At 70.7% G+C, this 57,671-nt stretch carries 46 protein-coding genes and 1 tRNA gene (2 of these 47 only partly in view); 31 read left to right on the top strand and 16 right to left on the bottom strand.

What is annotated here, in order from left to right:
- On the top strand, window positions 1-168 hold the 3' end of the coding sequence (locus ACFV9G_RS03960; protein WP_378725071.1) for a rhomboid family intramembrane serine protease. 639 nt of this gene lie to the left of the window's left edge; only the last 168 of its 807 coding nucleotides appear in the window; its start codon lies off the left edge, out of view; it ends in the stop codon at window positions 166-168.
- Between the two features lie 144 nt (window positions 169-312).
- On the opposite strand, the gene ACFV9G_RS03955 is transcribed toward ACFV9G_RS03960, so the two are convergent.
- Window positions 313-774, bottom strand: a complete 462-nt coding sequence (locus tag ACFV9G_RS03955; RefSeq protein ID WP_378725069.1) for a cell division protein CrgA — start codon at window positions 772-774, stop codon at window positions 313-315.
- A gap of 43 nt (window positions 775-817) precedes the next feature.
- On the opposite strand from ACFV9G_RS03955, the gene ACFV9G_RS03950 reads away from it, so the two are divergent.
- Entirely contained in the window at window positions 818-1,606 is a 789-nt protein-coding gene (locus ACFV9G_RS03950; protein WP_378725067.1) for a DUF881 domain-containing protein, read from the top strand.
- 26 nt (window positions 1,607-1,632) lie between these two features.
- On the opposite strand, the gene pknB is transcribed toward ACFV9G_RS03950, so the two are convergent.
- The 7 genes from pknB to ACFV9G_RS03915 are packed head-to-tail and all read right to left on the bottom strand — an operon-like array spanning window position 1,633 to window position 10,408.
- Window positions 1,633-3,441: a Stk1 family PASTA domain-containing Ser/Thr kinase gene (gene pknB / locus ACFV9G_RS03945; protein ID WP_378725066.1), complete on the bottom strand. Its 1,809-nt coding sequence runs from the start codon at window positions 3,439-3,441 to the stop codon at window positions 1,633-1,635.
- Entirely contained in the window at window positions 3,434-4,981 is a 1,548-nt protein-coding gene (locus ACFV9G_RS03940; RefSeq protein ID WP_378725064.1) for a protein kinase, read from the bottom strand. The genes pknB and ACFV9G_RS03940 overlap by 8 nt, the downstream gene beginning before the upstream one ends.
- Window positions 4,978-6,447: a peptidoglycan D,D-transpeptidase FtsI family protein gene (locus ACFV9G_RS03935; RefSeq protein WP_378725062.1), complete on the bottom strand. Its 1,470-nt coding sequence runs from the start codon at window positions 6,445-6,447 to the stop codon at window positions 4,978-4,980. The genes ACFV9G_RS03940 and ACFV9G_RS03935 overlap by 4 nt, the downstream gene beginning before the upstream one ends.
- Window positions 6,444-7,874, bottom strand: coding sequence for an FtsW/RodA/SpoVE family cell cycle protein (locus ACFV9G_RS03930; protein ID WP_378725060.1), 1,431 nt, complete (start codon window positions 7,872-7,874; stop codon window positions 6,444-6,446). The genes ACFV9G_RS03935 and ACFV9G_RS03930 overlap by 4 nt, the downstream gene beginning before the upstream one ends.
- A gap of 13 nt (window positions 7,875-7,887) precedes the next feature.
- The gene (locus tag ACFV9G_RS03925) at window positions 7,888-9,222 is read right to left on the bottom strand and encodes a PP2C family protein-serine/threonine phosphatase (RefSeq protein ID WP_378725058.1); all 1,335 of its coding nucleotides are present in this window, start codon (window positions 9,220-9,222) and stop codon (window positions 7,888-7,890) included.
- The gene (locus ACFV9G_RS03920) at window positions 9,219-9,704 is read right to left on the bottom strand and encodes an FHA domain-containing protein (RefSeq protein WP_091043923.1); all 486 of its coding nucleotides are present in this window, start codon (window positions 9,702-9,704) and stop codon (window positions 9,219-9,221) included. The genes ACFV9G_RS03925 and ACFV9G_RS03920 overlap by 4 nt, the downstream gene beginning before the upstream one ends.
- Window positions 9,701-10,408, bottom strand: coding sequence for an FhaA domain-containing protein (locus tag ACFV9G_RS03915; RefSeq protein WP_378725056.1), 708 nt, complete (start codon window positions 10,406-10,408; stop codon window positions 9,701-9,703). Before ACFV9G_RS03915 ends, ACFV9G_RS03920 begins: the two co-directional genes overlap by 4 nt.
- A gap of 243 nt (window positions 10,409-10,651) precedes the next feature.
- Between ACFV9G_RS03915 and ACFV9G_RS03910 the strand changes: the two genes are divergently transcribed.
- The 7 genes from ACFV9G_RS03910 to ACFV9G_RS03880 all read left to right on the top strand — a co-directional run bounded on the left by ACFV9G_RS03910 (window position 10,652) and on the right by ACFV9G_RS03880 (window position 26,172).
- Window positions 10,652-10,738: transfer RNA gene (locus ACFV9G_RS03910), tRNA-Leu, on the top strand.
- 248 nt (window positions 10,739-10,986) lie between these two features.
- Window positions 10,987-15,564, top strand: coding sequence for a S8 family serine peptidase (locus ACFV9G_RS03905; protein ID WP_378725054.1), 4,578 nt, complete (start codon window positions 10,987-10,989; stop codon window positions 15,562-15,564).
- A gap of 135 nt (window positions 15,565-15,699) precedes the next feature.
- Entirely contained in the window at window positions 15,700-18,675 is a 2,976-nt protein-coding gene (locus tag ACFV9G_RS03900; RefSeq protein ID WP_378725052.1) for a helix-turn-helix transcriptional regulator, read from the top strand.
- Between the two features lie 87 nt (window positions 18,676-18,762).
- Entirely contained in the window at window positions 18,763-21,906 is a 3,144-nt protein-coding gene (locus tag ACFV9G_RS03895; RefSeq protein ID WP_378725050.1) for a M36 family metallopeptidase, read from the top strand.
- Between the two features lie 10 nt (window positions 21,907-21,916).
- A complete protein-coding gene (locus ACFV9G_RS03890; RefSeq protein WP_378725048.1) occupies window positions 21,917-23,047 on the top strand; it encodes a TolB family protein in 1,131 nt (376 codons plus the stop codon).
- Between the two features lie 300 nt (window positions 23,048-23,347).
- The gene (locus ACFV9G_RS03885) at window positions 23,348-25,720 is read left to right on the top strand and encodes an arylsulfatase (RefSeq protein ID WP_378725047.1); all 2,373 of its coding nucleotides are present in this window, start codon (window positions 23,348-23,350) and stop codon (window positions 25,718-25,720) included.
- Between the two features lie 80 nt (window positions 25,721-25,800).
- Entirely contained in the window at window positions 25,801-26,172 is a 372-nt protein-coding gene (locus ACFV9G_RS03880; RefSeq protein ID WP_378725045.1) for a DoxX family protein, read from the top strand.
- A gap of 3 nt (window positions 26,173-26,175) precedes the next feature.
- Here the strand turns inward: ACFV9G_RS03880 and ACFV9G_RS03875 are convergent, their stop codons facing one another.
- Window positions 26,176-27,696, bottom strand: coding sequence for a glycerol-3-phosphate dehydrogenase/oxidase (locus ACFV9G_RS03875; protein ID WP_378725043.1), 1,521 nt, complete (start codon window positions 27,694-27,696; stop codon window positions 26,176-26,178).
- Window positions 27,693-28,292, bottom strand: coding sequence for a TetR/AcrR family transcriptional regulator (locus ACFV9G_RS03870; RefSeq protein WP_378725041.1), 600 nt, complete (start codon window positions 28,290-28,292; stop codon window positions 27,693-27,695). The genes ACFV9G_RS03875 and ACFV9G_RS03870 overlap by 4 nt, the downstream gene beginning before the upstream one ends.
- 17 nt (window positions 28,293-28,309) lie before the next feature.
- On the opposite strand from ACFV9G_RS03870, the gene ACFV9G_RS03865 reads away from it, so the two are divergent.
- From ACFV9G_RS03865 to ACFV9G_RS03840, 6 genes are all read left to right on the top strand, one after another.
- Window positions 28,310-29,872, top strand: coding sequence for an FAD-binding oxidoreductase (locus ACFV9G_RS03865; protein ID WP_378725039.1), 1,563 nt, complete (start codon window positions 28,310-28,312; stop codon window positions 29,870-29,872).
- Window positions 29,869-30,822, top strand: a complete 954-nt coding sequence (locus ACFV9G_RS03860; protein WP_378725037.1) for a diacylglycerol/lipid kinase family protein — start codon at window positions 29,869-29,871, stop codon at window positions 30,820-30,822. The genes ACFV9G_RS03865 and ACFV9G_RS03860 overlap by 4 nt, the downstream gene beginning before the upstream one ends.
- A 9-nt stretch (window positions 30,823-30,831) precedes the next feature.
- The gene (locus ACFV9G_RS03855; RefSeq protein ID WP_378725035.1) at window positions 30,832-33,381 is read left to right on the top strand and encodes a LuxR C-terminal-related transcriptional regulator; all 2,550 of its coding nucleotides are present in this window, start codon (window positions 30,832-30,834) and stop codon (window positions 33,379-33,381) included.
- A gap of 66 nt (window positions 33,382-33,447) precedes the next feature.
- On the top strand, window positions 33,448-33,909 hold the full coding sequence (locus ACFV9G_RS03850) for a cupin domain-containing protein (RefSeq protein ID WP_378725033.1): 462 nt from the start codon (window positions 33,448-33,450) through the stop codon (window positions 33,907-33,909).
- Between the two features lie 24 nt (window positions 33,910-33,933).
- The gene (locus ACFV9G_RS03845; RefSeq protein ID WP_378725031.1) at window positions 33,934-35,127 is read left to right on the top strand and encodes a cytochrome P450; all 1,194 of its coding nucleotides are present in this window, start codon (window positions 33,934-33,936) and stop codon (window positions 35,125-35,127) included.
- The gene (locus ACFV9G_RS03840) at window positions 35,124-35,663 is read left to right on the top strand and encodes a TetR/AcrR family transcriptional regulator (protein WP_378725029.1); all 540 of its coding nucleotides are present in this window, start codon (window positions 35,124-35,126) and stop codon (window positions 35,661-35,663) included. Before ACFV9G_RS03845 ends, ACFV9G_RS03840 begins: the two co-directional genes overlap by 4 nt.
- Before the next feature lie 5 nt (window positions 35,664-35,668).
- Here ACFV9G_RS03840 and ACFV9G_RS03835 read toward each other — a convergent pair whose 3' ends face one another.
- Entirely contained in the window at window positions 35,669-36,607 is a 939-nt protein-coding gene (locus ACFV9G_RS03835; protein WP_378725027.1) for an AraC family transcriptional regulator, read from the bottom strand.
- A 141-nt stretch (window positions 36,608-36,748) separates the two neighbouring features.
- Between ACFV9G_RS03835 and ACFV9G_RS03830 the strand changes: the two genes are divergently transcribed.
- From ACFV9G_RS03830 to ACFV9G_RS03815, 4 genes are read left to right on the top strand one after another with little or no spacing between them, the layout of a single operon-like run.
- Entirely contained in the window at window positions 36,749-37,981 is a 1,233-nt protein-coding gene (locus tag ACFV9G_RS03830) for a cytochrome P450 (RefSeq protein WP_378725025.1), read from the top strand.
- Between the two features lie 3 nt (window positions 37,982-37,984).
- Entirely contained in the window at window positions 37,985-39,031 is a 1,047-nt protein-coding gene (locus ACFV9G_RS03825; protein WP_378725023.1) for a 2Fe-2S iron-sulfur cluster-binding protein, read from the top strand.
- A gap of 42 nt (window positions 39,032-39,073) precedes the next feature.
- Window positions 39,074-40,174, top strand: a complete 1,101-nt coding sequence (locus ACFV9G_RS03820; RefSeq protein ID WP_378725021.1) for an S-(hydroxymethyl)mycothiol dehydrogenase — start codon at window positions 39,074-39,076, stop codon at window positions 40,172-40,174.
- Window positions 40,174-40,782 (top strand): MBL fold metallo-hydrolase, encoded by a 609-nt coding sequence (locus ACFV9G_RS03815; protein WP_378725019.1) that lies wholly within the window; start codon window positions 40,174-40,176, stop codon window positions 40,780-40,782. The genes ACFV9G_RS03820 and ACFV9G_RS03815 overlap by 1 nt, the downstream gene beginning before the upstream one ends.
- Here ACFV9G_RS03815 and ACFV9G_RS03810 read toward each other — a convergent pair whose 3' ends face one another.
- On the bottom strand, window positions 40,783-41,373 hold the full coding sequence (locus tag ACFV9G_RS03810; protein WP_378725018.1) for a PadR family transcriptional regulator: 591 nt from the start codon (window positions 41,371-41,373) through the stop codon (window positions 40,783-40,785). It lies immediately after the preceding gene.
- Window positions 41,374-41,389: 16 nt separating this feature from the next.
- Between ACFV9G_RS03810 and ACFV9G_RS03805 the strand changes: the two genes are divergently transcribed.
- From ACFV9G_RS03805 to ACFV9G_RS03750, 12 genes are all read left to right on the top strand, one after another.
- Window positions 41,390-42,205, top strand: a complete 816-nt coding sequence (locus ACFV9G_RS03805) for an alpha/beta hydrolase (protein WP_378725016.1) — start codon at window positions 41,390-41,392, stop codon at window positions 42,203-42,205.
- Between the two features lie 102 nt (window positions 42,206-42,307).
- Window positions 42,308-42,412, top strand: a complete 105-nt coding sequence (gene mftA, locus ACFV9G_RS03800; RefSeq protein ID WP_378725014.1) for a mycofactocin precursor MftA — start codon at window positions 42,308-42,310, stop codon at window positions 42,410-42,412.
- Complete coding sequence (mftB, locus tag ACFV9G_RS03795) at window positions 42,412-42,696, top strand: mycofactocin biosynthesis chaperone MftB (protein ID WP_378725012.1); 285 nt, start codon at window positions 42,412-42,414, stop codon at window positions 42,694-42,696. The genes mftA and mftB overlap by 1 nt, the downstream gene beginning before the upstream one ends.
- Window positions 42,693-43,925: a mycofactocin radical SAM maturase gene (gene mftC, locus ACFV9G_RS03790; RefSeq protein ID WP_378725010.1), complete on the top strand. Its 1,233-nt coding sequence runs from the start codon at window positions 42,693-42,695 to the stop codon at window positions 43,923-43,925. Before mftB ends, mftC begins: the two co-directional genes overlap by 4 nt.
- Window positions 43,922-45,124 (top strand): pre-mycofactocin synthase MftD, encoded by a 1,203-nt coding sequence (gene mftD, locus ACFV9G_RS03785; protein WP_378725008.1) that lies wholly within the window; start codon window positions 43,922-43,924, stop codon window positions 45,122-45,124. Before mftC ends, mftD begins: the two co-directional genes overlap by 4 nt.
- Complete coding sequence (gene mftE, locus ACFV9G_RS03780; RefSeq protein WP_378725006.1) at window positions 45,108-45,803, top strand: mycofactocin biosynthesis peptidyl-dipeptidase MftE; 696 nt, start codon at window positions 45,108-45,110, stop codon at window positions 45,801-45,803. Before mftD ends, mftE begins: the two co-directional genes overlap by 17 nt.
- Window positions 45,800-47,206: a mycofactocin biosynthesis glycosyltransferase MftF gene (gene mftF, locus ACFV9G_RS03775; protein WP_378725004.1), complete on the top strand. Its 1,407-nt coding sequence runs from the start codon at window positions 45,800-45,802 to the stop codon at window positions 47,204-47,206. Before mftE ends, mftF begins: the two co-directional genes overlap by 4 nt.
- 101 nt (window positions 47,207-47,307) lie before the next feature.
- Window positions 47,308-48,600 carry an NDMA-dependent methanol dehydrogenase gene (mdo, locus tag ACFV9G_RS03770; RefSeq protein WP_378725002.1) on the top strand — a complete coding sequence of 431 codons (1,293 nt, stop codon included), beginning with the start codon at window positions 47,308-47,310 and terminating at the stop codon, window positions 48,598-48,600.
- 87 nt (window positions 48,601-48,687) lie between these two features.
- Window positions 48,688-49,878 (top strand): AAA family ATPase, encoded by a 1,191-nt coding sequence (locus ACFV9G_RS03765; protein ID WP_378725000.1) that lies wholly within the window; start codon window positions 48,688-48,690, stop codon window positions 49,876-49,878.
- 19 nt (window positions 49,879-49,897) lie between these two features.
- Window positions 49,898-51,418, top strand: coding sequence for a VWA domain-containing protein (locus ACFV9G_RS03760; protein WP_378724998.1), 1,521 nt, complete (start codon window positions 49,898-49,900; stop codon window positions 51,416-51,418).
- Window positions 51,415-52,335, top strand: a complete 921-nt coding sequence (gene mftM / locus ACFV9G_RS03755) for a mycofactocin oligosaccharide methyltransferase MftM (protein WP_378724996.1) — start codon at window positions 51,415-51,417, stop codon at window positions 52,333-52,335. The genes ACFV9G_RS03760 and mftM overlap by 4 nt, the downstream gene beginning before the upstream one ends.
- 242 nt (window positions 52,336-52,577) lie before the next feature.
- Complete coding sequence (locus ACFV9G_RS03750; RefSeq protein ID WP_378724994.1) at window positions 52,578-53,183, top strand: acetate uptake transporter; 606 nt, start codon at window positions 52,578-52,580, stop codon at window positions 53,181-53,183.
- 178 nt (window positions 53,184-53,361) lie between these two features.
- On the opposite strand, the gene ACFV9G_RS03745 is transcribed toward ACFV9G_RS03750, so the two are convergent.
- From ACFV9G_RS03745 to ACFV9G_RS03730, 4 genes are all read right to left on the bottom strand, one after another.
- Window positions 53,362-54,603, bottom strand: coding sequence for a DUF222 domain-containing protein (locus tag ACFV9G_RS03745; RefSeq protein WP_378724992.1), 1,242 nt, complete (start codon window positions 54,601-54,603; stop codon window positions 53,362-53,364).
- Window positions 54,604-55,086: 483 nt separating this feature from the next.
- On the bottom strand, window positions 55,087-55,770 hold the full coding sequence (locus tag ACFV9G_RS03740; RefSeq protein ID WP_378724990.1) for a response regulator: 684 nt from the start codon (window positions 55,768-55,770) through the stop codon (window positions 55,087-55,089).
- Window positions 55,767-57,158, bottom strand: a complete 1,392-nt coding sequence (locus ACFV9G_RS03735) for a sensor histidine kinase (RefSeq protein ID WP_378724988.1) — start codon at window positions 57,156-57,158, stop codon at window positions 55,767-55,769. The genes ACFV9G_RS03740 and ACFV9G_RS03735 overlap by 4 nt, the downstream gene beginning before the upstream one ends.
- Window positions 57,155-57,671, bottom strand: the end of a protein-coding gene (locus tag ACFV9G_RS03730) for an iron-containing alcohol dehydrogenase (protein WP_378724986.1). 728 nt of this gene lie beyond the right edge of the window; only the last 517 of its 1,245 coding nucleotides appear in the window; the start codon falls outside the window, past its right edge; it ends in the stop codon at window positions 57,155-57,157. The genes ACFV9G_RS03735 and ACFV9G_RS03730 overlap by 4 nt, the downstream gene beginning before the upstream one ends.

Raw genomic sequence — 57,671 nt, 5'->3', positions numbered from 1 at the left:
GGCATCTCCTGGCAGGGCCACGTCGGTGGCTTCATCGGAGGTCTCGTCGTCGCGGGCATCTTCACCTCGCTCCGGGCCGACCGGAAGGCGCCGTTGCAATGGGCTGCTCTGGGTGGCTTCGCGTTGGTGCTGCTTGCCCTGATCGGCGTACGGATCGCGCTGTTCTGACGCCTTCGAGGTAGGTGTTTTCGGGGCGTTTTCACGTCGTGGACAAATCCACAGGTGTGGATGGGCCTGTGGAGAACTACACCCGTGTAACGCAAAGCGGCGCAAACCAAAGGTTTGCGCCGCTTTCGAGGTCTACCGAGAGGGTCACTCCCACTTCGTGGCGAAGGTGAAGCCCACCGCCATGAAACCGATGCCGACCAGGAGGTTCTTCTGACCCAGGTCGTTGAAGACCCAGATCTTGTCCAGGTGGTCGTTGGCGAAGATGTAGAAGACGCAGATCCAGATCAGGCCGATGACGAAGCAGCCGAGCATGCCGACGACGACGCCGCGACCGCGGCCCAGTGGGGTCTTCGGGTGGGCAGAGACGGCCAGGCCCAGGAAGAGCAGGACGAAGCCGATCAGGTAGTTCCAGTCCTCGAGCTTCTGCATGAACTTCGGCCCGGTGAAGTCGCCACCGACCTCGTTGGGGCGAACCCCGATGTAGTAGTAGGCGATCCAGCCGATGCCGAGGGCGATCAGCAACAGGGCGACCCCGAAGCGGGGAGTCAAGAGTGGCTCCTTGGGAAGGTCGAGATCACTCTTCTTCGAGAGCTTGAGCTTGGCCACGGGTGATGCTCCTCAGACAAATGTGATTGCTGCGCATACCCTAATGGTCGTGAGCTCCGGAACCCAGGGTAACCCCACCTCTAAACCAAAGCGCTGGTCCCGCCTGACCTCGTGGAGGGTCGGTACGCCCGTCGTGGTGCTGCTCTGTGGCGGCCTGCTGGCGGTGAGCTTCGTGAACGCCGACGGCACCGACCTGCGTCCGGGACGCTACGAGGACCTGGCGACCCTGGTCGACGGGGAGAGGATCCGCTACAACCGCCTCGAGGCCCAGCTGGCCGACCTGCAGAGCCAGGTGGACCATCTCACCAGCGGCGTCACCGACAAGGACGTCAAGAAGCTCCAGCACCAGTCCGCGCGGCTCGCCGACCCGGCCGGCACCTCCGACCACAGCGGCGCGGGCATGCAGATCGTCCTGGGCGACGCGCCCTCGGAGGTCCAGGAGAGCTACACAGGAGACGACCCCAACTCGCTCGTCGTGCACCAGCAGGACATCCAGGCAGTCGTGAACGCGCTCTGGGCCGGTGGCGCCGAGGCGATCACGATCGCCGGCAAGCGGATCATCACCACCACCGGCATCAAGTGCTCCGGCAGCACGGTGCAGCTCGACGGCGTCCCCTACCCCCAGCCGTACGTCATCGAGGCGGTCGGTGACCCCGACCGGCTGCAGGCCGCGATCGACCGCGACAACCACGTGCAGAACTACCAGGCCGACGCCCTCGACCCCAACGTCCAGATCGGCTGGTCCCTCAAGCCGCTGACCTACCTGACCGCTCCGGCCTACGACGGCCTGCTCGACGTGAAATACGCGAAGCCCCTGCCTCAGGAGGACTGAGACAGGGGCTTCGGCGAGGGCCCGGGCTACGGAGCCGCCGGGGCGCTCGGGGGGAGCGCCGGGTCACACGTCGGCGGGTCGCCCGGGTCGGCGGTCTGAGTGGCCGACGCCGACGGGTTGGCCGGGTCCGTCCCGGGGACGAGCGTCTGACAGCTCGGCAGGGCCTCCTCCTTCGTCGAGACGAAGATGATCACCTGGCCGTCCTGCGCGAGCGGAGTGCCCTTGGCCGGCGTCTGCTCGACGACGGTGTCCTTGGGCTTGTCCGTGTTGGGCTCGTCCTTGCGGACCGGTGTGAAGCCGGCGTTGCGGAGGATCTCCTCCGCCTGCTCGGCCGTCTTGCCGACGACGTTGGGGACCTTGTTCGGGCCCTTGGAGACGGTGAGAGTGACGACGGTCGACTTGCCGGTGGTGACGCTCTCTCCGTCGACCGGGTCGGATTCGATCACGGTGCCCTTGGCCTCGTCTGACTCCTCCGTCTCGACCTTGACCGTGAAGTTGTAGGGGTCCCCCTCGAGGAGCTCCTTGGCCGTCTTCTGCGGAGACCCGATCACGTTGGGCATCTCCCGGTTGGGTGGACCGGTGGAGACCGTCAGGGTGACGGTGCTGCCCTCCTCGACGTCCTGACCGGCGGACGGGTCCTGGGAGATCACGACGCCGACCGCGACGGTGTCGCTCGGCTCCCGCTTGACCTCAACCTTCAGCTTGGCCGCGCTCAGCTCGGTCCTCGCCTTTTGCTCGGTCAGACCGGTGACGTCGGGTGCGGGCGTGGTCTGCGGGCCGAGGGCCGCAGGCAGGTAGTAGGCACCCAGTCCGATGAGGCCGATGATGACCAGACCGAGCAGTACGAGCACCCATGGGCGAGGGCCCTGGGGCTGGTCGTCCTGAGGCGGGTAGTAGCCACCGTTGGTGGGATCGCCGTCATAGGGGCCGACCGCGCGGTTCTGGGCGACCTGGGTCTGGTCGAAGCTCGGCGGCACCGTCGCCTGGACCGGACGCCCGGCGAGGTAGCGCTCGATGTCGGTGCGCATCGCCTGCGCGGACTGGTAGCGATCCTCGACCCGCTTGGCCAGCGACTTCATCACGATCGCATCGAGCTCGCGGGTCAGCGTCGGGTCGTGGGCCGAGGGAGGCTGGGCCTGCTCGCGGACGTGCTGATAGGCCACCGAGACCGGCGAGTCGCCGACGAACGGCGGACGACCGGTGAGCAGCTCGTAGAGGAGGCAGCCGGCCGAGTAGACGTCAGACCGGGCGTCGACCTGCTCGCCACGGGCCTGCTCGGGGCTGAGGTATTGCGCGGTCCCGACCACCGCCGCGGTCTGGGTCATCGTGGACTGGGCGTCGTTGAGCGCCCGGGCGATGCCGAAGTCCATCACCTTCACGTCACCGGCCGGCGTCAGCATGACGTTGCCCGGCTTGATGTCGCGGTGGATGATCCCGTTGCGGTGGCTGTAGTCGAGCGCGTTGAGTACGTCGGAGCTGATCTCCAGCGCCCGCTCGGGCAGGATCTTGCGACCTTCACGGAGTACGTCGCGCAGCGTGCGGCCGGCGACGTACTCCATCACGATGTAGGGCTGGGCGACGCCGTCGTCGGACTTCTCCTCGCCGGTGTCGTAGACCGACACGATCGAGGGGTGGTTGAGCTTGGCCGAGGACTGCGCCTCGCGCCGGAAGCGCGCCTGGAAGGTCGCGTCGCTGGCGAGATCGACCCGCAGCCGCTTGATCGCGACCACGCGGCCGAGTCGGTGGTCGGTGCCCTTTCGGACCTCCGCCATGCCGCCTCGGCCGAGGAGCTCGCCGACCTCGTAGCGACCGGCGAGGAGAGCTCCCTCAGCCATTGCCGCCCCCGTTGCCGTTGCCATTGCCGTTGGTGTTCTCGTCGCCCGGGAGCTCGGGGAAGACCCAGCCGTCGGAGGACTCTCCGTCGGTCGGCTCCTCCTCGTCGCTCTCTTCCTCGTCGGGCTCCTCGGCGGGAGGCTGCTCGACCACGGGGCGCTCGCCGTAGTAGCGGATGGTGATCGGGTCGCCCTCGTAGAGGTTGCGGGTCGGGTCGAGGCCGGAGACCGTGTCGGGCTCGTAGCTGCCGTCGTTGTCCTGGACCGCCACCTTGGGGGTCAGCCCCAGATCCTGGAGCTCTCGGCGTACGTCATCGACGTTGCGGCCGACGTAGTCGTCCTCGTTGATCTCGACGGCCTTCGGCTCCTCCTCAGCCTCCTCCGAAGGAGTGGGCTTCGCGGAGGCCGAAGGGGTGGTGGACGTGTCGTTGGCCGGAGGGGTCTTCGGATCCGCGGCGAGGGTCGAGATGATCCAGATGACCGCGATGATCACGGCCACGAGCATCAGGATGACGACGATGTTGAACGGCTTCTTGTACCAGGGCTTCTGCTCGTCGTCCTCGTCGTAACGGTCGTAGGGGTCCTGGTAGCGAGGCGGCGGCGGGCCCTCGGGGCCACCGGCAGCGCCCTGCATGCCGACATAGTTCTGAGTGGGCGATGGCACCGGGTCCATGACCGACGTGGCGGTCGCGTCGCCGGGCACCGCGGCGGCGACGACGGTGGCATCGGCGTCCGGGTCGGCGGCGCCGTGACCGACCATCGCGCTGGTGAACGCGGCCGCGTCGGCGTAGCGGAGGGTCGGGTCCTTCTGGAGGCTCCTCATCACGATCGCGGCCAGATCGGCCGGGACGTGGTCGGGCAGCGGTGGGACCGGGTCGTGCAGGTGGGCGATCGCGGTCGCGACCGGGGTCTCCTTCTGGAACGGCCGGTAGCCGGCCAGGCACTCGAAGGCGACCACACCGAGGGAGTAGACGTCGGAGGCCGGCGTGGCCTTCTCGCCACGGGCCTGCTCGGGGCTGAGGTACTGCGGCGTGCCCATCACCTGGCCGGTGCCGGTGATCCCGGTCGAGGCCTGCGCACGGGCGATGCCGAAGTCGGTGACCTTCACCTTGCGCTGCGGGGTGATCAGGAGGTTGGCGGGCTTCACGTCACGGTGCACGATGCCGGCCCGGTGGGCGGCGGCCAGCGCGTCGCCGGCCTGACCGAGCAGGTCGCGGACGACCTCGGGGGCCAGGGGCCGCCCATCACGGATGAGCTCCGAGAGCGGCTTGTGGTCGACGAGCTCCATCACCAGGAACGGCCGCATCAGGCCGGAGGCGGTCGGCATCTCGCCGACGTCGTAGACGGCCACCACGTTGGGGTGGTGGAGCGCCGCGGCGTGCTTCGCCTCGGACTCGAACCGGGAGCGCCCGATCGGGTCCTCGGCGTGCTCGGGCTTGAGGAGCTTGATCGCGACCTCGCGGTTGAGGGTCGTGTCGGTCGCCCGCCACACCTCGCCCATCCCGCCGGTGCCGATGAGCTCGTGGAATACGTAACGACTCATGAGATCGCTGCCTCCATCATGGCCTTCGCGATTGGGCCGCCCAGCCGTCCGCCGGCGATTTCGCTGCGTTCGGTGCCGCTCTTCTGGACCATCACAGCAACCGCGATGGACGGGTTCTCCGCCGGGGCGAACGAGGTGAACCAGGCGTACGGCGGCTTGTCCGGCGTGGTCTGCGCGGTGCCGGTCTTGCCGGCGACGCTCACACCGTCGATCGATGCCGCCTCGGCGGTGCCGTTCTCGACGGTGCTGACCATCATGTCGGTCAGGATCTCGGCGGTGTCCTGCGAGACTGCGGGCTGGTTGTCGATCGTGGTCGGGTTGCCCTGGTCGATGACGTCGAGCGAGGAGGAGGTGACCCGGTCGACGAGGTAGGGCTTCATGACCTCGCCACCGTTGGCGATGCCCGCTGAGACCATCGCCATCTGCAGCGGGGTCGCGATCACGTCCTGCTGGCCGATGGCGGCACGGGCCTGCTTGGCCTTGTCGCCACCGTTGTCGGGGTACTGGCTGATCGCCAGAGGGCCGATGTCGTCGAGGTAGTCCTGGCCGAACCCGAACCCCTCGGCCTGGTCCTGCATCTCCTCGTCGGAGAGCTCCATACCGAGAGAACCGAAGGCGGTGTTGCACGAGACCTCGAGAGCGCGGGTGAGCGTGATCTCCTCGCCGCCGCAGCTGGTGCCGTTGAGGTTGGGCAGGTCGGTGTCGGTGCCGGGCAGGTCGAGCGAGGCGCCGCCGTAGACCATGCTGTCACCGTCCATGCCGAGGTTCTCGATCGCGGCCGCGGCGGTGACCAGCTTGAAGGTCGAGCCCGGCGGCAGGGCCGTCTGGATGGAGCGGTTGAGCAGCGGCTCGGCGTCGTCCTTCGAGAGCTGGTTGTAGGACTTCTGCGCCTCGCCGATGTCGTTGTTCGCCAACCGATCCGGGTTGTAGGTCGGCGTGGTGGCCATGGCCAGGACTCGGCCGGTCTTCGGCTCGATCGCCACGGCCGCGGCCTGGACGTCCTCGCCGAGAGCGGTCAGGCCCTCGTACGCAGCGTCCTGGACCTTCGGGTCGATGGTGAGCTCGACGTTGCCACCGGCCGGCTCCGAGTTGGTGACCAGGTCGACGAGCCGGTTGGTGAAGAGCTTGTTGTCCTTGCCCGACAGGACCGAGTCCTGGGAGCGCTCGATCCCGGTCTGGCCGTAGGAGTAAGACATGAAACCCGTGATCGCGGCGTACTTCTTGCCGCCGGGGTAGGTGCGCTGCCACTCGAACTTGCCGTCGCTCGGCACGCTGGTCGCGACCGCCTTCTTGCCGACCAGGATGTCTCCGCGCTGCTGCGAGTAGGCCGCCTCGGTGACCCGGCGGTTGTCAGCGCGGTCGTTGTACCAGTTGGCCTTGAAGAACTGGACGTACGTCAGGTTCAGCATCAGCGCCACGAACAGGATCAGGCAGCCGACACTCAGTGTGCGGATGGGGCGGTTCACTTGTTCATCGCCCCTTTGTCGAGCTTGACGATCTGGGTCTCCTCAGCGGCGAGATCTTCATCGGACGGCGCCGTCGGCAGTGGGCGGCGGGACTGGTCCGAGACGCGCAACAGCAGGGCGACGATCACCCAGTTGGCGACCAGCGAAGATCCACCATACGAGAGGAACGGTGTGGTCAGACCAGTCAGCGGGATGAGCCCGGTCACGCCGCCGACGACCACGAAGGTCTGCAGCGCGACCGAGGTGGCCAGGCCGACGGCGAGCAGCTTGCCGAAGTCGTCGCGGGCCACGATCGCCGTGCGCAGGCCGCGCTCGACGATCAGGCCGTAGCAGAGCAGCAGAGCCAGGAGCGCGGTCAGACCGAGCTCCTCGCCGATCGCCGGGATGATGAAGTCTGAGTTGGCGTAGGGGATCCGCCAGGGCTCGCCGGAGCCGAAGCCGCGGCCGATCATGCCGCCCCAGGCCATCCCGAACAGGCCCTGGACGAGCTGCTCGGAGGAGGTGCCGTTGAGCGGCTCGGGGTAGTAGTCGAACGGGTTGAGCCAGGTCAGCACCCGGACACGGACGTGGCTGAAGAGGCTGATCGCGGCGAAGACTCCGCCGGCGAAGAGCACGCCGCCGACGACGATCCAGCCCTTGCGCTCGGTCGCTACGTAGAGGGTCACCACGAAGAGGCCGTAGAAGAGCAGGCTGGAGCCGAGGTCGCGCTGCAGCACCAGGATCGCGAGGCTGATCACCCACATCATCAGCAGCGGGCCGAGATCGCGGCCACGGGGCAGGTCGATGCCGGCGAACCGGCGTCCGGCCAGCGCGAGGGCGTCGCGGTGGACCGCCAGATAGCCGGCGAAGCAGATCACCAGCAGCACCTTGGCGACCTCGCCGGGCTGGAAGCTGACCGGCCCGAGGTTGATCCAGATCCGGGCGCCGTTGATCTGCTTACCGATGATCGGGAGCATCGGCAGGATCAGCATGACCACCGCGCCGAGGCCGGCGGTGTAGGTGAACCGCTGCAGCATCCGGTGGTCGGGCACGACGAAGAGCGTGATCAGGAACAGCACCACGCCGATCGTCATCCAGATCAGCTGCTGGCGGGCGAAGGCGTCGGTCTCGCTCGCCCCCGCGGCCAGGTCGAGCCGGTGGATCACCGCCAGGCCGAACCCGTTGAGCATCGCCACCAGCGGAAGCAGCACGGGGTCTGCGTAGGGAGCCAGCAGACGTACGCCGATGTGGGCCGCCACCAGCAGCGCGACCAGCCAGGTGCCGTAGCCGACGATGTCGACCGGGATCTTCTCCTGCACCCCGAGGCCGACCGCGGCGTAGGCCCCGATCCCGACCGCGAGGGCCAGGATCAGCAGGACCAGCTCCGCTCCCCGCCGTGACCGGTGGACGAAGACGGGCATGGAGCTCGCCGGGGTGAAACCGCTCATGCCGCCACCTCGCTCATGACCCGCTTCCCGCGTCGGCGGCGCTCTGGTCGGCCAGGGACTGCACCTTCTCCTGGGCGCCGGCCAGGTCCTTGCTGTGGATGCCGTCCTCGAGCTGGTTCTGGTAGGTCTCGGCCAGGTCGGCGACCTTCAGGTCAGAGGTCTGGTAGGGCTCGGAGAGGTCGAGGCCGATCATCGTGGTGGGTACGCCACGGAAGATCGTGACGTTGCCCTCCTGCTCGCCGATGTACCACTGGTTCTGCGACCACACGAACGCGGTCGCGACAGCGATCCAGACGACACCGAAAAGGGCCAGCAGCCCGAAGGCCCAGCGCAGCTTCAGAAACTTGACCGGCGCCTGGAGCGCGTAGCGCATCTCCTCCGGGTCGGCGGCGATCGCACCGTCCGGGATCTCTTCGTCGATCGGGTCCAGCTCGCCGGTGTCGCCCATCCGGTGACCGCGGAACAGGGCGGTCATCTGACCGGTCTTGGTGGTCTTCCGTTTGAGCTCGGCCGCCGCACCCACCATCTGGGCCTCGAGGCCAGGGGACGGGATGGTGTCGCTGGGCACCACGTCGGCGACCACGCAGGTCACGTTGTCGGTGCTGCCGGAGTCGAGGGAGACACGGACCAGCTCGACGGCTGCGTACTCGGGCGTGCCGGTGGCCAGGATGTCGGCGATCCGCGGGTCGTCGACGTAGCCGCAGACACCGTCGCTGCAGAACATCAGTCGGTCGCCGGCGGCGAGGTCGACGATGAACAGGTCGGGCTCGAGCTCGCGGGTGCCGTCGAGGGCCTTGAGGATCAGGTTGCGGTGGGGGTGGGTCTTGGCCTCCTCCTCCGTGATCCTCCCCTCGTCGAGCAGCGTCTGCACGAAGGTGTGGTCGTGGGTGACCTGGTGGATCGCGCCGTTGCGGAGCAGGTAGGCACGGCTGTCGCCGACGTGGCCGACGGTCAGCTTGGCGCCGTCGAAGAGGCCGACGGTCGAGGTCGTGCTGGTGCCGTTGAGCGTCGGGTCGTGGTCGACCAGGTGGCCGATCTCGTCGTGGGCCATGTGCAGCGCGTGGGAGACCAGGCCGATCAGGTCGTCGTCGACCAGCCCGAAGACAGGCTCCTCGTCGAGCTTGCGCAGCTGCTGGACGGCCGTGCTGGAGGCGATGTCACCGCGGGCAGCGCCGCCGACGCCGTCGCAGACGGTCAGCAGCCAGGGGCCGGCGTACCCGCTGTCCTGGTTGTCCTTGCGCACCCGGCCGACGTCCGAGACCGCCGCGTATTCGAGGCGGAAGGGTCGTCCATCGGCGGTGCCGGGGTGAGCAGCAGGGTCGGGGGTGGGGTCGGTCGCAGCGGTCACTTGCGCAGCTCCAGGATTGTCTTACCGATCCGCACCTGGGTCCCGAGAGAGATGGCGGTCGGCTGGTTGATCCGGACGGACCCGATGTAGGTGCCATTGGTCGATCCGAGGTCCTCCACGAACCACTGGTCGCCGGAGACGGCGATCCGGGCGTGGCGGGTGGAGGCGTAGTCGTCATCGAGGATGATCGCGGCATCGCTGCCGCGGCCGATGACGATGGGGGCCTGCGAGAGAGGCACGGTCACCCCGGCGTTGGAGCCGGTGGTGACGGCCACATGCGTGGGTACGCCGCGCCGCGGTGCTCTCGCCGCCGCAGCGGCCTTGCCGCGAGCCGGTGGGGCTGCGGGCTGGCCGCCGGCAGAGGCGTTCGTGACCCGCGCGCCGAACATGTCGGAGCGGATCACCGACAACGCGGCCAGCACGAAGATCCACAGGATCGCCAGATAGGCGACCCTGATCAGGAAAAGGGTCAGCTCGCTCAACGGCGCTCCTCCACGATGTGCGCGGTGATGACGGTGGTGCCGATGCGCACCTGAGAGCCGTCGTCCAAGGTGGCACTCGCCATCTTCTGCCCGTTGACCAGCATGCCGTTGGTCGAGCCGAGGTCATAGACCTCGACGCGCACACGGTCGCCGGCCTGCTTCGAGCGGAACTCGATGTGGCGGCGGCTGATGCCCGGGTCGTTGATGCGCAGGTCGGCGTCGGTGCCTCGACCCACGACGAGGTTGCCGTGGAGCGGGTGCCGGGTGCCGTTGATCTCCAGGTAGGCCTGCGCGCGGCTCACCTGGGTGTCGCTCATGTCTGCGCCCGAGACCGCCGCCTGGGCGCGGCTGCGCACCCTGAACCGGCCGATCGTCAGGTCCTTCGCCTCGCCGAACTCGATGCTCACGCGGCCGGGGAACACGAACCCCTGCGCCTCGGCGTGGTCCATCAGCTGGCGCTTCAGCTCTTCCTTGAGGTGGGGTCCGTAGGACTCCAGCTTGCCCAGGTCGCTGGCGGACAGCTCCACGAAGAAGTCGTTGGGGACCAGCCGCCGCTGGCGGCTGAGCACCTGGGCGTTGTTGTCGATCTCGCGCTGGAGCGCGGCGACGATCTCCACCGACTTCACCTCGGACCGGAACGCCTTCGCGAAAGCGCCTGAGATGAGCTGCTCCAACTTCTGCTCGAACTTCTGCAGGCCGCTCACGTCGTTGCGCTCCTCTCAGGTGCCGGGGTGGGCCGGTCGGGGTGGGTGGTCAGTCGCGTACGGGCACAGTGGTCCCCGCGATTCGGCCCGATCGTATCGGTGCACCCTAGGGGATCTGCCACTTCCCGCATTCTGCGTGGTTTCGATCCTCCCACGATCCGGTGACCACCAGCGTCAAGGTGGGCGGGGTGCCGTCGTTTTGGGTCGATGGGTGCGTGTCGGCTAACGTTTCCTCTGCTGCACGCGCGAGTGGCGGAATAGGCAGACGCGCACGGTTCAGGTCCGTGTGTCCGAAAGGACGTGGGGGTTCAACTCCCCCCTCGCGCACCACCACAGGTAGAGCCCCGGGTCTTCGGACTCGGGGCTTCTTCCATCTGTCACCTCTTGAGGTCGCGGGTGGCATTCATGGGGGTTCTCCCCCATGGTGACCAGAACCTCCGCGGTCGAGACTCCGAAGGATCCCGTGCGGACACCGGAGTCCGCCCCGCTCATCCACTCGGTGGAGGTTCCCCCATGTCCCTGTCCTGTCCTCCCGTCGCGAGACGGTGCCCGGAACCGTGCGGGGCGGGTGATCCCCGATGAGGCTCGGATCGAAGGCCCGGACGCTGCGCGGGGTCGGTCTCGCGACCGCCGCGCTCCTGGCCACGACGGCGCTGACCGGGTTCGGCCCGGCCGCCCAGGCAGCGCCGGCCACCCTGGCCAGCGGCGCGCTCGGTGCGAAGGTCGACCCGGCGCCGGAGTCGCCCGCGGCGAAGATCAAGCCGGGCTTGGAGAAGAAGCTTGCCAAGACCGGCACCGCCGACTTCTGGGTCCGCTTCGAGCGGGAGGCCGACCTGGGTGTCGCCGGCCCAGGTATGGCTTGGGACGAGCGCGGCGCGGACGTGGTCGAGAAGCTGAAGAAGAGCGCCGCCGCGCACCAGAAGGATGTCGTCGCCGCACTGGAGAAGCGCAAGGTGACGTACCGGACTTTCTGGGCGACCGACGCGGTATACGTCGAGAACGGCTCGGACGAGCTCGCAGCGACACTGGCCGCCGTGCCTGCCGTCGACGGTCTGTGGCCGACGCAGACCTACCGGCCGGTCGAGCCGGTCGACGCCAAGGCCGACCGGGCGACGACCGCCGCGGCCGTCGAGTGGGGCGTGGCCAACATCAAGGCCGACCAGGTCTGGGCCGACGGTGACACCGGCGAGGGCATCGTGATCGCGAACATCGACAGCGGTGTTCAGTTCGACCACCCGGCTCTGGTGAAGCAGTACCGCGGCAACAACGGCGACGGCACCTTCACTCACGACTACAACTGGCTGGACACCAACAACAGCTGCGACGACGGCCCCTGCGACGAGAACGGCCACGGCACCCACACCATGGGCACGATGGTGGGCTCCGACGGCGGCACGAACCAGATCGGGGTCGCGCCCGGAGCCACCTGGATCACCGCCAACGGCTGCGCCACCTGCTCCGACGTCGACCTGATCGAGGCAGGGCAGTGGATGCTGGCCCCGACCAAGACGGACGGGACCGGGGCGGACCCCGCACGACGTCCGCACATCATCAACAACTCCTGGGGCAGCCAGGCGCCCTCCAACGATCCGTTCATGGAGGACATCTCGGAGGCGTGGGCCGCCTCCGGGATCTTCGCGATCTGGTCCAACGGAAACATCGGTCCGGCCTGTCAGACGGCCGGCTCCCCCGGTTCCCGAGCGATCAACTACTCCGTGGGCGCCTACGACGTGAACAACGTGATCGGCTCGTTCTCCTCGCGTGGCTCCGGCCAGGACGGTGGGATCAAGCCGAACATCTCCGCTCCGGGCGTCAACGTGCGCTCCGCCATCCCCGGTGGGGCGTACGGGCTGAAGAGCGGCACCTCGATGGCTGCTCCCCACGTCGCCGGAGCGCTCGGTCTGCTCTGGTCGGCCCACCCTGACCTGATCGGCGATCTCGCCGCCACCGAGGAGATGCTCGACGGCACCGCCATCGACACCGAGGACCTGCAGTGCGGCGGCACCGCCGACGACAACAGCGTCTACGGCGAGGGCCGGCTCGACGCGGCGGCGCTGCTCGAGGCCGGTGACCGCGGCCCGATCGGCACCCTGGTCGGTGACGTCACCGACGACGGAGAGGGCACCTCGCTCGCCGACGCCACGGTGCACGTGACCGGCGGCACGGGTGACGACGCGGTCGACCGCGACCTCGCGGTGGACGGCGAAGGGCAATTCGCCGCCACGTTGCCGATCGGTGAGTACGACGTGACCGCATCCTCCTTCGGGTTCGCCGAGGAGACCGAGACCGTCACCGTGACCGAGGGCAGGACCACCACCCAGGACTTCGCCCTCAGCTCGCTCCCCACCTCGACCGTCACCGGTACCGTCACCGACGGCTCCGGTCAGGGCTGGCCGCTGTACGCCGAGGTGCGGGTGGCCGGTGCGCCGAAGCTGACGAAGCACACCGACCCGCGCGACGGCAGCTTCAGCTTCGAGCTGCCCGAGGGCACGACGTACGACCTCTCGGTCGATGTGGACTACCCCGGCTACGACACGCTCACCAAGAGCATCGAGGTGTCCGAGGACGCGACCGTGAACCTGGCCGTACCGGTCCAGCAGCGGCCGTGCGTGGCCCCCGGCTACCACCAGGAGCAGCCCCGGATCGCCGTGGTCACCAACGACCCCGGCTTCGAGGTGCGGGACTTCTTCGGGTCCTACAGCATCGAGTACACCACCTTCACCACCACGCAGCTCGGGCAGATCGAGGGCTACGACCTGGTGATCTGGATGTCGAACTACAACCTGCCGGACAGTGCGGCGTTCCGGGACCTGCTTGCTCGCACCGATGCCAGCGGGACCGGCATCGTCTTCGCCGACTTCGCCTTCGGCCTCGGCAACGGGATCGCCGCGCTGTCCGCGGCGACCGGCAACCCCGTCTCGCTGCAGCGTCGTAACACGAGCGGCTCGGGCACGTACTACGAGGTGACCCAGCAGCACCCGATCCTCGAGGGGCTCCAGGTCGGCGACCGGATCGACCACCTCGGCGGTGCGCAGACCGCCTGGTTCACCGGCTATGCCGGCGAGGGCGTCCAGGTGCTCGCCGGCGCCGGCGACAAGACCCGGGGCATTTCCGGCCCGGGCATCGCGGTCCAGCAGCGGACCGGCAACCGGCACGTCCTGCTGTCGATGCATGCCCGTGGAGCGGGCTCCTGGTTGGACGCCTCCGAGAAGGTCTTCTGGAACGCGCTGGACTGGGCCGACACCTCGGAGCGGTCGTTCGGGTGCGTCCCCGACGAGGACGGCGCGATGCTGGTCGGGTCGGTGACCGACGCCAACACCGATGACGGAGTGGTCGGAGCCCGCGTCTCGATCGGGGATGCCACCGCGGAGTCGGCGGCCACCCCCGAGGATGCCGACCTCGCGGACGGCTTCTTCTGGCTCTACAGCCCCCGGAGTGGTGCCCAGGAGGTGACCGTGGCCGCGTCCAAGTACTCCACCTGGACCGACACGGTGAACCTGGACGGGCTGACGGTCAAGGACGTCTCGCTCACGGCCGGGCGGCTCTCGCTCAGTGCCGACTCGGTCGAGCTCACCCGCGGCCTCGGCGACTTCGCCGGCTCCCAGAAGGTCACCATCACCAACACCGGAACGGCACCTGCCCAGGTCCGGATCGGCGAGCGCGAGCGCGGCTTCGTCCTCCAGAACGCCGACGGCAGCAGCGTCTCGCGAAAGGCGATCGACTCCGCCGAGGGCGCCCCGGTACGCCGGCTGGACGTCCCCGTGTCCGTCGGCGCGGTGACGAAGGCCGCTGACGACGCGTCGACGGCTCAGCCGCAGTCGGCACCGTGGACCGGCATCGCCGACTACCCGACGCCCGTCATGGACAACGCGATGGTGCGACTGGACGGCAAGGTCTACTCGATCGCCGGGTACGGCTCCGCCGGGCCGCTCGCCGCGGTCTGGGTCTACGACCCGGCCGACATGACCTGGTCGGAAGCGGCCTCGCTGCCGTCGCCGCGCAGCGGTATGACCGCGGGCGTCATCGACGGCCACATCGTCGCCACCGGTGGCTGGGACGCGGCCAACAAGCCGCAGGGCGACACCTGGGTCTACGACCCGGGCACGGACGCCTGGTCGTCCGGCGCCACCAACCCGGCGCCGCGGGCCGGTGCCTCGGGTGCGGTGGTCAACGGCCAGCTGTTCGCCATCGGTGGCTGCACCACTGCGGAGTGTGCTCCGATGACGGCCGATGTCGTCGCCTACGACCCGGTCGCAGACGTGTGGGAGCCGCGCGCGGACTATCCGCTGACTCTCGCCTACGCCGCGTGCGGCACGATCGACTGGACGATCTACTGCGCCGGTGGGATCGGGTCGAGCACGACCGACAAGTCGTTCGCCTACGACCCGGGTGCCGACACCTGGGCACCGAAGGCCGACGTCCCGGTCGAGGTGTGGGGCAGCGGCTACAGCGTCGCCAACGACCAGCTGGTGCTGGTCGGCGGCGTCCAGCAGGGCCAGGTCACGAACCAGGCCTTCGCCTACGACCCGACGACCAACGCCTGGTCCGGGATGCCCAGCGCCAACAACGTCCGCTACCGCGGTGGCGCTGCCTGCGGGTTCTACTCCGTGGGCGGGTCGGCTCAGGGCTACACCCCGGGTACGGCGGCCGAGATGCTGCCCGGCTACGACCAGTGCGACGCCGGCACCGCCGATGTCGGCTGGCTCTCCGTGGACCGGACGTCGGCCACTGTCGAGCCGGGCGAGAGCGTCGAGCTCACCGTGACCGTCGATCCCATGGTCGACCAGCCCGGCACCTACACCGCCGGTCTGGCGGTCCTGGAGAGCACGCCCTACCAGCAGTCGGAGGTCGAGGTCGACATGGTCGTCACGCCACCCAAGGCGTGGGGCAAGCTCGTCGGGACCGTCCAGGGTGTCGCGTGCGACGGTTCGGCACGCCCGCTGAACGCTGCGACCGTGCAGCTCGACTCGCGAAGCATGAGCGGCACGTTCGCCACCGGGACGGACGGCACCTTCGCCCGCTGGATCGACAAGCAGCACAACCCGTTGACGGTGGCGGCTGCCTACCCGGGGTACTCCATCGAGTCCCAGCGGGTCCGGATCCAGGCCGGGAAGACGGTCGAGGCCGCGCTTGACCTGGAGAAGGCAGGCTGCTGAGTCGACGGTGTCACGCCCCGTTCCGGGCGGTCGGACCATCACGGTCCGGCCGCCCCGGCGGCGTTCTGCCCCGGACCGCACGGTTCCCGGCCCCGCGGTCACGGGGCAGGCTGGGCTCGGCGATAGTAAGCGTCGATGCGAGATCCGGAGGACGACCTGTCGCAGGCAGGCGCAGCACGCGGCGACGAGCGTGCCTCCTCGCCTGCCCCGCGCGCAGGTTCGCCCACACGGTGGTCCTCCGCCACCCTGGTCGGGCGCGAACGTGAGCTGTCGGACCTGGTGGAGGGTCTGACCGCGACACCGGCGGTCGCGGTGATCGAGGGAGACCCAGGGATCGGGAAGACCCGACTCATCGACGAGCTCCGCACCCACCCTGCGTACGCAGGGCGCCGGTTCGCCGTCGGACGATGCCGCAGCATCGGCGAGCCGTTCCCGCTCGGGCCGGTCGTCGAGAGTCTGCGTCGGCACGGCGAGGCGCTGCAGACCGCGGCGCTGTCGCCGGTCGCCGGGGCCGTACGTCCGCTGCTTCCGGAGCTGTCGGCGGTCCTGCCGCCGCTGCCCCCGGGGCTCGATGACCACGTCGCCGAACGGCACCGGGTGTTCCGCGGGCTGCTCGAGATCATCGAGGCCCTCGGTGAGATGGTGCTGGTGCTCGAGGATCTGCACTGGGCGGACGAGCAGACCGTGGAGTTCATCGACTATCTGGTGAGCGACCCGCCGTCTCGGCTGGGCCTGGTGCTGACCTATCGCGGTGCGGAGGTGGCACCTCCGACACGCACCGTCCTGGGCCGGGTGCCGACCGAGGTCGGTCGCGTGCAGGTCCACCTGTCGCCGCTGACCCAGCCGCAGACCCGGCAGCTCGCCTCCGCGATCCTCGACGCGGACACCTTGTCCGAGGAGTTCGCGACCTATCTGTGGGAGCGGACGGCAGGGCTGCCCTTCGCGATCGAGGAGCTGCTCGCCCTGTTGCAGGCGCGCGGGTCCCTGGCCCAGCACGGAACCCGGTGGATCCGCCGGGCGCTCGACGAGATGGACGTTCCGGACCGCATCCGCGACACCGTCCTGGAACGCGCCGGCCGGCTGTCCCTCGACGCACGCACCGTGGCCGAGGCCGCGGCGGTGCTCCAGACCACCCAGCCTTCGCAGGTTCTCCAGGCGACCGCGGGCTGCACCGACGACGTACTTCTCGACGCTCTCGAGGAGGCCCTCCGGTCCGGTCTGCTCTTCGAGGACGGCGCCAGCCTCGGGTTCCGGCATCCGCTGGCCGCGCAAGCGGTCTACGACGCGATCCCGGGGCCGCGCCGCCGACAGATCCATGCCCGGGCCGCAGCCGCTCTGCGGGAGCTGGGCGATCCGGCGATCGGCCAGATCGCGCACCACCTGCGGGAGACCGGAGAGTCGGCGCAGTGGGCCGAGGCCGCCGAACGGGCCGCCGACCAGGCGATGACCCTGCGCAACGACGGCCAGGCCGTCCGGCTGCTCGCCGACGTCCTCCGAGAAGCGAGCCTCGCCCCCGAGGTCCGTGCCAGGCTCGCCGTGAAGCTGGGACAGGCAGCGGTCGAGGCGATCCACGCCGCACCCGACGTGACCGGCCTGCTCGCGAGCGTCCTCGACGAGCCGCTGCCGGCACCGGCGCGCGGCGAGCTCCGGCTCTCACTCTCGGTGCTGCTCTCCCAGGTCGGCGGTGACCCGGTGCTGCGCCGGCAGCTCTACGCCGACGCGGTCGACGACCTCGACCACCGTCCCGACCTGCAGGCATGGGCGATGGTCGGCCTCGGCATCCCGACCGTTCCGGGCGTCGAGCCGACCGAGCTGCTGCACTGGCTTCACCGGTCGCTCGAGATCGTGCCGCGCATCGACGACCCGGTGTCTCGGGTCTTCATGTGGGGCAAGGCCGCGATGGTGCTCGTCGCGCTGGGCGACCCGGCGTGGCACCGCCTGGTCGACCGGATGGGCGAGCAGATCGGCGGGTCGCCGAGACGCCGCGGCGAGGTCAACGCCTACGACTCCGTGGGGCTCGAGGCCTGCTACTCCGGTCACCACGCCGCCGCCGACCGGCTGCTGACCGCCGCTCTGCGCGGGGCCACCGAGTGCGAGAGCCACCGTCTCGAGCTCAGGGTCCGCCGCTCGATGGCGCTGCTGGACTACAGCCGTGGACGCTGGGACGGGCTCGAGGACCAGGTCCGTGTCCTGATCGACGAGCTCGACGGATACCCATCGGGCCGGCTGGCGGTCGAGGCCGTGGCCGGCTGTCTCGCCCTGGCCCGCGGCGACCTCGACACCGCGAGCGCCGGATTGTCCGATGTCGTGCGACGGGCCGAGGAGCTCACCGACATCGACCTCCTGCCGGTCCCGGCGGCAGCGCTGATCCGCCTGCAGATCGCCCGGGGAGAGGTGACCGAGGCCGCCAGGCTCGGCGAGGACGTGCTCCGGGGCGCGGAGTCGATGGGCATCTGGGTGCCCGCACTCCGAGTGGTCCCCCCGTACGTCGAGGCGCTCTGCGCCTCGGGACAGGTCGAGGAGGCACGGGCGGTGACGGCTCGGATCGCCGCGGCGCTGGACGGCCTCGAAGGGCCGCTCGCGCCCGCGGTCCTCGCGCACGCCGGCGGCCACCTGGCGGCCGCGGCCGCCGACTGGGCGGTCGCCGACTGGGCGGTCGCCGCGCAGCTGTTCGCGGACGCCGCCGACCACTATCGAGGGTTCGACTTCCCCTACGAGGCCGCGCAGGCCGGCGAGATGGCGGCACGCTGTCACCACGAGCTCGCCGAGGATGCGGCCAAGGAGCTGATGGGTGCGGCTCTGGCTGCGTACGAGCGCCTCGGTGCGGAGTGGGACATGTCGCGGGCCAGCCGGCTGGCCCGCCGGATCGGGGTTCCGGTCCCGGGCCGCCATCGAGGCGGACGCTACGGCTACGGGTCGCAGCTCTCGCCGCGCGAGCGGCAGGTCGCCGAGCTCGCCGCGGCGGGCCTGACCGACCAGCAGATCGCACGGCAGCTCCATCTGTCCGTGAAGACGGTGGAGAAGCACGTCAGCGCGGCCAAGCGCAAGCTCGAGACGCCGACCCGGGTGGCGCTGGCGGTCCGGCTCGCCGAGGTGGACCCTCCGGCCTGATCGATCCTTGGGGGTTTATCCCCATGGTGCCTGCGCGGGGCGTCGTTGCAGACTCGCGCAGACACTTTCGAGGCAGGAGCAGCACTGATGGTACGTCTGAGGCAGCCGGTCCGGCTCGTGACGGTTATGGGGCTGGTCGTGGCGGGCACGATGACCGCGGTCGGAGCCCAGGCGGCTCCCGCTCCCGTCGCCAGCGCATCGACGAAGGTCGGCAGCGCCGACCCGGTCGACCGGGACGAGGCGATCGAGATCGCGCTCGCCGACGTCAAGGACCACCCTGGCCGCTACCGGCTCACCGCGGGCGACGTGGCAGAGCTCGCCGTGGCCAGCGCGTACGTCAGCGAGGACAGCGGCGTCACCCACGTCACCCTGAGCCAGCGCAAGCGCGGGCTCGAGGTGTTCGGGGCGTACGCGACCGTCAACGTCGCCTCGGACGGTGAGGTCCTGTTCGTCGGCGAGAGCCTCGTCGGCGGACTGGCCGACACCTCAGGCCGCGCCGACCTCGGTGCCGTCGAAGCCACTCGCTCGGCGTCCGAGCGTCTCGACGTCGGCAGCCCGCGCGGCGTACGGGTGACGAGCCAGCCGCGAGGGGAGGCCCGCAAGACCGTGCTGTCCGGCGGCGGCGTCTCCGACGACCCGATCCCGGCCCGGCTGGGCTGGCAGCCGACCGCCGACGGGCTGCGACTGGCCTGGCAGCTGGTCCTCGACGACCCGGACAACGCCAGCCTGTGGAACACGGCGGTCGACGCCCAGACCGGAGGCGTGCTGAAGGTCGAGGACTGGACCTCTCACGACACCATCACCGACCTCAGCCATCGACTGGGCCGTCGAACGGGCCGGGCGGCGCGAGCCGCGACGGCAGCGTCCGGCTCGCTCGAAGGCTCACCGGACCCGGTCGAGGACGGTGCGACGTACCGCGTGGTGACGCGGGAGAGCCCGCTCGAAGGACCGCGGACGCTGGTGTCGAACCCGGCGGACGCGACCGCGTCGCCGCACGGCTGGCACGACACCGACGGCGCGCCCGGTGCCGAGCACACGACCACCGAGGGCAACAACGTCGCCGCCTACCTCGACGAGAACGGCGACAACCACCCGGATTCGGAAGGGGTGGTGGACGGTGGCGAGGACCTGACCTTCGACGCCGACGCCGACCTCGACGGTCACGCCCAGAACTACCGCGACGCCGCGGTGACCAACCTGTTCTACTGGAACAACACCGTCCACGACGTCGCCTACCAGTACGGGTTCGACGAGTCTGCCGGCAACTTCTCGGCCAACACCTACGGCCGTGGCGGTACCGGTGGCGACGCGGTCCTGGCCGAGGCTGCCGACGGCGGAGGCATCAACAACGCGAACTTCGCCTCGCCGGCGGTCGACGGAAGCGAGCAGCCGCGGATGCAGATGTATCTGTGGCCCGGCGACCAGTTCGGTGCCCAGAACCAGGTCGTGGTCGACGGCGTCGGGTCCTTCGACGCGAGCTGGTCGCGGTTCGCACCGGCGCCTACCGCCGAGGGCATCCAGGCCGGGGCCGTCGTCCACGGCGGCACCGGCTGTGACGCCGACCAGTACCCGCAGACGCTGCCCTCCCAGCCGTGGACGGCCGTGGTCGACAGCGGCAGCAACACGGAGAGCATGTGCACCTTCCAGCAGCGCGGGCAGGTCGCCCAGGAGCTCGGTGCCGCTGCCGTCGTCGTCGCGGTGGCCTCCGAGGACCTGGTCGTCGTCGACGGGCCGCTGAGCGGTCCGCGCGTCGAGATCCCGATGGTCAGCGTGACCCGGACCGACGGCGACGCGATCGAGACCGCTGCGGGCGATGTCGCCGTGACGGTCCGGCAGCACCCCGACCACCCGGGCATCCGTGACGGCGACCTCGACGCCGGCATCATCATCCACGAGTACGCGCACGGGATCTCCACCCGCCTCACCGGCGGTCCGACCGTCAACTGCCTCGGCGGCGACGAGCAGGCAGGTGAGGGCTGGAGCGACTTCTTGGCGATGGCGATGCTGCTCGACCCCGCGGTCGACGACCCCGACGGCCCGCGCGGGATGGGCTCCTACGTGACGTACGGCGCCGACCGGCACAGCGCCGGGATCCGGCCCGCGCCGTACTCGCGCGACATGACCATCCAGCCGTTCACCTACGACAGCATCAAGACCAAGGGCTGGATCGACGGCTCGACGCTGCGTGCCCCGCACGGCATCGGCCACGGCTGGGCCGCGGTGCTGTGGGACATGACCTGGGACCTGATCGACAAGCACGGGTTCAACCCGGACGTCTACGACGAGTGGAACACCGGTGGCAACAACCGGGCGATCCAGTACGTGATCGACGGCCTGAAGTTCCAGGGCTGCTACCCCGGACTCGTCGACTCGCGCGACGGCATCATCGCGGCCGCCGACGAGCTCAGCGACGGCGAGGACACCTGCACGATCTGGAACGCCTTCGCCCGCCGTGGCCTCGGCTACAGCGCGACCCAGGGCAGCAGCTTCGACCGCGACGACAACCGCGAGGCGTTCGACACGCACCCGGACTGCCGCGCCGGGTTCGAGGGCCTGGCGGCCGAGCCGGCGCTCAACCTGGCAACGGCCGGCTCCGCGCAGTCGGTGGAGTTCAGCACCGGTGGGGACGACGGGCTCGACGTCCTCGCGGGCACGCCGTACTCGCGCCAGGTGAACTGCCGCACGCTCGCCGTCGAGGATCCTCGCGCCGAGCAGATCACTCCGCGCCCGCTCCCGGAGAAGACGGTGCCGGCCGGCAACGGGCTCTCCTTCGACGCAGCCACGGGCCGCTACACCTACGGCTCGAAGACGCAGAAGGAGTGGGGGCGTACCTGTCGCGAGCTCGTCGTGACCCGCACCGACGGGGTGCAGCACCGCGCCTTCTTCGAGTTCGCCGCGCAGGGAGCAGCACATCCGGTCTCGGGGCACGTACGTGACGCCGACGGCGCTGTGGTGGTCAACGCCACGGTGAGGATCGACGCGACGAACGTCGCTCCGGTCACCACCGACGCCGAGGGCTCCTACACCTTCGCGAGCGTGCCGAAGGGTACGCACACCGCGACCGCCATGGCCGCCGGAGGATGCAGCGACCCGCTGTCCCTGCAGGTGGTCGTGGGCAAGCCGACCACCCTGGACTTCAGCCTGCCGCGGTGCAAGCTCCGGAGAGTGTCGTCAGCGGCAGACGGGACCGAGGGCAACCGGGACTCCTTCCGGCCCGTCGGTGAGCGCTGACGGTCGCTATGTGGCGTTCTACAGCCCGTCCTCGACGCTGGTTCCCGGCGACGGGAACGGCACCCGGGACGTCTTCATCGCCGACCGGACCACCGGTGAGGTCGAGCGGGCCTCGGTTGCCAGTGACGGGACCGAGGGCAACGACACCTCCACCCTGGTCTCGCTGAGCGCCGACGGACGCTACGTGGCGTACGACAGCCTGGCCTCGAACCTCGTCGCCGGCGACGGCAACCGCACGACCGACATCTTCCTCCGCGACCGGGAGGCCGGAACCACCGAGCGTGCCTCCGTCTCGAGCGACGGCACCGAGGGCAACGCCCACTCCGACCGACCGGTGGTCAGCGCGAACGGGCGGTACGTCGCGTTCGACAGCTCCGCCTCCAACCTCGTGCCCGGTGACGTCAACGGGCGACCGGACGTGTTCGTCCACGACCGGGAGACCGGCACGACCGAGCTGGTCTCCGCGACCGCGACTGGTGCTGGTGGCAACGGGATCTCGTACGCCGCGAGCATCAGCTCCGACGGCCGATATGTCGCCTACTACAGCAGCGCGAGCGACCTGGTGGCAGGCGACACCAACCGCGCCCAGGACGTGTTCGTACGCGACCGGCAGACCGGGACGACCGAGCGGGTCTCCGTCGGTGCCGGCGGGGCCCAGTCGAACGGCAGCTCGATGTTCCCGTCGCTGAGCTCGGACGGACGGTTCGTGGCGTTCCACAGCATCGCCTCGAACCTGGCGCCCGGCGACCGCAACCAGACCTCCGACGTGTTCCTGCACGACCGTCTGTCCGGGACGACCGAGCGGATCTCGGTCGCCGGCGACGGGACCGAGGGTGACGGCGTCTCCGGCCAGGCGTCGGTCAGCGCGGACGGTCGGCTGGTGGTGTTCGAGAGCCTGGCCACGAACCTGGTGGCGGGCGACACCAACGATCGTCGTGACGTGTTCGTCCACGACCGGGGCGCCGGCACCACCGAGCTGCTGTCGGTCGCCGGGGACGGCACTCATGGAGACGCCGTCTCGGACTCGGTGGACATCAGCGCCGACGGCCGGTACGCAGCCTTCCGGAGCTATGCGTCCAACCTGGTTCGCGGTGACACCAACGATCTGGCCGACATCTTCCTCCGCGAGCTGGGCGGGTGACCGCAGATGTGTGAGCGGCCTGCCGAGGAGGAGTCCGGGCGCCCGGGCTCGTGGGGAGACAGCGACTCGACGGCACCCGACTCGACGGCACCCGACTCGACGGCACCCGACTCGACTGACGAACCGAGTGGGCCGCCCGAGGGGTGGTTTCTGGTGTGAACGACCCACTCCCGCGGGTTCAAGAACATGGCCTAAGACCGGCTGGTGCCTTCGACCTTCCGATTACCCGGTAAGAGGGACGACAGGTGCGCAGCCGCATGTGACGCTCGAAGTCCGTTCTCGACGATCGGAGGCCCTGTCATGCCGAACCGTCCCGACACCCACGCCCGGACCATGTTGCCGATCCCGGACCGACCAGCTTCGGCGCACACGACGTACGACGCCAAGGATCCCGACACCGCCTACCCGCCGATCGAGCCGCTGCTCCCGCCGGACGGCGCGCCCAACGTGCTCGTCGTACTTCTCGACGACGTCGGCTTCGGAGCATCGAGCGCGTTCGGAGGGCCCTGTTCCACGCCGGTCGCCGAGCGACTGGCAGCCAACGGCCTGCGCTACAACCGGTTCCACACCACGGCGTTGTGCGCCCCGACGCGGCAGGCCCTGCTGACCGGCCGCAATCATCACTCCGTCGGCATGGGCAGCATCACCGAGACGGCCACCTCGGCGCCCGGCAACAGCTCGGTGCGGCCCAACACCAAGGCCCCGCTCGCGATGACCCTCAAGCTCAACGGGTACTCGACGGCACAGTTCGGGAAGTGCCACGAGGTCCCGGTCTGGCAGACCTCGCCGCTCGGCCCGTTCGACGCCTGGCCATCGGCCGGTGGCGGGTTCGAGACGTTCTACGGATTCATCGGCGGCGAGAACAACCAGTGGGACCCGGCGCTCTACGAGGGCACCACCCCGATCGAGCCGCCGGCGACGGCCGAGGAGGGCTATCACCTCACCGAGGACCTGGCCGACCACGCGTGTGCCTGGATCCGTCAGCAGAAGGCGCTGATGCCCGACCGGCCGTTCTTCGCCTACTTCGCACCGGGCGCGACCCACGCTCCCCATCACGTCCCCCAGGAGTGGATCGACAAGTACGCCGGGAGGTTCGACGACGGCTGGGACGTCCAACGGGAGCGCACCTTCGCGCGGCAGAAGGAGCTCGGGGTCATCCCCGCCGACGCCGAGCTGACCGCCCGCCACGAGGAGATCCCCGCCTGGGACGACATGCCGGACGAGCTCAAGCCCGTGCTCGCCCGTCAGATGGAGGTCTACGCCGGGTTCCTGGAGCACACCGACCACCACGTCGGCCGCGTGATCGACACGATCGCCGACCTCGGCGTACTCGACAACACCATCGTCTACTACATCGTCGGCGACAACGGCGCCTCGGCCGAGGGCACCGTCAACGGAGCCTTCAACGAGATGGCCAACTTCAACGGCATGGCCGCGTTGGAGACCCCGGACTTCATGCGGGCGAAGATGGACGAGTTCGGCTCACCCAGCTCCTACAACCACTACTCGGTCGGCTGGGCGTGGGCGATGAACTCGCCGCTGCAGTGGACCAAGCAGGTCGCTTCGCACTGGGGCGGGACCCGTAACGGCACCATCGTGCACTGGCCCGAGCGGATCGACGACCCGGGCTCGGTGCGTTCCCAGTTCACCCACGTGATCGACCTGGCGCCGACCATCCTCGAGGCGGCAGGACTGCCCGAGCCGGCCATGGTCAACGGCGTCCAGCAGTCGCCGATGGAGGGGACCAGCATGCTCTACACGTTCCGCGGCGCGAACGAGCCGGAGCGCCACGATCTGCAGTACTTCGAGATGTTCGCCAACCGCGGCGTCTACCACAAGGGCTGGAGCGCGGTCACCAAGCACCGCACCCCGTGGGTGATGGTCGGCGGGGACCTGCCGGCGTTCGACGACGACGTGTGGGAGCTCTACGACGGCGACACGGACTTCAGCCAGGCGAGGGATCTCTCGGCGGAGCACCCCGAGAAGCTGGCCCAGCTGCAGCGGCTCTGGCTGATCGAGGCCGTGAAGTACGGCGTGCTCCCGATGGACGACCGCACCGCCGAGCGGATCGAGCCCGCCATGGCCGGCAGGCCGACGCTCGTCCATGGCAGGACCCAGCTCTTCTTTCCCGGCATGGGCCGGCTCTCGGAGAACAGCGTGGTCAGCATCAAGAACAAGTCGTTCTCCGTCACCGCCGAGGTGACGATCCCCGACACCGGTGCCGAGGGCGTGATCATCGCCCAGGGCGGCCGGTTCGGCGGCTGGACGTTCTTCGCCCGCGACGGAAGGCTCAAGTTCGTCTACAACGTGCTCGGCATCCAGCAGTTCCCCGTCGTCTCGGAATCGCTGCTCGCCGCTGGGACCCGTCAGGTCCGGATGGAGTTCGCGTACGACGGTGGTGGGCTCGCCAAAGGGGGCGGCGTCACGCTCTACGACGACGGCAAGCCGGTCGGGTCGGGCCGGGTGGAGGCGACCCAGCCGATGGTCTTCTCGGCCGACGAGACCACCGACATCGGCTACGAGTCCGGTACGACCGTCTCCTCGGACTACACCAGCCGGACCAGCCGGTTCACGGGCAAGATCGCGTGGGTCCAGATCGACCTCGGGGACGACGTCCACGACCACTACATCGACCCGGAAGAGCGCTTCAGGATCGCCATGGCACGCCAGTAGCCGCGGCGCCGCGATGTCACAGATCCACCAGCTGTCCCGTCTGAGGGTGAAATCGGGAATCGACTGGACCTGGAGACAACATGAACATCGCCCTCTGGATCGTCGCCGGCGTATTCGCGTTCGGCTACATCGCTGGCGGCATCGTCAAGCTGACGATGCCTTACGAGAAGTACGCCGCGAAGCTGCACTGGCCCGAGGACTTCACGCCCGGCAACGTGCGGTTCATGGGCGTCGTGGAGGTCCTCGGTGGCATCGGGCTGGTCCTGCCGGGGCTGGTGAACGTGGCGCCGGTGCTGGTGCCGGTCGCGGCGTCGTGCATGGCGCTCTACATGGCCGGAGCGGTCACCGAGCGGATCCGGCGGGCGGAGTACAAGGAGCTGCTCGGTGACCTGGTGTTCCTGGCGGCGATGGTCTTCATCGCCTGGGGGCGCTTCGCGATCGAGCCGTTCTAGCGGCTAGGAGGTCGCGTGTGTCAGCGCGAGCGCCCGCTGTGCCAGGGGCACGGCGGCCGCCCGGTCCTCGGGCACGAGCCCGACCCGGGTACGCCGGTCGAGGAGGTCGTCGATGTCGGCGGCCCCCTCGTGCGTGACCCCGAAGACGAGCTCGGCCAGGGTGACGCCGCCAGGACCGGGCGCCACCAGTTCGTCCTCCGGGAGACCGGTGGCCCGGACGGCCTCGTCGATGACGTACCTCGCCTCGGTGCCGAAACGGCGGACCAGGCGCCCGGGTTCATCGATCTGATCGAGGACGTCGCGGGGTGCGGCGCCGAGCAACGGCAGGTCCCGGGTCCGGCAGGGGATGCCGGTCAGACCGGTCGCGTCGATCGCGTCCTCGGCCATCTGCCGGTAGGTGGTGAGCTTGCCGCCCACGACGGTCACGACACCGGTGCGGGAGGTGAGCACGGCGTGCTTGCGCGAGAGGTCGGCGGTGGAGCCGTCGGCCTCCAGCAGCGGCCGGAGCCCGGCGAAGGCACCGACCACGTCGGAGCGCTTGACGGGGCGTTCCAGGGCCGGCGCGAGGACGTCGAGCAGGAAGCCGATCTCGCCCTCGGTCGGCTGAGGTACGTCCGGGATCGGGCCGTCGACCGGTTCGTCGGTCAGCCCGACATAGATGGTGCCCTCCGGCTGCGGGATCGCGAACACGAACCGGCTGGTGCTGCCGGGCACCGGCACGGTCAGCACGGTGCGTAGACCGGGGATGCTGTCGGCCCGAAGCACCAGGTGGGTGCCTCGGCTGGGGCGCAGCCGCACCTCCTCGACCAGGTCGCCGGCCCACACGCCGGTCGCGTTGACGACCCCGCGAGTGCGTACGGTCCGGGTGGCGCCGGTGCGCTCGTCGCGCAGGACCACGTGGGTCGAGGTGGCCTCCAGCACGCGGACGCGGGTGTGGACGTGGGCGCCGTACGACGCCGCCGTCCGTGCCAGGCAGGTGACCAGCCGGGCGTCGTCCTCGAGCTGCCCGTCCCAGTTGATCAGGCCCCCTCGCAACCCGGCCGAACGCAGCCCGGGAGCGAGCTGCTGCGCCTCGGTGCGGGTGACTCGGCGGGGGCGCGGGAGCGTCTCGCGGCTGGTGCGCGCGCTGAGCCGGAGCAGGTCGCCGGTGCCGAACCCGGCGGCGGCCAGGGCGGCCTGGGTGAACGAGACGTTGCTCGTCAACGGGAGCAGCCAGGGCAGCGGACGGGTCAGGTGGGGCGCGGTGCGTTCCATCAGGATGCCGCGCTCGACCGCGCTCTCGTGTGCGATGCCGAGCTGCAGGGCGGCGAGGTAGCGCAGGCCGCCGTGCACCAGCTTGCTGGACCAGCGGGAAGTGCCGAACGCGACGTCGTGCGCGTCGACCGCGAGCACCTTCAGGCCGCGGGAGGCGGCGTCGAGCGCGGCGCCGGCACCGGTGACGCCGAGGCCGACGACGACCAGGTCGACGTCGTCGGGGATGTGGCCGGAGGGGTGATCGAAGCCGTGGGCGATGCGATCGGTCATGGTGCCAGATACCTCCGGACGAGCTCGATGAGCTCGTGGTCGAGCGCGTCGGTCGTGACCCGGTCGTCGGTCATGGTGCCGACCGAGATCGCGTAGCCGTGGGTCGCCAGGACGATCCCGCGGGCGAGCGTCTCCGGGTCGCCGGTGCGTACGGTGCCGTCTGCCTGAGCCCGGGCGATCTCCTTGACGAGCACGTCGAGGATGGCGTCCTGGGAGCGGCCGCGACGGTGCAGCAGGTAGGGCAGCAGCCACTCCGGGTCGAGGTCGACGGCGCGCCGGAACAGCTCGTCGCGCCGCACCGCGGCGACCGCGCCCGCGACTCCGGTCGCGATCCGCTCGGGCCCGCCGGCGGTGTTGGCGGTGTCGGGCAGGACGGTGGCGATGAGCTCAGCCGCCTCGTTGGTCATCAGGTCGGCGAACAGCGTCGCCATGTCCGGGTAGGTCCGATAGACGGTCATCCGGGACACCCCTGCCCGGTGGGCGACATCGGTGAGGGTCGTCCGCTTCCAGCCGACGGCGAGTACGCACTCGCGGGCGGCCGCGAGCAGCCGGTCGGCGGTCGACAGCCCCTGGTCGTTGTTACGTTCGGACGTCATGTGTAACACTGTAACGCATGATCCTCGAGATGCACCCTCAGCGCTGGGGCGACCCGGCCCACGCCGCGCCTCTGCCCGAGTCGGTCAAGGGCCTCGTCGACGCCTTCATCGGCACCCGCGACACCCCGGCGGTCGACCAGGTCCGGATCCCCGCGCCCGGCCTGAGCGCCTCCCTGCTCGACGGGCTGCGCGCGCTGGTCGGCGAGGACGAGGTCCTGACCGACGAGGCCACCCGTCGGCTCCGCACCCGCGGGAAGTCGACCCCTGACCTGCTCCGGGCGCGCGCCGGGGACCTGGCCGATGCACCCGACGCCGTCGTCCGACCGGGCTCGCACGAGGACGTCGAGGCGCTGCTCGCCTGGGCGGTCGAGCACCGGGTCGCGATGGTTCCTTTCGGAGGCGGGACGAGCGTGACCGGTGGCCTGGCTGCGCGGCGCGACGGCTTCGCCGGCCTGATCAGCCTGGACCTGGTGCGCCTCGACCGGCTGCTCTCCGTCGACCCGGTCTCGATGACCGCCGTCCTCCAGCCCGGCATGCGCGGCCCGGCGGCCGAGGCCGCCCTGGCCGAGCACGGCCTGACGCTCGGACACTTCCCGCAGTCCTTCGAGTACGCCTCCATCGGCGGCTTCGCCGCGACCCGGTCCAGCGGGCAGTCGTCGGCGGGCTTCGGCCGCTTCGACGACATGGTCGTCGGCCTGCGGGTCGCGACCCCGATCGGCGAGCTCGTGCTCGGCTCCTCGCCCGCCAACGCCGCCGGCCCGGACCTGCGGCAGGCGGTGCTCGGCTCCGAAGGCACCCTGGGCGTCATCACCGAGGTGACGGTCCGGGTCCGCCCGGTGGCCGCGGAGAAGGCGTACGAGGCGTGGTCGTTCGCGACCTTCGCCGACGGTGCCGAGGCGATGCGGACCCTGGCGCAGTCCGGTGGGCTGCCGACGGTGATCCGCCTCTCGGACGAAGCCGAGACGATGGTCAACCTGGCGAGCCAGAGCGACATCGGCGGCGAGGGCGTCACCGGGTGCGTGCTGATCGTCGGCCACGAGGGGGCCTCCGTCGCCGCGCGCCGTGCCGAGGTGGCCGCCGTGCTCGAGGCGGGGGGCGGCACCAACCTGGGCGAGGAGCGCGGCCTGGCCTGGGCCGAGGGACGGTTCCACGCTCCGTACCTGCGCGACTCGATGCTCGATGCCGGTGTCCTGGTGGAGACCCTGGAGACCGCGACCTTCTGGTCCAACCGGGAGCGGCTCTACGGGGCCGTGAAGAGCGCGCTGGAGTCCTCGCTCGGCGAGGGTGCGCTCGTGCTCTGCCACATCTCGCACGTCTATGAGACCGGCTGCTCGCTCTACTTCACCGTTGCCGCCCGGCAGGCCGAGGACCCGTTGGTGCAGTGGCTGGCCGCGAAGGCCGCCGCCTCCGACGCCATGATCGAGTCCGGCGGGACCATCACCCACCACCACGCGGTCGGCACCGACCACAAGCCGTGGCTGACCCGGGAGATCGGACCGGTCGGCGTCGCCATGCTGCAGGGGCTGAAGGGCGCGGTCGACCCCACCGGCGTACTCAACCCGGGAGTGCTGATCCCGTGACTAGCGCCGGTGAGCGTGCGTTCTCGTTCCTGGTCAACCCGGTCTCCGGCGGCGGCGCGGCGCCTGCCGCGGTCGTCCCCGTGGCGCGCATCCTGCGAGATGCCGGTGCGCAGGTCGAGGTGATCTACTCGTCGAGCCCGCGCGCGACCCACGACGTCGTCGAGGCGGCCGTGGACCGGGGCGAGATCGTGGTCTCGGTCGGCGGCGACGGGATGCTGTCCTCGATCGCCGGCCAGGTCGCCTCCCGCGGCGGAACGCTCGGCATCCTCCCGGCCGGCCGTGGCAACGACTTCGCCCGCATGCTCGCGCTGCCCTCGTCCGCTGCTGAGGTGGCCGACCTCCTGCTCCGCGGGACGGCGCGCCCCGTCGACCTGCTCTCGTTGAGGCTCGGCGACTCTGCGCCCCGGGTGGTCGCCGGATCGGTGTACGCCGGGGTCGACGCCGTCGCCGGAGAGATCGTGGACCGCGTCCGCCGGATCCCCAAGCGGCTGCAGTATCCGTACGCCGCGGCCCACGCGCTGGCGACGGACAAGCCGGTCTCGGGGACGGTGGTCGTCGACGAGTTGGTCCTCGAGGTCCAGGCGGCGACCGTGGTCGTCGCGAACTCCGCCTACTACGGCTCGGGGATGAAGATCGCCCCGGCCGCCCGGGTCGACGACGGGCTCCTCGACGTGCTGATCATCGAGGCCGCCTCTCGGCGTCAGCTGCTCCGATCGCTGCCCAAGGTCTACGACGGCTCCCATGTCGAGCTTCCGGAGGTGACGGTGCTGCGGGGTCGCGCGGTCGAGCTCAGCGGCACCCCGTCCGTACCGATGGGAGCCGATGGCGAACCGATGGGGCACCTTCCGGCGGGCCCGGACTCCGCGGCACGGATCGAGGTCCTCCCGGGCGCGCTCAGCATCCTGAGGCCCACGATTTTGAGTGATGCGCCGGCGCAGCCGAGTCGTTAGCCTGACGCCATGGAGCGGCCGTGGCCGCTGACCGGGCGGGACGAGGAGCTGCGGAGGGTCGCGGCGGCGATCCGGCCAGGTGCGGCGGGCGTCATCGTTGCGGGTCCGGCGGGGGTGGGGAAGACCCGGCTCGCCCGCGAGGCGCTGGCTTCCGCGGAGCGAGGAGCGACGGTCGTCCTCGCCCAGGGCAGTACGGCCGCCCGGCCGTTTCCGCTGGGTGCGTTCGCCGGGCTGCTCGACGTGCCACCCGGGGAGGCCGCCGAGACCATCGGGCGGGCGCTGGACCAGCTCGCCCGGCTGCAGCCGCTGGTGCTGGCGGTCGACGACGCCCACCTGCTCGACGAGCACTCGGCGATCGTGGTGCATCGCGTGGTGGCGCGCCGGCTGGCGCCGGTGCTGATCACGCTGCGTACGGGGGAACCCGTTCCCGACATCGTGACCTCGCTGTGGAAGGACGAGCATCTGCCGCGTCTTGACCTGGCGCCGCTGGACGCCGAGGAGAGCACCCGGCTGATCGCCCGGGTGCTCGGCGGGCCGGTGGACACCGCCTCCGCGCACCGTCTGTGGACGCTGACCGAGGGCAGCCCGCTGTTCCTACGGCACCTGCTGGCCGGCGAGGTGTCGGCGGGGCGGTTCACGGCGGCGTCCGGGATCTGGCGGTGGACCAGCGAGCCGGCGATCTCGCCCGAGCTCGCCGGTCTCCTGGAGCGCGAGATCGGCGACCTCGCCGCGGGGGTGCAGGACGTCGTCGACATGGTCGCCCTGGCCGAGCCGGTGGCGGTCCCGACCCTGTTCGCACTGACCTCGGCGGCCGACGTCGAGGAGGCGGAGAACCGTGCGCTGGTGCAGACGGATGGCCTGGTCGCCCGCCTGGCGCACCCCCTCTACGGCGAGGTACGCCGCGCCGCGATGGGCACGCTGCGTGCCCGCCGCCTCCGCGGCCGGGTGGCACAGACTCTGGACCCGGAGCCGGATCCGATCCCTAGAGCCGTGCTCACCCTCGACTCCGACCGGCCGCCGGAGCCGGCGCTGTTCCTGCGGGCGGCGGAGGCCGCGACCCGGATGTACGACCTCCCGCTGGCCGAGCGACTCGCGCGGGCGGCCGCTGCCACCGGTGACCTCGCCGCGAGGGTCGTGCACGGCGCCGCGCTCTCCTGGCTCAGCCGTGGCGAGGAGGCCGAGGCGATCCACGAGGACATCGTCGCCACCGCGTCCGACCCGGGCGTGCTCGCGATGGTGCAGCTCCATCGCACCGGCAACCTGCTCTTCACGATGGCCAGGCCCGCCGAGGCCCATCAGGCGCTGGCCGCGGCCGAGGCCACCGGGGCCGCGCCGGCCCACGTCGCGGCCATGTCGCTCGTCCTGGGGCTGGTGGACGGGGAGACCTCCACCGTGCTCGCCCGTGCGCCGCAGCTGCTGCGGAGCGACCTTCCCGACGATCTGGCCGCCATCCTGGCCGCCACCTCGGCATCCGCGGCGGCCGCCGTCACCGGCGAGCACGGGCTCCTCGACGAGGCCGCCGTCGTGGGTGGGCTGACCGCCGACCGGGTGCCGACCGTGATCCCCGGCTTCGGGCTCGCCGACTTCCAGGTGCTCGGGCACCGTCTCGCCGGCACCCCCGACCGGGGCGCGGACCTGGCCCGGAGGATGCGAGCGGCATCGGCCGACCTCCCCGGACCGGCCAGGCTCATGGGACTCGTCGTTGCGGGGCACGCCGCCCTCGCCGAGGGTCGGCTGCGTGACGCACTGGTCTCGCTGCGCGAGGCATGGGCCGGGCTGGACGGCTCAGGCCACGAGTTCGCCTTCCGGTGTCGTACGTTGCTGGCCACCGCCCTCGCACAGGCCGGTCTTCCTGAGGAGGCCGCGCCGCTCCTGGCCGGGATCGCTGCCGGGCACCATCCCGCGTACCGGCTCTATCTGCCCGACGACCGGCTCGCGCTGGCGTGGGGTGCCGCGGCCGAGGGGTGGACGACGGAGGCGATCGGGCACGCTGTCGCCACGGCTGACCTCGCTCGCGAGGCGGGGTCGCCCGCGTACGAGGTCCTGGCCTGGCAGACCGCGGTCCAGTTCGGTGACACGACCGTGGCGCCGGCCCACCGGCTCGCGCCGCTCGCCGGGCTGTGCCCTCGCGTCGAGGCGGCCCTGGCCCACGTCCGAGCGTGGGCGGACGAGGACGGCGACGCGCTTCTCCGGGTGGCCCATGCGTGGGCCCGGCTCGGTGATCTCGTCGCCGCGGGCGACGCGGCGGCGCAGGCCGCCGACGTGCAGCGCCGCGCGGGGCGGCAGGGGTCGGGCATGACCGCGGCGGCCGCCGCGACGAGGCTGGCCGAGAGGTCAGGTGCTCGCACCCCGGCGCTGGTGGTCGCGGCCCGGCCGCTGCCGCTGACGGCCCGCGAGCGCGAGATCGCCGCGCTGGCCGCCCGAGGGTTGTCGAACAAGGACATCGCGGCGCGGCTGACGCTGTCGGTTCGCACCGTCGAGGGGCACCTCTACCGGGTCGGCCACAAGCTCGGAGTCTCGGAGCGAGCCGCGCTCGCGGACCCTCTCGGAGTCGAGTAGCGCACTACTCGCGCCACTCCGGATCCTGCGGCGGATGCTGAGAAGCACCCAACCGAAGGAGGAGTCATGAGCACCACCTACGTCCGGCCAGACGAGGGCCGGCACACCCCGATGGTCGACGGCGACCACATCGCGAAGGCCGCCGTCAAGGACGCCCAGGGGGCCTTCGAGGTCTTCGAGGTGATCGCACCCGCCGCCCCGATGACGCCGCCGCACGTCTCGCCATGGAGCGGTGTGCTGTACCTGCTCGAGGGCCGCATCACGGCGTACGTCGACGACACGTCCTACGACGTCGAGCCCGGCGGACTGGTCGTCTTCCCCGCCGGCACCCCCGCCACCTTCGAGGTCGTCGGCGACTCGGCCCGGGCCCTCGCGATCACCACCGGCGACGGCGCCGGCAAGTTCTTCGCCGACTTCGCCGCCTCGGTCCCCGCGGACCTCCCGGTCGCTGACTCGATGGCCGCGATCCTGACGGTCACCGAGCGCCACGGCGTCGCTCTCGCGGGAACACAGCCGTTGACAAACTAGCGTTCCGTGTTGATCCTGTGAGACATGAAAAGCGATGTGTCTCACGGGATCGCCGCGTACGTCCCTCCGACCGGGCCCTCCTGGGCCAACCCGTGGCCGATGTACGCCGCACTGCGCGAGCACGAGCCGGTCCACCACGTCGCTCGGGGGGACTACTGGGTCCTGACCAGGCACGACGACGTCTACACGGCGGTGCGCGACCACGAGACCTTCAGCTCGACCGGAGGGCTGACGACGGCTCATGACGAGCTCGAGCGGATCGGGCTGGCCGACAACCCGCCGATGGTGATGACCGATCCGCCGGCCCATTCGGCCTTCCGGAAGCTGGTGAACCGAGGGTTCACGCCGAAGCAGGTCGAGGACGTGACTCCTCGGGTGACGCAGTTCGTCATCGAGCGCATCGACGCGATCAGGGATGCCGGGGGCGGCGACATCGTGCAGGAGCTGTTCAAGCCGCTGCCGAGCATGGTCGTCGCCCATTACCTCGGTGTGCCCGAGGTGGACTGGGATCGGTTCGACGTCTGGACCGACGCGATCGTGACGGCCAACGCGGCGCAGGACGAGAGCATCGGAGCAGGTGCCGCCGCCGAGCTGATGGGCTACTTCGCCGAGCTGATCGAGCGGCGCCGGAGAGAGCCCGCCGAGGACACCGTCTCCCACCTCGTCGCCGCCGGCGAGGCCGACGACGACGCCGGCCTGCTCCGGGTGCTCGCGTTCGCCTTCACCATGGTCGCGGGCGGCAACGACACGACGACCGGGCTGCTCGGTGGCGGCCTGCCGCTGCTGGCGGACCGCCCCGACCAGCGCACGCTCGCCCTCGACGACGTCCCGGCCGCGGTCGAGGAGCTGCTCCGGCTCACCTCACCTGTCCAGGGACTCGCGCGGACGACCACCCGCGACGTCACCATCCACGACACCACGATCCCCGCGGGCAAGAAGGTCCTGCTCTGCTACGCCGCCGCGAACCGAGACCCGCGCGCCTTCGGAGCCGACGCCGAGGAGCTCGACGTCACCCGCAACCCCCGGCAGATCCTGACCTTCGCCCATGGCGCGCATCACTGCCTGGGTGCCGCGGCCGCCCGGATGATGGGCCGGGTGACGCTCACCGAGATACTCACCCGGATGCCGTCCTTCACCGTCGACCACGACTCCTTGGCGTGGGCGCCGGGGAGCTACGTACGCAGGCCGGTCAGCCTCCACGTCGAGGTGACCGGATGAGCTGGTTGGAGGCGGAGCGGACCGAGCTCGCCGCCGAACGGATCCTCGACGCCGCGGGCGCCCTCTTCGTGGAGCGAGGCGTCGACAAGCCGGGCATGGACGAGGTGGCCCGCGCGGCCGGCTGCTCGCGGGCGACCCTGTATCGCTACTTCGAGAACCGGCAGGCGCTGATCCACGCCTTCGCCCATCGCGAGGCGCGGCTCATCACCCAGCAGGTCGCCCGGGCGACGACCGATGTGTCCGATCCCCGCCGTCGCGTGGTCGAGGCCGTGATCTCCTGCCTCGCCGCCGTGCGCGAGCGCCCCCACCTCGCCGCTTGGTACGCCGGTGACAGCACCCTGCTGCGCGAGGTGCTCCACGACTCCCCGATCATCCGCGGGTCCGCGGAGAGCTATCTCGCCTCCGGCGCCACCGACCCCGACCTCGCCGACTGGGTCCTGCGCATCATCCTGTCGTTCCTCATCAGCCCCGGCGCCGACGAAGAAGCAGAGCGTCGCCAGCTGGAGCGGTTCCTCGTGGTGCCGCCGAGCAGCTAGACACGTCAGCGGCGGGCGGCCGACGGGGCGGTGCCGTACCTGCGCCGATGGGCGGCGGCGAAGCGGCTCGCGGAGGAGAAGCCCCAGCGCGCGGCGACGTCACCGACGCTGAGGGCGGGGTCGGTGGTGAGGTCGGCGTGGGCGCGCTGGAGCCTGATGTCGAGGAGATACTGGGAGGGCGTGCTCCCCAGCCACTGCTGAAATCCCTCCTGCAGCCGGCGGACGCTGGTGCCGGCGAGCGCGGCCATGTCGGCGGCGGTCCAGGCCCGGGCGGGGTCGTCGTGGAGGGCCTCGACCACACGCCGGATCGACCGCGGCCGGGCAGCCGCGGTGACGCCGCCGTCGGGGCAGCACATCTCCATCAGGCCCGCGGCGACCGCGCCGGCGAGCTGACGGCGTACGAGCTCGCTGTCGGCGAAGAGGTCCGGGTCGTGCAGGTTGGCGGCCAGGCTGGTGGTCAGGTGATGCCACGCGCGACCGCGGCCGGACTCCAGCGACAGCTGCTCCGGGAGAAGGGCCCGGGCGTTGACGCGGTCGGTGCCCAGGATCCGCTCGGTCTCGATCTCCAGCCAGTCGCTGTCGAACTTCACGCCGAGCACGGTGCAGGTCGCGTCCCAGTGGCTGATCAGGGACGGGGTGTCGGCCCGGAAGACGGTGCCCTGGCCGACCACCGAGGTGAGCTCGCCGAACCGGCCGCGGCTCTCCAGGTGGCCGGTGATCGGCATGTTCACCTCGTACGCACTCGGGTAGTCGCACTCGATCGCGACGTCCGCGCCCCAGCCGACATGGCCGATCAGGACCGGCCCGAGATCCAGCGTACGCAGCGTCAGCCGCGGCTCGTGCGCGCCGCCGACCGGCCGGAGCTCGTGCGGGAAGTACGCCTGGGCCACGACGCGCGAGGCCTGCCCCCAGTCCCGGGGAGCGGCTCGCCTACGACCGGACATGCCGCAGAGCGTACCTGAGACGGGCGTCACAGATTGGTCGCGTTCAGGGTGCCGAACCCGCGCAATCCGTGTCGCCCGGGCGCGAGGACCGACCTACTTTCGACTCCTGTTCGGAACCTCCCACTCCCCGAGGAGCACCCAATGACGACCACGCAGCAACCCGGCAAGCAGGACCTCTCCTGGCTCGACGACGTGACGATGACCGAGCTCGAGCGGAACCCCTACCCGACCTATGAGCGGCTACGCAGCGAGGCGCCGCTCGCCTTCGTCCCGGTGCTCGGCTCCTATGTCGCCTCCACCGCGGAGATCTGCCGCGAGGTCGCCACCAGCCCCGACTTCGAGGCGGTGATCACCCCGGCCGGCGGACGTACGTTCGGGCACCCGGCGATCATCGGCGTCAACGGCGACATCCATGCCGACCTGCGCGGCATGGTCGAGCCCCAGCTCCAGCCGGCCGAGGTCGACAGCTGGGTGGACGACCTGGTCCGTCCGATCGCCCGGAACTACGTCGAGCAGTTCGAGGACCGCGGCCGCGCCGAGCTGGTCGCGGAGTACTGCGAGCCCGTCTCGGTACGCTCGCTCGGCGATCTGCTGGGGCTGCAGTCGGTCTCCTCCGACAAGCTCCGCGAGTGGTTCCACAAGCTGAGCGTCTCGTTCACCAACGCCGCGGTCGACGAGAACGGGGAGTTCACCAACCCCGACGGGTTCACCCCCGGCGACGAGGCCAGGGCCGAGATCCAGGCGGTCGTCGACCCGCTGATCGACCGGTGGATCGAGCACCCGGAGAACACCGCGATCTCCCACTGGCTCCACGACGGCATGCCACCGGGGAAGACCCGCGACCGCGCGTACATCTACCCCACCATCTACGTCTACCTGCTGGGTGCGATGCAGGAGCCCGGCCACGGGATGGCCTCGACGCTCGTCGGGCTCTTCAGCCGTCCCGAGCAGATGGAGGAGGTCGTCGACGACCCCTCGCTCCTGCCGCGGGCCATCTCCGAGGGCATGCGCTGGACCTCGCCGATCTGGTCGGCGACCGCGCGGATCAGCACCAAGCCGGTCACCGTCGCCGGCATCGACCTGCCCGCCGGGACGCCGGTGATCCTCTCCTACGGCTCCGCGAACCACGACTCCGGAAAATACGATGCCCCCACGGCGTACGACCTGCACCGGCCGCCGCTGCCGCACCTCGCCTTCGGTGCCGGGAACCACGCGTGCGCCGGCATCTACTACGCCAACCAGGTGATGCGGATCGGGCTCGAGGAGCTCTTCGAGGCGATCCCCAACCTGGAGCGCGACACCGGCGAGGGCGTCGAGTTCTGGGGCTGGGGATTCCGCGGCCCCACCAGCCTGCACGGCACCTGGGAGGTCTGAGCCGTGTCTGCCGCGATCAGTGTCTCCGGCCGCCGCGTCGAGTGTGCCGAGGACCAGTCGATCCTGGAGGCGTTCCTCCGTGCCGGCGTCTGGATGCCCAACTCCTGCAACCAGGGCACCTGCGGCACCTGCAAGCTGCAGGTCCTGTGCGGGGACGTCGACCACCGCGACTCGCCGCTCGAGACGTTGACCGCGGACGAGCGCGCGAGCGGTCTGGCACTGGCCTGCCAGGCTCGGCCGCTCGTGGAGACCGAGGTCGCGCTGCATGGCTCGGAGATGGGACGTACGACGCACGTGCTCCGCGACCTCACCGCCACCGTCGTGGGGGTCGAGGACATCGCCCGGGACACCCGGCGGATCCTGCTCGGCCTCGAGGAGCCGCTCGCCTTCTCGGCGGGGCAGTACGTCGAGCTGCTCGTCCCCGGCACCGCCGAGCGCCGGCCGTACTCGCTCGCCAACACCGCCGAGGAGGACAAGGTCCTCGAGCTCCACGTCCGCCGCGTCCCCGGTGGCGTGGCCAGCGAGTGGCTCTTCGGGCCGGTCGCCGTCGGTGACCGGGTCGAGGTGTGCGGTCCTCTCGGCGACTTCCACGTGCCGGACGCGGACGACGACGAGGGCGAGCCGATGGTGCTCATCGGTGGCGGCACCGGTCTGGCGCCGTTGCTCGGCATCGCCCGCACGGCTCTCGCCCGCCACCCCGATCGGACGGCGGTCCTCTACTACGGCGTACGCACCGGGGCGGACCTCTACAACACCGACCGTCTCGCGGAGCTGGCCGAGAGGTATCGGGGCTTCAGCTTCGTGACCGTGCTGTCCCGGGAGACGCGCCCCGGTCACCGCGGCGGCTACGCGCCCGACGCGTTCGTCGAGGACATCGCGAGCGCGCGGGGCTGGTCCGGCTGGCTGTGCGGCTCTCCGGCGCTGGTCGAGGCCGGGGTCAAGGCGTTCAAGCGGCGCCGGATGGCACCCCGGCTGATCCACCGGGAGAAGTTCGAGCCGGCGACGCCGAGACCGGCCCTTGCCGAGATATATCAGGAAACCCCAGGATAATCAGGAGCGACCGGAAGCCTCCGGTGCCTCGAGAGGAGAGAAATGCAGCAGGTCAAGGCCGTCATCGCCCGTGCCAAGGGAGCTCCGGTGGAGCTGGTGACGATCAACGTGCCCGATCCCGGCCCGGGTGAGGCGGTGGTGAAGATCCAGTCGTGCGGGGTGTGCCACACCGACCTGCACTACCGCGAGGGCGGGATCAACGACGAGTTCCCGTTCCTGCTGGGCCACGAGGCCGCCGGGCTGGTCGAGGCGGTGGGTCCCGATGTGACCGACGTGGCGCCGGGCGACTTCGTGGTGCTCAACTGGCGTGCGGTCTGCGGCAGCTGCCGGGCGTGCAACCGCGGCGAGCCGCAGTACTGCTTCGCCACCTTCAACGCCACCCAGAAGATGACCCTCGAGGACGGCACCGAGCTCTCGCCCGCGCTGGGCATCGGCGCCTTCGCGGAGAAGACCCTGGTCGCGGCGGGTCAATGCACGAAGGTCGACCCGGAGGCCCGGCCCGCGGCCGTCGGCCTGCTCGGCTGTGGCGTGATGGCCGGTATCGGTGCCGCCATCAACACCGGCGGCGCGACCCGCGGCAGGTCGGTGGCCGTCATCGGGTGCGGTGGCGTCGGGGTGGCAGCGATCGCCGGCGCCGTGCTGGCCGGGTCGAGCCCGGTCATCGCCGTCGACATCGACGCCAAGAAGCTCGAGCGCGCCGCTGCCATGGGCGCGACCCACACCGTGGACTCCTCGCAGACCGATCCGGTCGAGGAGATCCGGCGGATCTGCTCGGAGACGTACGCAGGTGCCGAAGGTGCCGACATCGTCGTCGAGGCGGTCGGTCGCCCGGAGACCTGGAAGCAGGCCTTCTACGCCCGCGACCTGGCGGGCACGGTCGTGCTCGTCGGCGTGCCCACGCCCGACATGGCGGTGCCCGAGATCCCGCTCCTGGACGTCTTCGGTCGCGGTGGCGCACTCAAGTCCAGCTGGTACGGCGACTGTCTCCCCAGCCGCGACTTCCCGATGCTGGTCGACCTCTATCGTCAGGGCCGTCTCGACCTGGACGCCTTCGTGAGCGAGGAGATCGGGATCGAGGACATCGAGGCGGCGTTCGAGAAGATGCACCGTGGCGAGGTCCTGCGCTCGGTGGTGGTGCTCTGATGGCCGTACGCGTGGACCACGGCGTCACGAGCGGCACCTTCAGCCTCGACGGCGAGACGCACCAGGTGGACAACAACGTCTGGGTGATCGGCGACGACCAGGAGTGCCTGGTCATCGACGCACCGCACTCGGTGGAGGACATCTTGGCGGTGGTGGACGGTCGACGCGTGAAGGCGATCGTCTGCACCCACGCCCACGACGACCACGTACGCGTGGCGCCGGCGTTGCGCGAGGCCGTCCGGGCCCCGATCCTGCTCCATCCCGACGACCGGCCGCTGTGGGAGCTCACCCACCCCGACGAGCTGTGGGACGCGGACCTCTCCGACGGGCAGGTCATCGAGATCGGCGACACCTCTGTGACCGTCCTGCACACCCCGGGCCATGCACCCGGGGCGGTCTGTCTGTCGGCGCCGTCGCTGGGGTGCGTCTTCACCGGCGACACCCTGTTCCAGGGTGGTCCCGGGGCGACCGGGCGCTCCTACAGCGACCGGCCCACCATCGAGTCGTCGATCCGGGCCAAGCTGTTCACCCTTCCCGGCGAAACGGTCGTCCACACCGGGCACGGCGACGACACCACGATCGCCGCCGAGGTCTCCGGACTGGGCTGATCAGGCCCCGGGACGCCCGGGTCGCTCGGCGGCCGCGAGCTCGGCGCGCATCCAGGCGCACCACTCGAGCGCCGTACGCCGTGACCGGATGCCGCCTTCGAGCGTGATCCGGCTGGCGAACAGTGGGTTCGAGGGATCGCGGGCGCCCGGGTCGTCGGAGATCTCGGCCAGCTCCTCGAGGTAGCGGTCGAGGACGCCCTGGTGGACCGCCTCGAGCCGACCGACCAGCTCGGTGGCGGCGTCGGGCTCGACGGTCCAGATGGACCACAGCCGGAGGACCTCCAGGTCGCGGACCGGCTGTGGCTCGAGGTCGCCGACGACCCATGCCGCCAGCGCGTCCCGACCGGCCGAGGCGATCCGGTAGCGCTTCGTCGGTCGGGGCCCGGCGCCCTCGATGACCTCGTGCTCGACCAGGCCGGCGGCGTCGAGGCGGTTCAGCTCCGGGTAGATCTGGGAGTGGCGGGCGGTCCAGAAGTAGCCGATCGGCTGGCGCATCCGCTGCGCGACCTCGTAGCCGGTGCTCGCGCGCCGCGCCAGCAGGCCGAGGATCGCGAAGCCGAGGTTGGAAGCGGTCACCCCTGGGTCTGGCATATGTCAATATTGACATATGCGGAGTGTGAAGGGTGTAGCGGCCGGGGCGGCGATCCTCGGAGTGCTGATGGCCGGGTGCGGGGCGGAGAACGGTGCCGAGGACGGGGGCGCCGGGAAGGCGAAGGAGTCGGGCCCCGTGCTGCCGTCGGACGGGCCGTACCTCCAGGGCGAGCTCGGCGGTTGCTTCCTGCCAGAGACCGACGCCGGGGTGGAGCCGACGCAGGTCGCCGGCAAGGACCTCGAGCTGCCGGCCATCCGGTTCTCGCCTCCGGAGGACCGGGCTCCGTCGGCGGTGCTGGTGATGCTCCATCAGACCGACGGGGACCGCTGCGGGTGGGGCGACTTCGCGATCCTGGCAGCTCTCCAGGGCGTCGCCGGCCTCTCGTTCGACCTCTGCGGCTATGGCGATGCCGACTGCGGGATCAAGGATCTCGACGACCCGGTGCCACAGGTGCAGGCCGTGCTGAGCGAGGTCGAGAAGCAGTGGCCGGATGTGCCCGTCGTGCTGGTCGGCGCCTCGATGGGAGGCAGCCAGACCGTACGGGCCGTCGCCGCCGGCGTGGACGTCGACGGCTGGGTGGACCTCTCGGGCCCGTCGAACTGGGCCGGCGTCGACCTGGCCTCGGTCGCCGACTCGATCAGCACGCCGGGCCTGATCGCCATCGCCGAGGACACCGACGGGGCCGAGGAGGCCGACGCCGCTCAGGCGCTGGCGCAGGCGACGTCCTCGGAGTTCGTGCCCGCCGAGGCGGGGCATGGCTGGGAGCTGGTGGTCGAGGAGGGCCGGCTCTCGCCGCTCGGTCAGCAGGTCATCGCGTACGCCACGAGCTGATTCTCCTCCCTGATCCTGCCCGCAAGACTCTCCGATCGGGGAGGTTGCTCCGCTCACGCCGTGATTAACGTGCGAACGGTCACCCCGTGAGAGGAGCAGCAGATGGAACCCCAGAACGAGTCGAACCCGACCGACATCGCCACCGACGTCGCCACCGAGGACCTCATCGAGGAGGTCTCGATCGACGGAATGTGCGGCGTCTACTGATGCCCGATCGCATGCTCGAGGAGCCGTGGACACTCTCGCCCTCGGTGGCGCTGCGTCCTGAGCCCTTCGGGGCTCTCGCCTACCACTTCGGCAACCGGAAGCTGACCTTCCTCAAGCGGCCGGAGCTGGTCGAGGTGGTCCGGCTCCTCGAGCATCACCCTCGTCTCGGCAGCGCGCTCGACGCCGCAGGCATCCCGCCGGAGCAGCACGACGCGTACGCAGCGGCGCTCCGCGCCCTCGCCGAGACCGACATGATCCGCCCCCGCCATGAGGAGGCAGCGTGACCCTCGCACCAGAACGCCCCACCACTCCCACGGGCCGTCCCGCAGGCGGCAGTCTCGTCGAGCAGTTCGAGTTCGGCCTGGACGCCCCGATCTGTCTGACCTGGGAGCTGACGTACGCCTGCAACCTCGAGTGCGCCCACTGCCTGTCGAGCTCGGGCCGGCGCGACCCGCGCGAGCTCAGCACCGAGCAGTGCAAGGCGGTCATCGACGAGCTGCAGCGGATGCAGATCTTCTACGTGAACATCGGCGGCGGCGAGCCGACGATCCGCCCCGACTTCTGGGAGCTCGTGGAGTACGCCGTCGACCACCAGGTCGGCGTGAAGTTCTCCACCAACGGCTTCCGGATCACTCCCGAGCGCGCTGCCTTCCTGGCCTCGACGGACTATGTCGACGTACAGATCTCCCTGGACGGCGCGACGGCGGAGGTCAACGACAGGGTCCGCGGAGCGGGTTCGTACGACACCGCGCTCAAGGCCCTGAGGAACCTCCGCGACGCCGGTTTCTCCGACGCCAAGATCTCCGTCGTCTGCACCCGGGAGAACATCGGCCAGCTCGACGACTTCAAGGCCATCGCGGACGAGTACGGCGCCACCCTGCGCCTCACCCGGCTGCGCCCGTCGGGTCGCGGCGCCGACGTCTGGGACGAGCTGCATCCGCTGCCCGAGCAGCAGCGCGAGCTCTACGACTGGCTGATGGCTCATGGCGAGGACGTGCTCACCGGAGACTCGTTCTTCCACCTGGCCGCCTACGGAGAGTCGCTGCCGGGCCTCAACCTGTGCGGCGCCGGGCGGGTGGTGTGCCTGATCGACCCGATCGGCGATGTGTACGCCTGTCCGTTCGCGATCCACGACCAGTTCCTGGCCGGCAACCTGCTCGGTGAGGGAGGGTTCAAGGAGGTGTGGCAGTCCTCGCCGCTGTTCACCGAACTGCGCTCGCCGCAGACCGGCGGAGCGTGCACGAAGTGCCAGCACTTCGACGCCTGCCGCGGCGGCTGCATGGCCGCGAAGTTCTTCACCGGGCTGCCGCTGGACGGACCGGACCCGGAGTGCGTCCAGGGGTACGGCGAGACTGCGCTGGCCGGCGACCGGCTCGTCCCGCAGGCGAGCCAGGACCACTCCCGAAGCCAGGCGAGCCGCAACGCACCGGTGCTGCTGAACCTCGGCACCACCCGGCGGCGCCCGGTCTCCGCCTGCAACGAGGACCCGCTCGCCGGAGGTGACCTGTCGTGAGGCTCGAGAACCCCTGGAAGAAGAACCCGTGGTTCGAGTCGGTCGCGGTGGCTCAGGAACGAGCCCGCCGCCGGCTGCCGAAGCCGGTCTACGGCGCGCTCGTGGCCGGCTCCGAGCGGGGCCAGAGCATGACCGCCAACCAGGACGCCTTCGCCGAGCTCGGCTGGGCACCGCACGTCGTCGGCCAGCACGCCAAGCGCGACCTGGGGACGACCGTCTTCGGCCACTCCGTCCCGCTGCCGGTCCTGATCAGCCCCACCGGGGTCCAGGCCGTCGACCCCGACGGCGAGGTCGCGGTCGCCCGGGCCGCCGCGGCCCGGGGCACGATCATGGGCCTGTCCAACTTCGCCTCGAGGTCAGTGGAGGAGGTGACGGCGACCGGCGCGACCACGTTCTTCCAGATGTACTGGACCGGCGACCGTGACACGATCGTCCAGCGCATGCAGCGGGCGCACGCCGCCGGCGCCCAGGGCCTGATCGCCACGCTCGACTGGTCCTTCTCGATGGGCCGCGACTGGGGCAGCCCGGAGATCCCGGAGAAGGTCGACCTGCGGACGATGATGCGGCTGGCGCCGCAGGTGGCGGCCCGGCCCCGGTGGGCGTGGCAGTTCGGGCGCACGGGCTCCTTCCCCGACCTCACCGCCCCGAACCTCGCCCCGCCGGGCGGGAGCGCGCCGACGTTCTTCGGTGCCTACTACGAGTGGATGACCACCCCGCCGCCGAGCTGGGACGATGTCGCCTGGATGCGCGAGCAGTGGCACCAGATCAGTGGCACCCCGTTCGTGCTGAAGGGCGTGTGCCGGGTCGATGACGCGCTCCGTGCGGTCGATGCCGGGGTCGCGGGCATCTCCGTGTCCAACCACGGCGGGAACAACCTCGACGGCACCCCGGCCGCGATCCGGATGGTCAAGCCGATCGCCGACCGCGTCGGCGACCAGGTCGACGTGGTGATGGACGGAGGCGTACGCCGCGGCTCGGACGTCGTCAAGGCGCTCGCGCTCGGCGCGAAGGCGGTGCTGATCGGCCGTGCCTATCTGTGGGGCCTGGCCGCCAACGGCCAGGCCGGGGTCGAGAACGTCCTCGACGTGCTGAGCGGTGGCATCGACTCGGCGCTGCGGGGGCTCGCGGTCGGGTCGGTCACCGAGCTGCGGCCCGAGCACCTGCTCGTCCCGGAGGGCTTCCATGTACGCACTGGGTGACGCCACCTGGCCGCAGGTCGGCAGCGGGTCGGTCCTGCTGGTGCCCGTCGGGTCGCTGGAGCAGCACGGGCCGCACCTTCCCCTCGACACCGACACGACGATCGCGACGGCGGTCACGCAGGGGGTGGCCGAACGGCTCGCGGAGCAGGGTGTCCAGAGCTGGACGGCGCCGCCGGTCGCGATCGGCTCCAGCGGCGAGCACCAGTCGTTCGCCGGCACCGTGTCGATCGGCAGCGACGCCCTCCACCTGGTCGTCGTCGAGCTCGTCCGTTCGGCCCGCACCTGGGCCGAGCGGGTGGTGCTCGTCAACGGCCACGGCGGCAACGCCGCCGCCCTGACCAGCGCGGTCAACCAGCTCGCCTTCGAGCGCCAGCAGGCGTGCTGGTTGCCGTGCCGCACCGAGGACTTCGACCTGCATGCGGGCCGCACCGAGACGTCCTTGATGCTGCACCTGCGCCCCGAGTCGGTGCGTCTGGAGCTGGCCGAGCCGGGCGACACCCGGCCGCTCGCCGAGATCCTCCCGCTCATGCGGACGGGCGGGGTTGCGGCAGTCTCTGCCAACGGCGTCCTCGGCGACCCGACCGGGGCGACGGCGGCAGCGGGTGCGGAGGCGCTGACGACGATGATCGAGCAGACGACCATGGACGTGCTGGCTCCCGGCGGCGTGGCAGTGGGGTGAGATACCCGATCGGCTTCCGGGTCCGGGTCCGGGAGGACGTACGCCGCATCGACCGGCGGCTGCTGGTCGGCGGCTCGCCGTTGCGGGCCGTCCGGCTGACCAAGGCGGCGCTGGCGCTGCTGGCGGACGGCGAGGTGACGGTGGTCGACGCGGCGACCGACGCGCTCGCGTCGAGGCTCGTCGACGGCAACCTGGCCGATCCCGTGCTCAGTGGTCCCGGGGTGGACCCGGGCGAGGTCACGGTCGTGATCCCGGTGCGAGACCGGCCCGACCAGCTCGACCGCGCCCTCGCCTCGCTGGGAGCCCTCCACCGCATCGTCGTCGACGATGCCTCCCTCGATCCCGATGCCGTCGCGAGGGTCGCCAACCGGCACGGCGCCCATCTCCTGCAGCTGCCGGAGAACCTCGGCCCCGCCGGCGCCCGCAACGCCGGCCTGCGGGCGGTGCGCACCCCGTACGTCGCCTTCGTCGACTCCGACGTCACCGTCGAGGCGAGCACTCTCCTGGCCCTCACCCGCCACTTCGCCGACAGCCGCGTCGCGCTGGTGGCGCCGCTGGTCCGTAGCCGCGCCCGGAGCCGGGCGCCGCGGTGGTTCGAGCGCTTCGACGAGGACGACTCCTCCCTCGCCCTCGGCACCCGCGCCTGCGTCGTACGCCCCGGGGCCGCGGTGGGCTGGCTGCCCAGCGCCTGCCTGGTGGGACGTACGGACCGGCTCGGAGCGGGGTTCGAGGAGTCGATGCGGGTGGGCGAGGACGTCGATCTGGTCTGGCGGCTGGTGGAGGCGGGCGAGGTCGTCCGCTACGACCCGGAGCGGGTGGCCTGGCACGACACCCGCACCACGGTCCGCGGCTGGCTGGGCCGCAAGTACCTCTACGGCACCGGCGGCGCCGACCTCGCCGTCAGACACGGCCGCAAGGGCGCGCCGGCGGTGATGACGGTGAGCATGGCGGCCACCGCGGCCGCCCTGATGGTGCACCGCCGGTGGTCCCTCCCGGTCGCCGCGGCCGGGATCGCCTACGGCACGCTCTCGCTGCGAAGGCGGCTGCCGGAGACCCCTGGACGGGACCGGCTCGCGGTCCAGCTCTGCGCCCAGGGCCTCGGCTGGACGGTCCGTCAGGAGGCCGCGCTGCTGCTGCGGCACTGGTGGCCACTGACCGTGCTCCTCGCCCCGCACAGCGCCCTGGTCCGGCGCGCCCTCGCGGCCTCGCTGGTCGTCGACGTGGTCGTCGCCCGGGTCGACAACCCAGGCACGAGATACCGGCCGCTGGCCCGGCGGCTGGACGACATGGCGTACGGCGCGGGCCTCTGGGCCGGCGCGCTCAGAGCGCGTTCGATCACCTGTCTGCTGCCGCGCCGACCGGGCCAGAAGACCGGGCAGGGAGGCACCTCTCCCAACGGGTAGGTAGACCCCTCCCGGGCCGGCCTGTTTCCCCTTCCTCGCCTGTTCGCGGCTCTGTCGGCGTACCTAATGTGCTGAGCGTCACACACCAACGGAGGTTTGCCATGCAGGTCGACGAACTACTCAAGCCCTTCCCGATCAAGGAGTTCCACCCGTTCCCTCGAGCCCTCATGGGCCCCGGCGCTCACGAGATGATCGGGCCCGAGGCCCTCAAGATGGGCTTCCGCAAGACCTTGGTGATGACGTCCGGCCTGCGCGGCACGGACATCGTCAACAAGATCGTCGAGTCGATGAAGTACCACGGCCTCGAGGTCGTCGTGTACGACAAGGTCGAGTCCAACCCCAAGGACTACAACGTCATGGACTCGGTGAAGCTCTACCAGGAGAACGAGTGCGACTCGTTCGTCTCCATCGGCGGCGGCTCGTCGCACGATGCCTGTAAGGGCGCGCGCATCTCGGTCGCCCACGACGGCCGCAACGTCAACGAGTTCGAGGGCTTCAACATGTCCGAGAACCCGAAGAACCCGCCGCACATCGCCGTCTCGACCACGGCCGGCACCGGGTCCGAGACGTCCTGGGCGTACGTCATCACCGACACCACCACCGACCCGGACAACCCGCACAAGTACGTCGCGTTCGACGACGCCTCGGTCGCCAGCCTGGCGATCGACGACCCGGTGCTCTACTTCGACTGCCCGGTCGACTACACCGCGCAGTGCGGCTTCGACGTCCTGGCGCACGCCAGCGAGCCGTACGTCTCCCGGATCAACTTCCAGCCCTCGCTCGGCAACGCGCTGCACGCGATCAAGCTGACCTCGGAGAACCTGCGGCAGGCGGTGTGGAACGGTCAGGACCTCGGTGGCCGCGAGGGGATGATGTACGCCCAGTACATCGCCGCCCAGGCGTTCAACTCCGGCGGCCTCGGCATCATCCACTCGATCAGCCACGCCATCAGCGCGTTCTACGACACCCACCACGGCCTCAACAACGCGATCGCGCTGCCGCGGGTGTGGGCGTTCAACATGCCGACGCACTACAAGCGGTTCGCCGACATCGCCCGAGCGATGGGCGTCGACACCCACGGCATGACCGACGTGCAGGCCGCCGACGCGGCGCTCGCCGCGGCCATCCGGCTGCTGCGCGACGTCGGGATCACCGAGCGGTTCGTGGACGTCACGAAGGACACGTACTCGAAGAACCGGCTCGGCCAGGGTCCGACCGCCTACTACGAGAACGCCCCGACGATCCTCGGCGACGCCGCGGACGTCGACCGGATCACCCACCACGTCCTCGGTGACGCCTGCACGCCGGGCAACGCCAAGGAGTGCACGTTCGAGACCGTACGTCCGGTGGTCGACCACTGCTTGAACGGCGACCTGGACGACCTGCTCGGCTGATCGTCTCCCCCTCGTGGCGGGTCCGGCCCACTGAGATCACCGGCCGGACCCGCCACCTCGCCCCACCCATCACCTCGAGGAGTGCACGTGTCGACCACCACCGAACCGATCCAGGGCTTCACCGACGTCGAGGACACCCGCGCCCAGCTGGCGGCGTGCGGCTACCTCGCCGACGACCGGCTCGCCACCACGGTCTTCCTGCAGACGCGGCTGGAGAAGCCGGTCCTGCTCGAGGGCCCGGCGGGCGTCGGCAAGACGCAGCTGGCGGAGAGCCTCGCCGCCGCGACCGGGCGGCGCCTGATCCGGCTGCAGTGCTACGAGGGCCAGGACGAGACCAAGGCGCTCTACGAGTGGGACTACGGCAAGCAGATGCTCTACACCCAGATCCTGCGCGAGAAGATCGGCCAGGTCGTCGAGGACGCCGCCGACCTGAACGAGGCCGTCGAGCGGATCGCCAAGCAGGACTCGGTGTTCTTCTCCCAGCGCTTCCTGGCCGCCCGGCCGCTGCTCGAGGCGATCGACTCCGACACCCCGGTCGTGCTGCTCATCGACGAGGTCGACCGCGCCGACGAGGCCCTGGAGGCGGTGCTGCTCGAGCTGCTCGCGGAGTTCCAGATCTCCATCCCCGAGATCGGCACGGTGACCGCCAGGACGATGCCGTACGTCGTGCTGACCTCGAACAACACCCGCGACCTCTCCGCCGCGCTCAAGCGCCGCTGCCTGCACCTGTTCCTCGACTACCCCGACGCGGCCCGTGAGCTGGAGATCATCCGGTCGAAGGAGACCGGGCTCGCCGACTCGCTCGCGGCCCGGCTCGTCGACATCGTCCGCGGCATCCGCGAGCTCGAGCTGCGCAAGGCGCCCAGCATCTCCGAGACCGTCGACTGGGCCCGCACGCTGGCGGTGCTCGGCGTCGAGGAGCTCACCGCCGACGTGCTCTCCACGACGCTCAACGTCGTGGTCAAGTACGAGCGCGACCTGAAGCGGGTCATGGAGGCATTGCCGCGGCTCGTCGACCCGAACGCCGAGGTGCCCGACCACCTGCACGGCCACGGGCATGGTCACGGGCACGGTCATGGCCACTCCCACGCCGCAGCCGAGGACCGCGTCGAGGACGACGTCGACGGTCGCGCCGAGCGGAAGGCGAAGGACCGGCCCGGCCGGCACAACGCGGGCTACTACGGCGGTGCCGGCGGCACCGGGCCGCGTACGGCCCCGTCGGTCTCGACGAGTCAGGGCAGCCGGGCGTTCCCCTCGGCCCGCAAGCGTCCGGTCTGAGCCGGGATCGAGGCCCGACATGGAGACCGCACTGCACCGCTTCATCCGGCTGCTCCGGCTCTACGGCGTACGCGTGAGCACCGCCGAGGTGATCGACGCGATGCACGCGGTCGCGCAGCCGGGGGTGCTCGAGCAGCGCAATCTGCTCCACGCCGCGCTGACCGCGAGCCTGGTCAAGGACCGCCGCGATCTGGCCATGTTCGACCTGGTCTTCGACCGGTTCTTCGGGCTGCGGCCGGTGGTCGAGGAGGAGGACGAGCACGGCCACACCCACGACGACCTCTCCGACGACGGCGAGCTCACCGACTTCACGCTCTCCGACGAGCCGGGCGAGGTGCCGGAGGACGGCCACAGCCACGGCAAGCCGGACGACATCAAGGAGTACTTCAAGCCCGAGGACATGGCGCAGCGCTACAACCTCCACCAGGAGGCGAACAAGATCGACATCGCCGCGCTCACCGACGAGATCGTGCTCTCCAACGATCCCGCGTCGAGCCCCGGCGAGGCCGCCCGGGTCCAGCTCTCGACCAGCCGGATGCACAACCCCGGCAACCCGGGTGACCTGATCCGCGACGCCGGGATGCAGCTCGAGACGGAGCTGTCGGTGCAGGAGGAGATCGCGCTGCTGAGCTGGCTCGAGGAGCGCGAGCCCGAGAGCGCAGTCGACGACGACGAGGCGCTCGAGGAGCTGCGCAAGGCCCTCTCGCCGTGGCTGGCCACGCTCCCGGAGCGGATCCGGGACCATCTCCAGCGGCTGATGAGCATGGAGCGCGAGATCGAGTCCCGGGAGATTGGGGCGGCACAGGCCGAGACCGTCGCCGAGCACGACCGTGCCGCCCTGGAGGAGTCGCTGCGGCGGCTGCTCAGGAAGCTCCACGGCGCCCCGCGCCCGCGGCGTACGGTGGCCGCGCGCGGCATCGTCGACGGCCGGCGGACGATGCGCACCAACATGAAGTACGACGGTGTCCCGTTCAGGCCGGTGACCGTCGCCAAGGCGCACGACCGGCCCCGGCTGCTCGTGCTCTGCGACGTCTCCCTGTCCGTACGCTCCACCGCCCGCTTCACGCTGCACCTGCTGCACAGCCTGCAGTCGGTCGCCACCTCTGTCCGGTCCTTCGCGTTCGTGAAGGACCTGGTGGAGATCACCGACCTGTTCGCCGAGCACCGGATCGAGGACGCGCTGTCCCTGGTGCTGGCGGGCCTGCCGGCCGGAGGCGTGCTCGACGTGGACGCGGACTCGGACTACGGTTCCTCGTTCGAGCAGTTCCTCGAGCAGTTCGGCTCGGCCGTCAACCGGCGGACCACGCTGGTGATCCTCGGTGACGGCCGCGGCAACGGCAAGGATCCCGGCTTCGCCGCCTTCGAGGAGCTCACCCGGCGCGCCCGGTTGACGATCTGGCTCACCCCCGAGCCGCGCTACTCGTGGGCGCTCGGTGGCTGTGACCTGCCGGAGTACGCGGAGTGGTGCGACAAGGTCCAGGTCGTCCGGAACCTGCGCGGGCTGGACAACGTCACCCAGGCGATGTCGGTCGGCCGATGACCACACCGCCCAGCCGCCTGGCGGTGATCGACGCGCTGCGGCCGGGCCCCGAGGCCGGGGTCTACCAGGACGGGGTGGTGAGCGTCCGGTCCTGGCAGGGCACCCGCCCGCGGCGCCAGCTCGGGACGATCCGCACCCGCCACTTCGACGTGCACCGCGAGGGGGACCAGGTCCACCTGATCCACTGTCTGCGTACGGACCAGATCGACGACGACCTCTCCGGTCTGCTGGCCGAGGAGCTGTTCCAGCCGGGCTGGCTCCGTGGCCCGGACCTGTTCGAGCGGCTCTTCACCGGCGTCGTGGTCAGCAGCGCTCCCGATCCGGAGCAGGCCTGGTCCGCGTTCTACCGCAACACCCTGCGGCGCGTGGAGCAGGAGCTGCGCCGGCCCGGCGGCGCCGGCGCTCCGCACGGAACCGTCGCCGAGTACGCCCCCGTCTACCGCTTCGTCGAGCAGCAGCTCGCGAGCGGCTCCGTCCTGGAGGTGGGCTGCTGCTTCGGGTTCCTCGCGCTCCGGCTGGCCTCCGCCGGACGGCAGGTGACCGCCTCGGACATCTCCGCCGGCACCGTCGCGCTGCTGAACGCCGCGGCAGCCCGGCTCGACATCCCCCTGGCCGCCCGCGCGGCGGACGCCACGAGGTTGCCGTGGCAGGGCGGCGCGACCGACAACGTGCTCCTGATCCACCTGCTCGAGCACCTCGAGCCCGACCTCGGCGACCGGGCGGTCGCGGAGGCGATCCGGGTGGCGCGACGCCGCGTGGTGATCGCGGTACCTCTCGAGGACGAGCCCGACGAGACCTGGGGACACGTCCGGACGGTGTCGCTGGAGGACCTCGCCGCCTGGGGCGCGGCCTCGGGACGCCCGCACCGGGTGATCGAGCACCACGGCGGCTGGCTGATCATCGACACCGACCGCTGATCGTTCCTCACCGGTCGACCTGTCCGTCGACGACGCGCACCCGCAGCCATCCTGCTGCTGCCGCGTCAGGCCTGGTCAGAGCCCGGTCCGACCTGTCCATCGGCCGTACGCGACGGCGCTGGAGACCTACCCGAGGGCAGGTGCGCGACCGCCCACTCGGCGGGTCCGCGGGTGTGTCGTACGTCACTACTTTCGGAGAACCGTGGCCCAGCCGGACGACGGTTGAATCCCTGGAGGAACTGATGACGAACACATCCATCGATGCAGAGGTACCGACCACTCGAGCCGTCGCGCCGGCGACGTGGGGCGACCCGTTCCCTCTCGGTCTGGCCAGCTTCGGGATCTCGGCGCTCGTCCTGGCCACCGTGATGTCGGGGATCGTGGACGCTGCCGCGCTGCCGGCAGTCCTGCCCCTCGCGCTGGCGCTGGGCTTCGCGACCGAGCTCGTGGCCGGCCTGGTCCACTTCCGGCGAGGTGAGACGTTCCCTGCCCTGGTGTTCACCGCGTACGCCGGGTTCTGGCTCTCCTACGCCTTGCTCGTGCAGTTCTACGGCCCGATGGTGACCGCGGGCGGGGAGACGATCACGGGGATGTTCCTGCTGGCGTGGGCGGTGTTCACGTCGTACATGCTGCTGGCGGCACTCCGCACCAACACCACCACGATCGTGATCTTCGTGCTCCTGGCCGGGGTCTTCTACCTCGCGGCGTTCGGGTCGTTCCTCGGCAGCGCAGCCCTCGGCCGGACCGCCGGCTATCTGCTGATCCTCGACGCCCTGGTGGCGCTCTACGCCTCCGCCGCGATCATCGTGAACACGACCTGGGACCGCACGGTCCTGCCGGTGCCGTGACCTAGAGGCGTGTCTTGGAAGTTCCTGATCGGTTGGCGCACCCAGGAACTTCCGGGACGCACCACTTCGTGGGTCTGGCGAATCGTCCGCAAGAAGCGCCACGGATGCGCCGACTCGGCGGGTTCGGGTGGGCAGATGCGCCGGGTCGGGGGTGGTGGGCTGGCTCTGATCGGTCGGCCTAGGTGCGTCTGGTGAAGCGGACGTCGCCGTTGGGGAGGCGTTCGTGGAGATACTCAGAGTCGTGGGCGCGGTGGTGGTGATGGGCGCAGAAGAGGGCGGCGTTGTCGAGGTCGGTGGCGCCGCCTTTGGCCCAGGCGATCCAGTGGTGGGCTTCGGCCCAGGTGCCGGGGATGTCGCAGCCTTCGGCCTCGCAGGTCGCTGAGTGGAGCAGGAGGGCGCGGCGTTGGGCGGCGCTGAAGAACCGTTCCTTACGCCCGAGATCGAGGACCTCGGAGTCATGCCCGAGGACGGCGGGGATGATCGAGGCGGTGCAGGCCAGGCGCCGGGCTTCGGCTGCGGTGATCGGGCTCCCGCCAACCAGGTTGCCGATGCCGGCCTCGGTGCGGAGCTGGTCGATGTCGATGGTGACGATCACCGTGGTCGCGTCCCCGCCATGGATCGGGAGCCGGGCCGGGTCGAGGGTCTCCAACAGCTGGCAGAACGCGAGCCCCAGGCGGCGGTCGTAGGGCAGGTAGTCGCCGGTCTCGGTGCGGGTGCCGTCATCGCGTCGGGGTGAGGCGAAGGCTTCGAGGTTGGTGGCCAACCGGTCCGCGGCCGCATCCGGGACCACGGCGGAGATCCGGGTGGTGCCGTCTCCGAGGCGGCGCATGGCCAGTCGGGTCTTCTTGCGGGCGTGGGCCTCCTCGGCCGCGAGGCGTCGGGCTTCTTCGGCCTCGGCGATCTCGGGGGCGATCACGTCCAGGATCCGGCGCCCCAGCCGGCGTAGCTGGGCGGGGTCGAACTCGGTGGCGTAGCCGACCAGGGTCTCCTCCGCCTTCGTCCTGATCTCCGGGTCGAGGCCGGCCGGGAGATCGTCGAGGGCGGCGACGATCACCTGCGCTTGGGCCGAGTTGCAGTCGCCGGCCCGCATCGCCGCCGCGACCCGGTGGTAGGTCCGGTCGAGGGCATCGGCGAGCCGCAGGTCGGCGCGCAGGGTCTCGGGGCGCTGGTGGGTGTGGTGATGCAGCCACGCCGCGACATCCCGGGCCGCGGACTCTGCGGCCACATCATCAGCGGTGGCGAGCACCCGGAGCTCGAGCTCAGCCAGCTGCGCCTTGGCGCGGGCGATCTCGAGCAGGGTGGCGGCCTTCTGGTCGGTGGCCATGAACGCCGGGTTCGCCTCAGCAACCTGCTCGAGGGAGGTCGTGATCGCGACCACCGCCCCGAGCACAGGATGCTGGGGCTGTTGCAGCGTGGTCATCACGGTCACCTCCCGACGTACGAACTCTTCACACCCGCTGACGCAGGTGTGTTCTGGTTCGCTGGTCTCGGAGGCCCGGCAGTACGGGCTATTACTTACCCTCGCAGCTCAGCGTGCACGCCCCTGGTTCCCCTGGATTACCCCACACCCGTTGTGTCTCGGGTAGAAAGGCACGCCTCTTTGAGAGGTGGTCGGCCATCACGTTAACGCCTGTGCCGAGCCTACCACACGTACGCAACCCAAGCCATCGAAAACAGGCAGAAAACCCGATCAGGGACAGGTATCCCAACCCAAACCCAGGCCGCTGCTGGAACCCAGGCAAGTCAGGCAAATGGCACCCAACCCAGACACCCTGGTTCAAAATCTCCCAACCCAGACACGGTATTGGCCCCACCCGCGCTGGAACCCAGGCACGAGACCAGACGGACACACATCAAGCCTCCCCACAAGAAGGCGGCCAGCGAGCCGACAACAACCTCCGGGTCAGAGGAGGCCGAGCTTGGACGCCTCGTACACCGCCTCGGCCCGGCGGCTGACGCCCAGCTTCCGCAGGATGTTGCCCACGTGGAACTTGGCGGTGGTCTCGGAGATGTAGAGCCGGTGGCCGATCGCACGATTCGACAGCCCGTGCGCGAGCAGCTCCAGCACCTCGAGCTCGCGGGCGGTGAGCTCGGAGTCGTCGCTGGTCACCGGCATGTTCACGCCACGGATCATCGCCGCCGCCGAGCGCGCGTCGAAGGCGCTCCCGCCGCTCGCGACGTCCCGGATCGCGCGGACCAGCCCGGTGGTGTCGACGTCCTTGACGACGTAGCCGCGGGCGCCGGCGCGGATCGCCTGCATCACCAGCTGCTCGTCCAGGAACGTCGTCAGCACGAGGATCAGCGCCTCCGGGTGCCGCTGGGTCAACGCGGCGCACAGCTCGAGGCCCTCGGCGTCCGAGGACGAGGAGAGCTTCAGGTCGAGCAGCACGATGTCCGGACGAGCGCTGTTGACCCGAGCCAGCGCCTCGGCCGCCGTCGCCGCCTCCGCGACGACCCGGAGGCCGGGCTCGCGCTCGAGGATCGAGCGCAGACCCTGACGGACGATCGCGTGATCATCGACCAGCAGTACGTCGATGCCGGCCGTGGCCTGGTCGGGGACCGCCTGCGGCGGGCTGAGCGTGTTCATGGGTCCATCCCTTCGAGCGGCTGCTGCGGGTCCTCGATGAGCCCGCAGATCGTTCCTCGGCCGCGGTCGACGACCGGCAGCGGCACCCGCAGCTCCACCCGCACGCCGCCGAGGTGCGAGCGCCGGAACGCGACGGTGCCGCCGAGCTCGCCGATCCGGGTCTCGATGTTCGCCAGGCCCCGGTGCCTGCCGTCGACCGAGGCGCCGCGCTCGAGCCGCAGCTTCCGGGCGAGCAGGCCCGGATCGCCGCAGCCGTCGTCGGCGACCCCGACGTAGAGCTCGTGCTTGCGGTAGCGGAGCCGGAGCACCGCCTGGCTGGCCTCGGCGTGGATCGCCACGTTGAAGAGCGCCTCGCCGACCGCGCGGGCGATGTCGTGCTTGGCCTCCGCGGGCATCGGGCACACCTCGCCCTCCACCCGCACCGACACGTCCAGGTGCGGACGGTGGTGCTCGGCGACCTCGTGCAGCAGCTCGGGCAGCGAGGACACCGTGTCTCGGTGCGGCTGGTGCAGCGCGTAGATCGCCCGCCGGAGCTGTTCGACGGCGTCCTGGGTGAGCTGCTTCGCGGTGCCGAGGAGCTCGGTGATCCGCTCGCCGGCCGGTCCGAGGTCCTCCGTCTCGCCGCGCGCGATCTCGACCGACATCCCCGCCGAGAGCACGAACTGGGTGACGCTGTCGTGGAGCTCTCGCGCGATGCGGTGGCGCTCGTGGTCGACCAGCTCTCGCTGTCGCGCCACCAGCAGCCGCTCCTCGGCCTGGCGCAGCTCGCGGGTCCGCTGCTCGAGGTCGCGCTCCCGGGCACCGACCTCGTCGTAGAGCCGCTGGGCGCGGCGGTGCTGGGCGAGCCCGGCCTGGTACTGCTCCGAGGTGTGCAGCGCGACCGCGGCCTCGTTGGCCAGGATCCGCAGCACCGACAGGTCCCCGGGCTCCGGGTCGTCGGCGAGCCCGTGGAGACCGACCAGGCTGCCGATCATGACGCTCTCCAGCGTCATCGGCACCCGGACCCAGCGAGCCGGCCCGGGCGCCCCGGTCGCATGTCCGGCACGGATCGCGCCGAGCTCGCGACGTACGACTCCGGGGAGCTCCTCCTCGTCACCGACCACCCGGCCGTCATGGCCGACGACGATGAACCTCGGTCTCGCGCCGGGCAGATGGCCGTCGGCCAGCGCCAGGATCGTCCACTCCGCGGCGAGGTGCACCGCGGCGGCGCGGGCCACCTCCTCCAGGAGCGCCCGCGGACCCTCGACCGTGCGCACCAGCGCCCGCGAGATCGAGTCCATGGCGCGTACGGCCTGCTGCATCCGCTCGTCCGAGCGCAGGAACGCACGGTAATAGGAGCGCTTGCCGGAACGTACGCCGGTCAGTGCCGCCAGATCGGGCGCGCTCATAGCGCAGTCCGGAAGAGCGCGTGGATCTCGGCGCGGCTCGCCGGTCGCGGATTCGTCGTCAGGCAGGCGTCGTCGAGCGTCGTCACCGACAGGGTGTCGAGATCGGTGTCGGTCACCCCGAGGTCCCGCAGCCGCCGGGGTACGCCGACATCGTCGGCCAGGCGTCTGACGTGATCGGCGAGCATCTCGGCCGCGACGTCACCGGGGACGCCGTCGACCGGCAGGCCGGCGGCTCGGGCGAGGCCGACGAACCGATCGGGGACCGAGCGCGCGTTGTAGCGGATCACGTGCGGGAGCAGGACGCCGTTGACCACGCCGTGCGGGGCGTCGAGCAGCCCGCCGACCTGGTGGCTCATCGCGTGGGTCGCGCCGAGGATCGCGTTGGTGAAGGCCAGGCCCGCCTGCAGGCTCGCCTGCGCCATCATCGCGCGGTGCTCCATGTCGCCCGGGTGGGTGACGGTCGAGCGTAGGTGCCGGCAGACGAGTGCGACGGAGCTGATCGCGTGGCCGTCG

This window comes from Nocardioides sp. NPDC059952 (genome assembly GCF_042730435.1).
In the GTDB taxonomy this organism is placed as follows: Bacteria; Actinomycetota; Actinomycetes; order Propionibacteriales; family Nocardioidaceae; genus Nocardioides.
Note: the sequence above shows the minus strand (reverse complement) of the source record. Positions and strands in the feature narration are given on the sequence as shown.

Coding starts and splice junctions, on each gene's coding strand:
- ACFV9G_RS03950 (WP_378725067.1), top strand. CDS start 818: ATGGTCGTGAGCTCCGGAACCCAGGGTAACCCCACCTCTAAACCAAAG.
- pknB (WP_378725066.1), bottom strand. CDS start 3,441: ATGGCTGAGGGAGCTCTCCTCGCCGGTCGCTACGAGGTCGGCGAGCTC.
- ACFV9G_RS03940 (WP_378725064.1), bottom strand. CDS start 4,981: ATGAGTCGTTACGTATTCCACGAGCTCATCGGCACCGGCGGGATGGGC.
- ACFV9G_RS03930 (WP_378725060.1), bottom strand. CDS start 7,874: ATGAGCGGTTTCACCCCGGCGAGCTCCATGCCCGTCTTCGTCCACCGG.
- ACFV9G_RS03905 (WP_378725054.1), top strand. CDS start 10,987: ATGAGGCTCGGATCGAAGGCCCGGACGCTGCGCGGGGTCGGTCTCGCG.
- ACFV9G_RS03900 (WP_378725052.1), top strand. CDS start 15,700: ATGCGAGATCCGGAGGACGACCTGTCGCAGGCAGGCGCAGCACGCGGC.
- ACFV9G_RS03895 (WP_378725050.1), top strand. CDS start 18,763: ATGGTACGTCTGAGGCAGCCGGTCCGGCTCGTGACGGTTATGGGGCTG.
- ACFV9G_RS03885 (WP_378725047.1), top strand. CDS start 23,348: ATGCCGAACCGTCCCGACACCCACGCCCGGACCATGTTGCCGATCCCG.
- ACFV9G_RS03880 (WP_378725045.1), top strand. CDS start 25,801: ATGAACATCGCCCTCTGGATCGTCGCCGGCGTATTCGCGTTCGGCTAC.
- ACFV9G_RS03875 (WP_378725043.1), bottom strand. CDS start 27,696: ATGACCGATCGCATCGCCCACGGCTTCGATCACCCCTCCGGCCACATC.
- ACFV9G_RS03870 (WP_378725041.1), bottom strand. CDS start 28,292: ATGACGTCCGAACGTAACAACGACCAGGGGCTGTCGACCGCCGACCGG.
- ACFV9G_RS03865 (WP_378725039.1), top strand. CDS start 28,310: ATGATCCTCGAGATGCACCCTCAGCGCTGGGGCGACCCGGCCCACGCC.
- ACFV9G_RS03855 (WP_378725035.1), top strand. CDS start 30,832: ATGGAGCGGCCGTGGCCGCTGACCGGGCGGGACGAGGAGCTGCGGAGG.
- ACFV9G_RS03850 (WP_378725033.1), top strand. CDS start 33,448: ATGAGCACCACCTACGTCCGGCCAGACGAGGGCCGGCACACCCCGATG.
- ACFV9G_RS03845 (WP_378725031.1), top strand. CDS start 33,934: ATGAAAAGCGATGTGTCTCACGGGATCGCCGCGTACGTCCCTCCGACC.
- ACFV9G_RS03840 (WP_378725029.1), top strand. CDS start 35,124: ATGAGCTGGTTGGAGGCGGAGCGGACCGAGCTCGCCGCCGAACGGATC.
- ACFV9G_RS03835 (WP_378725027.1), bottom strand. CDS start 36,607: ATGTCCGGTCGTAGGCGAGCCGCTCCCCGGGACTGGGGGCAGGCCTCG.
- ACFV9G_RS03830 (WP_378725025.1), top strand. CDS start 36,749: ATGACGACCACGCAGCAACCCGGCAAGCAGGACCTCTCCTGGCTCGAC.
- ACFV9G_RS03820 (WP_378725021.1), top strand. CDS start 39,074: ATGCAGCAGGTCAAGGCCGTCATCGCCCGTGCCAAGGGAGCTCCGGTG.
- ACFV9G_RS03815 (WP_378725019.1), top strand. CDS start 40,174: ATGGCCGTACGCGTGGACCACGGCGTCACGAGCGGCACCTTCAGCCTC.
- ACFV9G_RS03810 (WP_378725018.1), bottom strand. CDS start 41,373: ATGCCAGACCCAGGGGTGACCGCTTCCAACCTCGGCTTCGCGATCCTC.
- ACFV9G_RS03805 (WP_378725016.1), top strand. CDS start 41,390: ATGCGGAGTGTGAAGGGTGTAGCGGCCGGGGCGGCGATCCTCGGAGTG.
- mftA (WP_378725014.1), top strand. CDS start 42,308: ATGGAACCCCAGAACGAGTCGAACCCGACCGACATCGCCACCGACGTC.
- mftB (WP_378725012.1), top strand. CDS start 42,412: ATGCCCGATCGCATGCTCGAGGAGCCGTGGACACTCTCGCCCTCGGTG.
- mftE (WP_378725006.1), top strand. CDS start 45,108: ATGTACGCACTGGGTGACGCCACCTGGCCGCAGGTCGGCAGCGGGTCG.
- mdo (WP_378725002.1), top strand. CDS start 47,308: ATGCAGGTCGACGAACTACTCAAGCCCTTCCCGATCAAGGAGTTCCAC.
- ACFV9G_RS03760 (WP_378724998.1), top strand. CDS start 49,898: ATGGAGACCGCACTGCACCGCTTCATCCGGCTGCTCCGGCTCTACGGC.
- mftM (WP_378724996.1), top strand. CDS start 51,415: ATGACCACACCGCCCAGCCGCCTGGCGGTGATCGACGCGCTGCGGCCG.
- ACFV9G_RS03750 (WP_378724994.1), top strand. CDS start 52,578: ATGACGAACACATCCATCGATGCAGAGGTACCGACCACTCGAGCCGTC.
- ACFV9G_RS03745 (WP_378724992.1), bottom strand. CDS start 54,603: ATGACCACGCTGCAACAGCCCCAGCATCCTGTGCTCGGGGCGGTGGTC.
- ACFV9G_RS03740 (WP_378724990.1), bottom strand. CDS start 55,770: ATGAACACGCTCAGCCCGCCGCAGGCGGTCCCCGACCAGGCCACGGCC.
- ACFV9G_RS03735 (WP_378724988.1), bottom strand. CDS start 57,158: ATGAGCGCGCCCGATCTGGCGGCACTGACCGGCGTACGTTCCGGCAAG.